At 54.6% G+C, this 57,538-nt stretch carries 53 protein-coding genes and 1 tRNA gene (1 of these 54 cut by a window edge); 19 read left to right on the top strand and 35 right to left on the bottom strand.

Annotated elements, in window-relative coordinates:
* Positions 1–626, bottom strand: partial view of a LysR family transcriptional regulator gene (locus tag AC5Q5A_RS13685; RefSeq protein ID WP_008892128.1) — the 5' portion only. Its footprint begins 244 nt before the window's first position; 626 of the gene's 870 nt are visible here — the first part of the coding sequence; the start codon lies at positions 624–626; its stop codon lies beyond the left edge, outside the window.
* A 149-nt stretch (positions 627–775) separates the two neighbouring features.
* Here AC5Q5A_RS13685 and AC5Q5A_RS13680 point away from each other — a divergent pair, with 149 nt between their 5' ends.
* Positions 776–1,009, top strand: coding sequence for a hypothetical protein (locus tag AC5Q5A_RS13680; protein WP_063090204.1), 234 nt, complete (start codon positions 776–778; stop codon positions 1,007–1,009).
* A gap of 111 nt (positions 1,010–1,120) precedes the next feature.
* Here the strand turns inward: AC5Q5A_RS13680 and AC5Q5A_RS13675 are convergent, their stop codons facing one another.
* The 10 genes from AC5Q5A_RS13675 to AC5Q5A_RS13630 form a co-directional block, all read right to left on the bottom strand.
* Positions 1,121–1,762 carry a bifunctional 4-hydroxy-2-oxoglutarate aldolase/2-dehydro-3-deoxy-phosphogluconate aldolase gene (locus tag AC5Q5A_RS13675; protein ID WP_120225233.1) on the bottom strand — a complete coding sequence of 214 codons (642 nt, stop codon included), beginning with the start codon at positions 1,760–1,762 and terminating at the stop codon, positions 1,121–1,123.
* Positions 1,763–1,783: 21 nt separating this feature from the next.
* Positions 1,784–2,722, bottom strand: coding sequence for a glucokinase (gene glk, locus AC5Q5A_RS13670; protein ID WP_493895620.1), 939 nt, complete (start codon positions 2,720–2,722; stop codon positions 1,784–1,786).
* The gene (gene edd / locus AC5Q5A_RS13665; RefSeq protein WP_493895619.1) at positions 2,722–4,554 is read right to left on the bottom strand and encodes a phosphogluconate dehydratase; all 1,833 of its coding nucleotides are present in this window, start codon (positions 4,552–4,554) and stop codon (positions 2,722–2,724) included. Before edd ends, glk begins: the two co-directional genes overlap by 1 nt.
* 5 nt (positions 4,555–4,559) lie before the next feature.
* On the bottom strand, positions 4,560–5,279 hold the full coding sequence (gene pgl / locus AC5Q5A_RS13660; RefSeq protein ID WP_493895618.1) for a 6-phosphogluconolactonase: 720 nt from the start codon (positions 5,277–5,279) through the stop codon (positions 4,560–4,562).
* Between the two features lie 73 nt (positions 5,280–5,352).
* Positions 5,353–6,840 (bottom strand): glucose-6-phosphate dehydrogenase, encoded by a 1,488-nt coding sequence (gene zwf / locus AC5Q5A_RS13655; RefSeq protein WP_493895617.1) that lies wholly within the window; start codon positions 6,838–6,840, stop codon positions 5,353–5,355.
* A gap of 125 nt (positions 6,841–6,965) precedes the next feature.
* On the bottom strand, positions 6,966–8,096 hold the full coding sequence (locus tag AC5Q5A_RS13650) for an ABC transporter ATP-binding protein (RefSeq protein ID WP_064790524.1): 1,131 nt from the start codon (positions 8,094–8,096) through the stop codon (positions 6,966–6,968).
* A gap of 26 nt (positions 8,097–8,122) precedes the next feature.
* On the bottom strand, positions 8,123–9,754 hold the full coding sequence (locus AC5Q5A_RS13645) for an alpha-glucosidase (RefSeq protein WP_493895616.1): 1,632 nt from the start codon (positions 9,752–9,754) through the stop codon (positions 8,123–8,125).
* Positions 9,755–9,792: 38 nt separating this feature from the next.
* Positions 9,793–10,632: a carbohydrate ABC transporter permease gene (locus AC5Q5A_RS13640; protein WP_083952911.1), complete on the bottom strand. Its 840-nt coding sequence runs from the start codon at positions 10,630–10,632 to the stop codon at positions 9,793–9,795.
* 1 nt (position 10,633) lies between these two features.
* A complete protein-coding gene (locus AC5Q5A_RS13635; protein ID WP_064790522.1) occupies positions 10,634–11,557 on the bottom strand; it encodes a carbohydrate ABC transporter permease in 924 nt (307 codons plus the stop codon).
* Between the two features lie 166 nt (positions 11,558–11,723).
* Positions 11,724–13,001: an ABC transporter substrate-binding protein gene (locus AC5Q5A_RS13630; protein ID WP_493895615.1), complete on the bottom strand. Its 1,278-nt coding sequence runs from the start codon at positions 12,999–13,001 to the stop codon at positions 11,724–11,726.
* Positions 13,002–13,388: 387 nt separating this feature from the next.
* Between AC5Q5A_RS13630 and AC5Q5A_RS13625 the strand changes: the two genes are divergently transcribed.
* The 5 genes from AC5Q5A_RS13625 to AC5Q5A_RS13605 all read left to right on the top strand — a co-directional run bounded on the left by AC5Q5A_RS13625 (position 13,389) and on the right by AC5Q5A_RS13605 (position 19,556).
* Positions 13,389–14,267, top strand: coding sequence for a helix-turn-helix transcriptional regulator (locus AC5Q5A_RS13625; protein WP_493895614.1), 879 nt, complete (start codon positions 13,389–13,391; stop codon positions 14,265–14,267).
* Between the two features lie 252 nt (positions 14,268–14,519).
* A complete protein-coding gene (locus AC5Q5A_RS13620) occupies positions 14,520–14,651 on the top strand; it encodes a hypothetical protein (protein ID WP_255356223.1) in 132 nt (43 codons plus the stop codon).
* A gap of 682 nt (positions 14,652–15,333) precedes the next feature.
* A complete protein-coding gene (locus AC5Q5A_RS13615; RefSeq protein ID WP_064790520.1) occupies positions 15,334–16,623 on the top strand; it encodes a polyhydroxyalkanoate depolymerase in 1,290 nt (429 codons plus the stop codon).
* A 246-nt stretch (positions 16,624–16,869) separates the two neighbouring features.
* Positions 16,870–18,735 carry a monovalent cation:proton antiporter-2 (CPA2) family protein gene (locus AC5Q5A_RS13610; RefSeq protein ID WP_493895613.1) on the top strand — a complete coding sequence of 622 codons (1,866 nt, stop codon included), beginning with the start codon at positions 16,870–16,872 and terminating at the stop codon, positions 18,733–18,735.
* Positions 18,736–18,815: 80 nt separating this feature from the next.
* The gene (locus AC5Q5A_RS13605) at positions 18,816–19,556 is read left to right on the top strand and encodes an SDR family NAD(P)-dependent oxidoreductase (RefSeq protein ID WP_493895612.1); all 741 of its coding nucleotides are present in this window, start codon (positions 18,816–18,818) and stop codon (positions 19,554–19,556) included.
* A 7-nt stretch (positions 19,557–19,563) separates the two neighbouring features.
* Here AC5Q5A_RS13605 and AC5Q5A_RS13600 read toward each other — a convergent pair whose 3' ends face one another.
* The 4 genes from AC5Q5A_RS13600 to AC5Q5A_RS13585 all read right to left on the bottom strand — a co-directional run bounded on the left by AC5Q5A_RS13600 (position 19,564) and on the right by AC5Q5A_RS13585 (position 23,369).
* A complete protein-coding gene (locus AC5Q5A_RS13600; RefSeq protein WP_493895611.1) occupies positions 19,564–20,178 on the bottom strand; it encodes an NUDIX domain-containing protein in 615 nt (204 codons plus the stop codon).
* A 15-nt stretch (positions 20,179–20,193) separates the two neighbouring features.
* On the bottom strand, positions 20,194–20,982 hold the full coding sequence (locus tag AC5Q5A_RS13595; RefSeq protein ID WP_493895610.1) for an alpha/beta fold hydrolase: 789 nt from the start codon (positions 20,980–20,982) through the stop codon (positions 20,194–20,196).
* Positions 20,983–21,158: 176 nt separating this feature from the next.
* Positions 21,159–21,320 carry an RSP_7527 family protein gene (locus tag AC5Q5A_RS13590; RefSeq protein ID WP_157088485.1) on the bottom strand — a complete coding sequence of 54 codons (162 nt, stop codon included), beginning with the start codon at positions 21,318–21,320 and terminating at the stop codon, positions 21,159–21,161.
* Between the two features lie 498 nt (positions 21,321–21,818).
* Entirely contained in the window at positions 21,819–23,369 is a 1,551-nt protein-coding gene (locus tag AC5Q5A_RS13585; protein ID WP_493895609.1) for an NAD-dependent succinate-semialdehyde dehydrogenase, read from the bottom strand.
* 198 nt (positions 23,370–23,567) lie between these two features.
* Here AC5Q5A_RS13585 and AC5Q5A_RS13580 point away from each other — a divergent pair, with 198 nt between their 5' ends.
* On the top strand, positions 23,568–24,032 hold the full coding sequence (locus tag AC5Q5A_RS13580; RefSeq protein WP_493895608.1) for a c-type cytochrome: 465 nt from the start codon (positions 23,568–23,570) through the stop codon (positions 24,030–24,032).
* A 109-nt stretch (positions 24,033–24,141) separates the two neighbouring features.
* Here the strand turns inward: AC5Q5A_RS13580 and AC5Q5A_RS13575 are convergent, their stop codons facing one another.
* Positions 24,142–24,843, bottom strand: a complete 702-nt coding sequence (locus AC5Q5A_RS13575; RefSeq protein WP_493895607.1) for a cytochrome b/b6 domain-containing protein — start codon at positions 24,841–24,843, stop codon at positions 24,142–24,144.
* Positions 24,844–25,184: 341 nt separating this feature from the next.
* Here AC5Q5A_RS13575 and AC5Q5A_RS13570 point away from each other — a divergent pair, with 341 nt between their 5' ends.
* The 4 genes from AC5Q5A_RS13570 (at position 25,185) to AC5Q5A_RS13555 (ending at position 30,369) form a co-directional block, all read left to right on the top strand.
* A complete protein-coding gene (locus AC5Q5A_RS13570; RefSeq protein WP_493895606.1) occupies positions 25,185–26,453 on the top strand; it encodes an imelysin family protein in 1,269 nt (422 codons plus the stop codon).
* Between the two features lie 92 nt (positions 26,454–26,545).
* Positions 26,546–28,009, top strand: coding sequence for a di-heme oxidoreductase family protein (locus tag AC5Q5A_RS13565; RefSeq protein WP_493895605.1), 1,464 nt, complete (start codon positions 26,546–26,548; stop codon positions 28,007–28,009).
* A 68-nt stretch (positions 28,010–28,077) separates the two neighbouring features.
* Entirely contained in the window at positions 28,078–29,205 is a 1,128-nt protein-coding gene (locus AC5Q5A_RS13560) for an imelysin family protein (RefSeq protein WP_493895604.1), read from the top strand.
* A 24-nt stretch (positions 29,206–29,229) separates the two neighbouring features.
* The gene (locus tag AC5Q5A_RS13555) at positions 29,230–30,369 is read left to right on the top strand and encodes a DUF1513 domain-containing protein (protein WP_493895603.1); all 1,140 of its coding nucleotides are present in this window, start codon (positions 29,230–29,232) and stop codon (positions 30,367–30,369) included.
* 458 nt (positions 30,370–30,827) lie between these two features.
* Here AC5Q5A_RS13555 and AC5Q5A_RS13550 read toward each other — a convergent pair whose 3' ends face one another.
* The 6 genes from AC5Q5A_RS13550 to AC5Q5A_RS13525 are packed head-to-tail and all read right to left on the bottom strand — an operon-like array spanning position 30,828 to position 35,018.
* Positions 30,828–31,586: an IclR family transcriptional regulator gene (locus AC5Q5A_RS13550; RefSeq protein WP_493895602.1), complete on the bottom strand. Its 759-nt coding sequence runs from the start codon at positions 31,584–31,586 to the stop codon at positions 30,828–30,830.
* 41 nt (positions 31,587–31,627) lie between these two features.
* Positions 31,628–32,014 carry a RidA family protein gene (locus tag AC5Q5A_RS13545; protein WP_493895601.1) on the bottom strand — a complete coding sequence of 129 codons (387 nt, stop codon included), beginning with the start codon at positions 32,012–32,014 and terminating at the stop codon, positions 31,628–31,630.
* A gap of 19 nt (positions 32,015–32,033) precedes the next feature.
* Entirely contained in the window at positions 32,034–32,798 is a 765-nt protein-coding gene (locus AC5Q5A_RS13540; RefSeq protein ID WP_286790891.1) for an amino acid ABC transporter ATP-binding protein, read from the bottom strand.
* Positions 32,799–32,808: 10 nt separating this feature from the next.
* Positions 32,809–33,468: an amino acid ABC transporter permease gene (locus AC5Q5A_RS13535; protein WP_493895600.1), complete on the bottom strand. Its 660-nt coding sequence runs from the start codon at positions 33,466–33,468 to the stop codon at positions 32,809–32,811.
* An 11-nt stretch (positions 33,469–33,479) separates the two neighbouring features.
* Positions 33,480–34,142 (bottom strand): amino acid ABC transporter permease, encoded by a 663-nt coding sequence (locus AC5Q5A_RS13530; RefSeq protein ID WP_493895599.1) that lies wholly within the window; start codon positions 34,140–34,142, stop codon positions 33,480–33,482.
* 27 nt (positions 34,143–34,169) lie between these two features.
* Complete coding sequence (locus AC5Q5A_RS13525; protein WP_493895598.1) at positions 34,170–35,018, bottom strand: transporter substrate-binding protein; 849 nt, start codon at positions 35,016–35,018, stop codon at positions 34,170–34,172.
* Between the two features lie 172 nt (positions 35,019–35,190).
* Here AC5Q5A_RS13525 and AC5Q5A_RS13520 point away from each other — a divergent pair, with 172 nt between their 5' ends.
* Together AC5Q5A_RS13520 and AC5Q5A_RS13515 are read left to right on the top strand one after the other, a co-directional pair.
* On the top strand, positions 35,191–36,237 hold the full coding sequence (locus tag AC5Q5A_RS13520; RefSeq protein WP_493895597.1) for a D-TA family PLP-dependent enzyme: 1,047 nt from the start codon (positions 35,191–35,193) through the stop codon (positions 36,235–36,237).
* 21 nt (positions 36,238–36,258) lie between these two features.
* On the top strand, positions 36,259–37,170 hold the full coding sequence (locus tag AC5Q5A_RS13515) for a sugar kinase (protein WP_493895596.1): 912 nt from the start codon (positions 36,259–36,261) through the stop codon (positions 37,168–37,170).
* A gap of 81 nt (positions 37,171–37,251) precedes the next feature.
* Here the strand turns inward: AC5Q5A_RS13515 and AC5Q5A_RS13510 are convergent, their stop codons facing one another.
* The 3 genes from AC5Q5A_RS13510 to AC5Q5A_RS13500 all read right to left on the bottom strand — a co-directional run bounded on the left by AC5Q5A_RS13510 (position 37,252) and on the right by AC5Q5A_RS13500 (position 41,291).
* A complete protein-coding gene (locus AC5Q5A_RS13510; RefSeq protein ID WP_493895595.1) occupies positions 37,252–39,657 on the bottom strand; it encodes a heavy metal translocating P-type ATPase in 2,406 nt (801 codons plus the stop codon).
* 130 nt (positions 39,658–39,787) lie between these two features.
* A complete protein-coding gene (locus AC5Q5A_RS13505; RefSeq protein ID WP_493895594.1) occupies positions 39,788–40,798 on the bottom strand; it encodes a sulfotransferase family protein in 1,011 nt (336 codons plus the stop codon).
* Positions 40,799–40,856: 58 nt separating this feature from the next.
* The gene (locus AC5Q5A_RS13500) at positions 40,857–41,291 is read right to left on the bottom strand and encodes an ArsR/SmtB family transcription factor (protein ID WP_493895593.1); all 435 of its coding nucleotides are present in this window, start codon (positions 41,289–41,291) and stop codon (positions 40,857–40,859) included.
* A gap of 177 nt (positions 41,292–41,468) precedes the next feature.
* Between AC5Q5A_RS13500 and AC5Q5A_RS13495 the strand changes: the two genes are divergently transcribed.
* Both AC5Q5A_RS13495 and AC5Q5A_RS13490 read left to right on the top strand, forming a co-directional pair.
* The gene (locus AC5Q5A_RS13495; protein ID WP_493895592.1) at positions 41,469–42,023 is read left to right on the top strand and encodes a DUF2975 domain-containing protein; all 555 of its coding nucleotides are present in this window, start codon (positions 41,469–41,471) and stop codon (positions 42,021–42,023) included.
* The gene (locus tag AC5Q5A_RS13490; RefSeq protein WP_493895591.1) at positions 42,023–42,229 is read left to right on the top strand and encodes a helix-turn-helix domain-containing protein; all 207 of its coding nucleotides are present in this window, start codon (positions 42,023–42,025) and stop codon (positions 42,227–42,229) included. Before AC5Q5A_RS13495 ends, AC5Q5A_RS13490 begins: the two co-directional genes overlap by 1 nt.
* 56 nt (positions 42,230–42,285) lie before the next feature.
* On the opposite strand, the gene AC5Q5A_RS13485 is transcribed toward AC5Q5A_RS13490, so the two are convergent.
* A complete protein-coding gene (locus AC5Q5A_RS13485; RefSeq protein ID WP_493895590.1) occupies positions 42,286–44,739 on the bottom strand; it encodes a GcvT family protein in 2,454 nt (817 codons plus the stop codon).
* A gap of 283 nt (positions 44,740–45,022) precedes the next feature.
* Between AC5Q5A_RS13485 and AC5Q5A_RS13480 the strand changes: the two genes are divergently transcribed.
* Complete coding sequence (locus tag AC5Q5A_RS13480; RefSeq protein ID WP_493895589.1) at positions 45,023–45,439, top strand: MAPEG family protein; 417 nt, start codon at positions 45,023–45,025, stop codon at positions 45,437–45,439.
* A gap of 132 nt (positions 45,440–45,571) precedes the next feature.
* Positions 45,572–46,330: an SDR family NAD(P)-dependent oxidoreductase gene (locus AC5Q5A_RS13475; protein ID WP_493895588.1), complete on the top strand. Its 759-nt coding sequence runs from the start codon at positions 45,572–45,574 to the stop codon at positions 46,328–46,330.
* 240 nt (positions 46,331–46,570) lie between these two features.
* Here AC5Q5A_RS13475 and AC5Q5A_RS13470 read toward each other — a convergent pair whose 3' ends face one another.
* From AC5Q5A_RS13470 to guaA, 4 genes are all read right to left on the bottom strand, one after another.
* Complete coding sequence (locus AC5Q5A_RS13470) at positions 46,571–47,137, bottom strand: YdcF family protein (RefSeq protein ID WP_493895587.1); 567 nt, start codon at positions 47,135–47,137, stop codon at positions 46,571–46,573.
* A 20-nt stretch (positions 47,138–47,157) separates the two neighbouring features.
* Complete coding sequence (gene pseI, locus AC5Q5A_RS13465; RefSeq protein ID WP_493895586.1) at positions 47,158–48,222, bottom strand: pseudaminic acid synthase; 1,065 nt, start codon at positions 48,220–48,222, stop codon at positions 47,158–47,160.
* Positions 48,209–48,826 (bottom strand): formyltransferase family protein, encoded by a 618-nt coding sequence (locus AC5Q5A_RS13460; RefSeq protein ID WP_493895585.1) that lies wholly within the window; start codon positions 48,824–48,826, stop codon positions 48,209–48,211. Before AC5Q5A_RS13460 ends, pseI begins: the two co-directional genes overlap by 14 nt.
* 152 nt (positions 48,827–48,978) lie before the next feature.
* Positions 48,979–50,532 carry a glutamine-hydrolyzing GMP synthase gene (gene guaA, locus AC5Q5A_RS13455; RefSeq protein ID WP_493895584.1) on the bottom strand — a complete coding sequence of 518 codons (1,554 nt, stop codon included), beginning with the start codon at positions 50,530–50,532 and terminating at the stop codon, positions 48,979–48,981.
* A 290-nt stretch (positions 50,533–50,822) separates the two neighbouring features.
* Between guaA and AC5Q5A_RS13450 the strand changes: the two genes are divergently transcribed.
* A complete protein-coding gene (locus AC5Q5A_RS13450) occupies positions 50,823–51,116 on the top strand; it encodes a hypothetical protein (protein ID WP_493895583.1) in 294 nt (97 codons plus the stop codon).
* A gap of 131 nt (positions 51,117–51,247) precedes the next feature.
* Here AC5Q5A_RS13450 and AC5Q5A_RS13445 read toward each other — a convergent pair whose 3' ends face one another.
* The 5 genes from AC5Q5A_RS13445 to AC5Q5A_RS13425 all read right to left on the bottom strand — a co-directional run bounded on the left by AC5Q5A_RS13445 (position 51,248) and on the right by AC5Q5A_RS13425 (position 57,156).
* Positions 51,248–52,585 carry an RsmB/NOP family class I SAM-dependent RNA methyltransferase gene (locus tag AC5Q5A_RS13445; RefSeq protein ID WP_008892167.1) on the bottom strand — a complete coding sequence of 446 codons (1,338 nt, stop codon included), beginning with the start codon at positions 52,583–52,585 and terminating at the stop codon, positions 51,248–51,250.
* 199 nt (positions 52,586–52,784) lie between these two features.
* A complete protein-coding gene (gene guaB / locus AC5Q5A_RS13440) occupies positions 52,785–54,251 on the bottom strand; it encodes an IMP dehydrogenase (RefSeq protein ID WP_064782292.1) in 1,467 nt (488 codons plus the stop codon).
* 197 nt (positions 54,252–54,448) lie between these two features.
* Complete coding sequence (locus tag AC5Q5A_RS13435; RefSeq protein ID WP_040824713.1) at positions 54,449–54,973, bottom strand: PAS domain-containing protein; 525 nt, start codon at positions 54,971–54,973, stop codon at positions 54,449–54,451.
* Positions 54,974–55,161: 188 nt separating this feature from the next.
* Positions 55,162–55,968, bottom strand: coding sequence for an RlmE family RNA methyltransferase (locus AC5Q5A_RS13430; protein ID WP_008892170.1), 807 nt, complete (start codon positions 55,966–55,968; stop codon positions 55,162–55,164).
* 60 nt (positions 55,969–56,028) lie between these two features.
* Entirely contained in the window at positions 56,029–57,156 is a 1,128-nt protein-coding gene (locus AC5Q5A_RS13425; protein WP_008892171.1) for a Ppx/GppA phosphatase family protein, read from the bottom strand.
* Positions 57,157–57,464: 308 nt separating this feature from the next.
* Between AC5Q5A_RS13425 and AC5Q5A_RS13420 the strand changes: the two genes are divergently transcribed.
* Positions 57,465–57,538: transfer RNA gene (locus tag AC5Q5A_RS13420), tRNA-Gln, on the top strand.

Raw genomic sequence — 57,538 nt, 5'->3', positions numbered from 1 at the left:
CGGAACCGACAGGGCAATTCGCGGTCAAGGACCGTGCGCACCCATTCCCGTTTGGATGCGCCATATGTGGTGTCCTCATAACCACAGAATTCCCAATCCATTTCCGGCACGCGATCCTTGTAACCAACCCCGCCATACAGCCCCACACCCAGTTCAACCAGTTTGCGGGTAATCAGGCCGGGTTCGCGCGGCGTGATCATGCGTACGGCGACATCGGCTTCGCGTCGCGCCAGATTGACGATATTGGCCGCGCCAATGATTTCGAATTCGAGTCCCTTGTGCGCCTTGAGCAATCGGGCAAGGCGCGGCGCGAACAATACGCGCCCGGCAACCGGGGGCACGGAAATGCGCACAACCCCGTGGGCGGCTTCATCGCCCTTTGCCTGTCGCTCGAATGTCAGGGCTTCTTCTTCGACTCGTTCGGCCACAGGAACAAGGTTTCGACCCGCTGATGTCAGCTGCCAGCCACGTGGCAATCGGTCAAAAAGTTTTGTGCCAAGATCACTCTCGAGCGCCTCGATCCGTCTCGCAACGGTGGTATGTTCTTTACGCAAACGTCGCGCTGCACCGGACAGGCTATTTTCTTCCGCAAGAACAAGGAAGTAGCGTAAATCATTCCAATTCATAGGCGTTATTTGGTCCCTTGGAATCTGTCAAAATCGTCGTGCATTTTTGCACAGTAGCTATGCAAAACAAAGTAGTTCCCGTTTTATTTCGCATATGACATTTTCCGCCCATCGAAAGGCAAATCAACCGTAGATCACAGGAGGCCATCATGGCACACACGGTTTCCGCTGCACCGCAATTCAATGCTGCTACCGACCCGTTCGCGAAACGCATGCCGTTCGGATCGCTTCTGAGCAAGATCGCCAACAAGATCGGTAAGGCACGTGCACCCAAAGCCGCGAGCTACGGTTGGGATTCACTGAGCCATGCTGAACTTGCCGACCTTGGTCTGCAGCGCAAATTCAACGGTTCGACCTGGTATGTTGACCGCATTTCGCGCTAAGGCGTGATCGGGCGCGGCACCCATATCGCCGCATGGACGACCCTGATAGAAAAAGGGACCCAACCGGGTCCCTTTTTCGCATTTCGGCTTTGGCTACTGAGCCCAAAAATCTCAGCCGCGCAGCGCCTTGACCTTATCGGTGGCTTCCTGCGCAAGTTTGGTGATCTTGCCCCAGTCACCTGCCTTGACCGCATCCTTGGGCGCAATCCACGAACCACCGACGGTGATGATGTTTGGCAGGGCCAGATAGTCGGCCAGATTGGACAGCGACACACCACCGGTCGGACAGAATGATACCTGCGGGATCGGACCGGAAATCGCTTTGAGCATCGAAACACCACCCTGCTGTTCAGCCGGGAAGAATTTCAGCGTGTCATAGCCGTGATCAATCAGGTTCATGATTTCCGACGGCGTCCCGGCACCCGGAAGCAACGGGCACCCGGTATCCTTGGCTGCCTTAAGCAAACCTTCGGTATGGCCGGGCGACACGGCGAAGGCACATCCGATTTCGGCCATGCGTTCCATCTGTTTGGCATTGATCACCGTGCCGGCACCGGTAATCGCATCGGGCACCTCGGCGATGATGCGCTTGATGCTTTCTTCGGCCGCGGACGAGCGCAGGGTGATTTCAAGTACCGGCAGACCGCCAGCGACAAGCGCCTTGGCCAGCGGCACGGCATCGTTGGCGTCTTCGATCACCAGAACCGGAACGACCGGTGCCTTGGACAGAATTTCACGCGATGAAAGGCTCATTAACTTTCCTCCAGGTTTCGATTACGCCGTTAAAATCTTGGCGCAACCGATCAGGGCCGGGTATTTCGCCGTCATCAGGCGCACCGGCACATCATTCATTAAATCACGGAACCGCCCCTTGGCGATCATGCGCTCCTTGAGCGCGCTTTTCTTCATAAATTCGGTAATGCGCGGACCAATCCCGCCACCGATAAACACCCCGTCAAAGGCGCCAAGGGTCAAAACCAGATCCCCGGCAACACCGCCAAGGAACATGCAAAACCGTTCCAGAACCTTAAGGCACAGGGCATCCCCGTCCTTAAGGGCACCATCAACAACCTCGGCCGCGGTTTTGGGTTCGACATCAAGGCCCTCAATCGCGGCAAGCGCCCGATAGAGGTTTTCAAGCCCCATGCCCGAAAGCACACGTTCGGCAGATACACGATCAAGTTCACGGCCCAGGAATTTGACGATCTCGTAATCAAGATCATCAATTGCAGGCAGCGACACATGCCCGCCTTCACCCTGTATGGGCAACCATTTGCCTTCGTGCGGCAGCAGCCCCGAAACGCCAAGACCGGTCCCTGCCCCGACCACAGCCAAAGGCAAACCCGGACGGCCCGGACCATCAAACAGCGTGATCAGGTCTTCGTCACCGAGATAGGGCACAGACATGGCAAGACCGGTAAAGTCATTGACCACCACAAGCCGATCGAGATTGAATTCGGCCTTGAGTGCTTCTTTTGAGAACACCCACGGATTATTGGTGAACTTGACTATATCGGCCATGGCAGGGCATGCCACCGCCACGGCAAATTCACGCAAATCCGTGCAATCGGTTTTCGCCATGAAGTCCCGCATGGCATCACCGATGGTGGCATAGTCACGCACCGGCAATGTCATGGGTGTGTGGGGATCGCCCGCCTCGTCCAGCCAGGCAAAGCGGGCATTGGTCCCGCCAATATCACCAACCAGCTGCATTACGCGACTTCAGCCTCCCCCGGGAAGGCCGCAGAGGCACCAAGTTCCGCCAGACCAACATGTTCGCGGAAGACACCAAACATTTCGCGGCCAAAGCCATCCTGATGTTCGGCCTTATGATCAAAGGTCGCAAATTCACGCTTGGCCAGTTCGGCATCGGTGACGTTCAGCAACAATTCACCAGTTTCAGCATCCAGACGGATGATATCACCATCCTGAACCTTGGCGATCGGGCCGTTCATCATGCCTTCCGGCGTGACGTGAATGGCGGCCGGGACCTTGCCCGATGCGCCTGACATGCGGCCATCGGTGACAAGGGCAACTTTGTATCCAAGGTCTTGCAGCACACCCAATGGCGGGGTCAGTTTGTGCAGCTCCGGCATGCCGTTGGCTTTCGGCCCCTGGAAGCGGACAACACAGACGACGTCACGATGCAGTTTGCCTTCCTTGAAGGCATCCATCATTTCTTCCTGCGATGTAAACACCGCCGCCGGGGCTTCGATCACGCGATTTTCCGGCTTAACAGCCGAAACCTTGATCACCGAACGGCCAAGGTTGCCTGAAAGCATGCGCAAACCACCATCGGCACTGAATGCCTTTTCGGTCGGACGCAGGATTTCTTCGTCATGGCTTGTTTCCGGCGCATCACGCCAGGAAAGCTTGCCATTATCCAGATACGGCTCAGTGCCATAGGCCGCCATGCCACCGGTGTGAATCGTTTCAAGATCCGGGTGCAAAATACCGTTCTTGAGCAGATCGGAAATCACAAAGCCCATGCCGCCAGCCGCATGGAAGTGGTTCACATCAGCCTGCCCGTTCGGATAAACGCGGCAAAGCAACGGCACAATGCGCGACAGTTCATCGAAATCATCCCAGCGAAGCTCGATCCCGGCTGCACGTGCCATGGCGGGCAGATGCAGGGTATGGTTGGTAGAGCCACCGGTGGCGAGCAGGCCAACAATCCCGTTCACAAACGCCTTTTCATCAAGGATTTTGCCAATCGGGCGATAGTCATTGCCAAGCTTGGTGATGGCAAGCGCACGACGTGCGGCTTCCTCGGTCAGTGCATCCCGCAGATCGGTGTTCGGGTTAACGAACGCCGCCCCCGGAAGATGCAGGCCCATGACTTCCATCAGCATCTGATTGGAGTTCGCCGTGCCATAGAAGGTGCAGGTGCCCGGGCTGTGATAAGACGCGGTTTCTGCCTCCAGCAGTTCCTTGCGGCCAACCTTGCCCTGGGCATAAAGCTGACGGATGCGGGCCTTTTCATTATTCGGCAAGCCTGATGGCATCGGCCCCGCCGGGACAAACACCGCCGGGATATGGCCATAGGAAAGCGCGCCCATGACAAGACCCGGAACGATTTTATCGCAAACACCAAGGTAAAGGGCCGCATCAAACACATCATGCGACAGCGACACAGCCGTCGACATGGCAATGACATCGCGTGAGAAAAGCGACAATTCCATGCCCGGACGGCCCTGCGTCACGCCATCACACATCGCCGGAACACCACCGGCAACCTGTGCGGTGCCGCCGGCCTCAAACACGGCCTTTTTGATACGGTCGGGGTAAACGCCCAACGGCTGATGAGCCGACAGCATATCGTTATAGGACGTGACGATACCAAGGTTTGCACCATCTTCGCCGTTAATGCGCTGCTTTTCCGCAGCCCCACACCCGGCCGAGGCATGGGCAAGGTTGCCACATGACAGGGCGGAGCGGTGCGGACGATCAGATGCCGCCGCCTCGATCTTGGCAAGATAGGCTTCGCGGGTTGGTTTGGAACGCTCGATAATGCGTTTTGTAATCTGTTCTATTTCACGTTTCATGGGGTTCAGCCTTTCGGGTTCTCGGCGCTCCACCACAGATCGACGGGGACATCGTTCTGTTGCAAGATTGCGCGAACCGGCATCTCTTCGATTTCCGTGCCGTTTTTCGCGGTTTCATAGGTCGACCATTTGGATTGTCCGGTAATATGGATGGCAATGTACCGGGAATTCAGGATGGCGGGCAAAGTCATGCTGATACGCGGGACCGGGGATACGGTCGGGCGGGCAGCGGCGACCAGTTCGCCATGCTTGGGATAAAGCCCATTACCCAGGGCTTCGGGGGTTGAGGACGGGAAAAGCGATGCAGTATGACCATCATCCCCCATCCCCAAAAATACGATATCAAGCGGCCAGTGCATTTCAGTGCGCAAACGCGCGCTGACGGTTTCGACCGCGTCTTCCGGGCTGTTATCGCCTGTTTTCAGCGACACAAAGCGGGCGTTCTGCGCTTCGTTGATAAACAGGTTATCGCGCACAAGCTTCTCATTGGACTGATCATCATCAAGCCCGACCCAGCGATCATCGCCAAGGGTGACAATCACCTTTGACCAGTCAAGGCGCGCCTGTGAAAGGGTTTGAAACAGCGGCTTTGGAAAGCGTCCACCGGCGACCGCAATGCTGGCGTGGCCGCCGGTTGCGATGGCAAATTCCAGACGATCAACGGTTTCCTTAACCATTGCCGCAAGCATTTCATCGCCGCTTTTGAATGTGCGTTCGTTTGTCATGTCTTCTTCCCGAAGTTGGGGTCATGGCGAGTTTGCGCAAGGCCCCGGCACACAAGTACCGGGGTGCACAATGCTAGAACCCGGCTTCTTCGTTCCAGGTCCGGCCATCGCGTTCGATCAGGGCGATGGCAGCAGACGGGCCCCACGTTCCGGCGGTATATCCCTTGGGCGTGACATGATTGTTCTGCCACGCATCCTGAATGGCGTCGACCCACTGCCAGGCAATATCCTGTTCATCGCGGCGAACAAACAGGGTGTTGTTGCCATCAATCGCATCCAGCAAAAGACGCTCATAAGCATCCGGGCTGCGGCCACCAAAGGCCTCGGCAAAGGACAGGTTCAATGCCGTCGGACGCAGACGCACAAGCCCCGGCCCCGGGTTCTTGTTATTGAGCACAAGATGGATACCGTCATCCGGCTGCAGGCGCAGGACCAACTTGTTGGCCTGATAGTTGGTCATGGATTTTGCCAACGGGAAAATCTGGTGCGGGACGTCACGGAACTGAATGACGATTTCCGAATGACGCTTGGGCAAACGTTTGCCCGTGCGCAGATAGAACGGAACACCCGACCAGCGCCAGTTATCAAGCTCTGCCCGGATGGCGACAAAGGTTTCGGTAGTGCTGTCGGTATTGGCGCCTTCCTCTTCGAGGTAACCCGGCACTTCCTTGCCACCCACAGCGCCCTTGCGGTACTGGCCGCGCACGGTGGAGCTGTCGATGTTGCTATCGTTGATCGGTTGAAGGGCTTTCAGCACCTTGACCTTTTCATCGCGGACCGCGTCCTGATCAAGGACATAGGGCGGCTCCATCGCAACAAGGCACAAAAGCTGCAACATATGGTTCTGCACCATATCGCGCATCGCACCGGCATCGTCATAATAGGACCAGCGGCCCTCGACCCCGACTTCCTCGCCGACCGTGATCTGAACGTGATCGATATGCGCACTGTTCCACAGCGGTTCGAACATCGCGTTGGCAAAGCGCAGGATCATCAGGTTCTGCACCGTTTCCTTGCCAAGATAGTGGTCGATACGGAAAATCTGGTTTTCCTCGAACACTTCACCGATCTGGCCGTTGATTTCACGGCAACTGTCAAGATCATGGCCTAGCGGCTTTTCAAGCACGACACGGGAATTCGGCGTCACCAGACCGGCCTTTTTCAGATTAAAGGCCATGTCGGCAAACAACGACGGACTGGTCGAAAAATAAAAGACGCGGTCACGATCAGGCTGATCGGACAGCTTTTCATACAGGACCTTGAACCCGCTTTCATCACCGGCAGAAACCTGCACATAGGCGATGCGGCTGGCGAACTTCGCCCAGGTCTCGGGTTCGAATTCGCCCTTGGGAATGAATTTCTTCCCGGCTTCTTCCAGCTTGGCCCGGAAATCTTCGTCGCTATGTTCGCTGCGCGATGCGCCAAAGATTCGGGTCTCATCATCGAAACGCCCGGTGCGTTCCATTTCGTAAAGTGCGGGAAAAAGTTTACGTAACGCCAGATCTCCGGTCCCACCGAAAATCACGATATCCGCGATACGATGCTTAAGCCTTTGTTTCATTATGCCCTTAGCCTTCCAACGTTTCCTTCCCGTCGCCAAGGTGGGACCCCGGATCTTGCGATCCTGGCAGACAATCGGGGCACGGCATTTTGCCGTGGTGGCAATCCCGGCCTTTCCGGAACTGCCTATCTGGCAGACAGCTGCGCCGCAAGCGGAGCGTTATCGACCGCAAGCCGGCGTTTCGCCTTCCCATTCTGGTCGAACAAATAGCAATCCTGTACCCGGGCAGTTACCCCGACAGAGCTCCCTGATGCGATTGCCGTATCGCCAGCAACACGGGCAACAAAAAGCTCTTCGGCACCGGTCTGCACATAGACGAGGCCAGCCTCGCCCAAATGTTCAACCACATCGACCGTTCCTGCGAACAATGCTGTGTCCTGATCAGCAATGCTGCAATGTTCCGGCCTGACGCCCACTGTTACACGATCTCCTGTGGCAAGACCACTGCCATCAACGGGCAGATCGACGTCTTTACCAGAATCCAGTTTAACCGTAACAGTTTGTTGCGAAACGGCCCCAACAACCGCCGGAACGAAGTTCATTTTAGGCGATCCGATAAAGCCTGCAACAAATTGATTTTGCGGGTGATGATAAAGTTCCAGCGGGGATCCAACCTGCTCGACCCGACCGGCCCGCAAGACGACAATTTTATCGGCCATCGTCATCGCTTCGACCTGATCATGCGTCACATAAATCATCGTGGACTTCAATTTTTCATGAAGTTTTGTCAACTCGATGCGCATTTGCACACGCAGTGACGCGTCAAGGTTCGATAACGGTTCATCAAACAGGAACACGCCGGGTTGTCGCACAATTGCACGCCCAATTGCGACACGCTGTCGCTGACCACCGGAAAGTTCCTTGGGCTTGCGGTCAAGAAGTTCTTCAAGCTGCAAGATCTTGGCCACCGCCATGACGCGTTCATGCTGCTCGTCCTTGGACTTTTTCGCCAGATCGAGACCGAATGCCATGTTGTCAAACACCGACATGTGCGGATACAGCGCGTAGGACTGAAACACCATCGCGACACCACGATCCTTGGGCGCGACATTATTAACGACCTTGCCGCCAATCGACAGTTCCCCGCCCGAGATATCCTCAAGCCCTGCGATCAACCGCAAAAGCGTTGACTTTCCGCACCCCGACGGGCCGACAAATACGCAGAACTCGCCATCGCGAATATCAAGGTTCACACCATGAATAACATGGACCGGCCCGAACCGCTTTTCGACCTGCTTTAAAACAACATCAGACATCTTAAACTTCCCTCAGACTTCTTTTGTTATATGGTCCCGAAATAAAAACCCCACCCCGGCAGCGTCAGGCGGTCACCTGCAACTGTGCCGGTGGCAAACGGGCAGTTCGGTTCGGATTGTCCGGGCAGTGTGACTGTCACCGGATCAGGGGTGGTGTTGAACACGCAAATCGTGCGCACAACGCCAGACATTCGGGCATAGGCAATGACATCACCGCCCAGGTTTTCCAGCATCTCTATATCGCCATTGATGATTTCCGGATGGCTTTTGCGCCATGCCAGAAGATCGCGATAGAAATTCAGCAACGAGTTCGGATCTTCAGTCTGATCTGCCACTGAAAGTGCACTGTGCTCTGGCGGAACCGGCAGCCACGGCTGATCGCCAAAGGTAAATCCGCCATGTGGTGCATTGGCATTCAACCATGGCATCGGCGTGCGGCAACCATCACGGCCCTTGAATTCCGGCCACATTTCAATGCCATAGGGGTCCTGAAGCAGTTCATAAGGTACAACTGCTTCTTCAAGGCCAAGTTCTTCGCCCTGATAGATGCACGGGGTTCCACGCAGAGAGGTGTAAAGTGCCGCTATCATGCGCAGGCGTGCATCATTGTCCCCGCCCTTGTCCTTGCCCCAGCGGCTGGCAACGCGCATGAAGTCATGGTTGGACACTGCCCAGCATGGCCAGCCATCCCCCAGCACATCAAACACGTTTTTGAGCATGTCCCGCACAAGCCCGGTTTCAAGCGGGCTTTCAAGCAGGTTGATGGTGTAAGCCATGTGAAGCTTATCCCCGCCCGAGGTGTATTCCGCCATGGTCGCAAGCGAATTGTCCGAGCCGATTTCACCCACTGTCGTACTGCCGGGATATTTATCCATTACCGCGCGCAGCTTTTGCAGGAAGGCTACATTTTCCGGGCGTGTCTTGTCATAGACATGCATCTGGCGCGTATAGGGGTTTTCCTTTGGCGCACCTTCCGGGCGATGTGTGCCCGGAACCCATGGCGGGTTATCACGCAGCTCCGCGTCATGAACATAGAAGTTTGCGGTATCAAGCCGGAACCCGTCCACCCCGCGCCGCAGCCAGAATTCGACATCATCAAGCAACTGCGCCTGCACATCCGGGTTATGGAAATTCAGATCCGGCTGACTGACTAGGAAGTTGTGCATGTAATATTGCTGGCGCGTGGTATCGAACTTCCACGCCGACCCGCCAAAGATCGACAGCCAGTTATTGGGCGGCGTGCCATCGGGTTTTGGATCGGCCCAGACATACCAGTCGGCTTTGGGGTTATCACGCGATGAACGGCTTTCCTTGAACCAATCATGCTGATCCGAGCTGTGTGAAAGCACCTGATCAATCGTGACCCGCAGGCCCAAGTCATGGGCGCGTTCAACCAGATGATCGAAATCGGCCAGCGTGCCAAACATCGGATCGACATCACGATAGTCGGCCACGTCATAACCGAAATCCTTCATCGGCGAGGTAAAGAACGGCGAAAGCCAGATCCCGTCCACGCCAAGGGACGCGACATATTCCAGTTTTTGGGTCACCCCTGGCAGATCGCCGATCCCGTCACCGTTGGAATCAAAGAAACTGCGCGGATAGATTTGATACAGGACGCCACCGCGCCACCAGTTTTGATCACCGGCCAAAGCCATTTTTGATCACCTTCAAGTCAATTTGGGACGAGATCGCATCAACCTTTGACAGCGCCAGCCGTCAGGCCGGAAACGATGCGACGTTGGAAAATCAGAACCAGAACAATCAGTGGAACCGTCACGATGACCGATGCCGCCATGATATTGCCCCAAGGCATTTCAAACTGACTGGCACCTGAAATCAGGGCGATGGCGACCGGCACGGTGCGCTGTTCATTGGTCAGGGTAAAGGTCAGGGCAAACAGGAACTCGTTCCAGGCCATGATGAAGGCCAGAAGTCCGGTGGTTACCATGGCCGGCCACATGACGGGCAGGAACACCCGGGTGATCACCGTCCACGGGCTGGCGCCATCCATGACAGCCGCTTCTTCCAATTCGCGGGGCAGTTCGCGCATGAAGGCGGTCAGGATCCAGACCGTGAATGGCAAGGTCAGCATCATGTAGGAAATCGCCAAACCGAACATGCTGTTATAAAGCCCGACCGCGCGGATCAGCTCAAACATGCCCGACAGAACAGCAACTTGCGGGAACATCGACACCGACAAAATGGTGATCAGCAGCAACCCACGTCCGGCGAACTTGACGCGCGCCAGCGCATAGGATGCCGTTACCCCCATCAGAAGGGAAAGAGCAACCACCAGTACGCTGACAAAGATCGAATTGAAGATATTCCGCCCGAACGGCTGGCCTTCGAAGACTGATAGATAGTTCGCGAAGCTGAAGCTTTCGGGCAGATAATTGACTTCAAACAGGGCCGATCCGGTTTCGAACGCGGTCAGGATCGCATAGTAAAACGGGAACACCGCAAACAGGACGATCACACCGACCAGCAAGTAGAAACCAGCCTTTTTGACGATGTCATTAAAGGTCATATCCATCTTAGTGCCCCCCTTCATCAAGGCGCACACGGCCAATCATGATATAAGCCATGATGCAAAACGCGATTACCAGAAACAGCAAGGTGGATGCGGCAGAGCCATATCCGACTTCCTGAAAATCGACCAATATCTGTCGGGCATAGACCGACATGGTCATGGTGTTGGGATTGTTTGGCGTCAGCACGTAAATCACGTCAAACACCCTAAGAGCATCAAGCGCACGGAAGATAACGGCAACCATCAGGGCCGGCTTGATCAACGGCAAGGTCACCTTGAAAAACACCTTGACCGGGTGAATGCCATCGACCTTGGCGGCTTCGTAACAGTCACTTGGCAACATCTGAAGCGCGGCCAGCGTCAAAAGCGCCATAAATGGTGTCGTTTTCCAGACATCGACCATGATGACGGCGGCCATCGCCATTTGCGGATTGGCCGTCCACGCAATCGGTGCGTCGATAAAGCCAAGGGCAATGAACAGGTCATTGATGATGCCGAACTGATCATGAAGCATCCAGTTCCACATCTTGGCTGACACAATCGTCGGAATTGCCCACGGGATCAAAACAGCAGCACGGACAAGCGCGCGCCCCTTGAATTCCTGATTGAGGACAAGGGCAACAATGATGCCCAGAACCGTCTCAAGCGAGACCGAAATCACCGAGAAATAAATCGTGTTCCAGACCGCCTGCCACCATTCCGGATCAGCCAGAAGCCCAAATGTCTCGCCGTCATAAACGGCATAGAAATTCTCAAACCCGATAAAGCCGTAGCTGCCAAGATCAGACAGATTTGCATCGGTAAAGCCGAAGATAAACGTTCGAAGCAAGGGCCAGCCTGCCACTGCGGCCAGAATGACCAGCATCGGGGTCAGGAATAACCAGGCCGAACGCCGTCTTGAACGTGTCAGGGACGAAACCTGCGCCATGTTACTGCTCTTGATATTGAAGTCAGACGGAGCAATGCCCGTCAGTCACCCGGCTTGCAATTTTATGATGTTAACAGCCGCCACTTCGGATGCGTTCATCACGGCAAACCGGCCTTGTGTCCGTCGGCGGAGCGTCGTGTTTTGACGCCCCGCTCCACGGATGGCGTTACCAACCGGAACGCTTGATGCGTTTAAGGCTACGTTCAAGCCCGGTAAGGGCCTCATCAGCAGTCTGGTTGCCAGAAAGGGCGCCATGAACAGCCTGCCAGAACTCGCTTGAAACCTTGTTATAGTTTGAACCGGTCACAGTTGACGGACGCGGCGCGGCATTGACAAAGGTGTCATAAAGATCGCCAAAGAACGGGTTGGCCGAAAGAACTTCTTCGTCCTGATAAAGATCGGCAATCGTCGGGTTATAGGACCCCTTGATGGCACGGCGTTTCTGTTCCTCATAGGAGGTCAGGAACTTCACAAGGTCTGCGGCCAGTTCAGGGTTTTCGGAATATTTGGAGACTGAGAGCTGCCAACCGCCAAGGGCTGCTGCCGAACGGCCATCTTCACCACCCTTTGGCAGGGCAGCGACGCCTACCTTGCCCTTGACCGGGCTGTCAGCAGAGTTTGCCAGCGACCAGGCATAAGGCCAGTTGCGCATGAAGACCGAGTTCCCCGACTGGAACACACCACGTGCTTCTTCTTCGGCATAACCGAGAACGCCTTCCGGCGAAATCGTACCTACCCAGCCCGCAGCAGTGCGGATGGCTTCCTTGGCGGCATCGTTATTGATCGAAATGTCGCCATTTGGCTCAACAACCGATCCACCGTTATAGGAAACAACCCATTCCAGCGCGTCGCAGGTCAGACCTTCATACGCACGGCCCTGGAACACGTGGCCCCACATCTTGTCATTGCCAGCCTTGCGTTCGCCTTCCTGAATTTTCTGGGCCGTCGCGGTCAGTTGTTCCCAGGTTTCCGGGACGGGCTCACCGTACTTTTCCAGAAGATCCTTGCGGTAATAAAGAACACCTGCATCGGTGTACCACGGCATCGCAACCAGACGATCTTCGAAGGTGTTGTTGGCAACAATGGCTTCAAAGTGTGCTTTGGCCTCTTCGGGCATATGATCGTTCAGATCAATGAAGTGATTACCAAGAATACCCGGCCAGATCACATCGATCTGAAAGACGTCGATATCGGCTGACCCGGCAGCCAGAATTTGCTGGTAAAGGGCCAGACGTTCGGTGGTGGAGTTCGGAGTGGAAATCACCGAAACCTCGTTACCGGTTTTGGCCGCCCAAGCATCGACACCTTCCTGACACAACGCAAGTTCCTGACCAACCGCGCCACACGAAATCGAAATTTTGGCTGCATGTGCCGCCGACCCGGCGATGGTGATGGCTGCGCCAAAGACGCCCGCAGTCGCGAGCAACTTTTTCATCAAGGTCATGGGGACCTCCCTATATTGATGTTTGTTTTCCATGCAGCCTTTCGGCGGCTGCCTTGTTTGTTCTTATTGGACGTATTTCTGTGCAGGATGGGTTCCGCGCCAGAACCCCAGTCGCACTATCCGGCTACAATCAATTCGGATTTTGCTTTCCCGGCGCGGAACCATCCGATTGAAAAAGGATACGCCTGATATGACCTTTTCAAAGTGTCATATCCTTCAAAGGATGATACTATTCTGCAAATTCAACGCCAATAGTCCTACAATTGACGGGTTAAAATGCGAATCATCCAGGAACGAATTACCAATCCAGATGGGTATAGCTGGGGTTATTTCCATTATGTCTGGGATGATTTCCGTTGTAATTGGCACCAGCACCCGGAATATGAAATGACCCTGACGCTCAACGCCAAAGGATCGCGTCTGATTGGTGATCATCGTCAGGATTTTGATGGTATCGACTTTGCCATGGTCGGCCCCAACCTGCCCCATTTATGGGAATGCAAACGTATCGACCCGTCCCGCCCGATTGAAGTTTATGTCATGTGGCTGTCTCAGGAATGGGTGCAGAACCTGAACCATGACTTTGTCGAATTTGCCGACTTCCACGAATTGTTTGATCGGGCACGCCGCGGTCTTTCCTTTACCGAAGACGCGGTTGCCAAGGTAGAGAGTATCTGTCCCAAGCTTGATAGTGCCAAACCACGCGCACGCTTCATCCTGATGATTGAGATGCTGGAAACCCTTCTTGCCGGGATTGACCGCCCCTTGGCATCCGCCAATTTCCGGGGCGAGGCTGGTCATAACAGTGAATCGATCCGGGTTGACCGCGCCCTTGCCTTCATCCATGCCCATCACGCTGAACCGCTGCGCGTTTCTGCTTTGGCCGATGTCGCGGGTGTAAGTGAAAGCAGCTTCTATCGGCTGTTCAAACGATATACCGGGCGCAGCGTGGTGGAATATTTGAACGAATACCGCATCTCGCGGGCGTGCGTTCAGTTGTCACGCACCGATCTGCCAATTTATCAGATTGCGGAAAATAACGGCTTTCCCAACCTGTCCAACTTCAATCGTCGCTTCCGGCAATATCGCGGCAAATCGGCCAATGCCTATCGCGAGAACATCCGCGTTCATGGCCAGTTCCCCGATCATCCGCCGACACCGGCCGCAGTCGCAGGTGCCGTTCCCGCCCGACCGCTTCCAAGCGAAGTTGATGGCATCCCGTCACGCACAGCCATCCCGGCAGCAACGATTGATGCGGCCGAGTAAAAGAACATCGGCGTTCATTTTATCAAGACTCGTGTAAAGGCACTGTTTTCTGCGGATTTCATTAAACCCGAGTCCCATCCTTTAACGTGAATGTTCTCATTCTCACCCAAAAACGAGAACATTTGAGAACATCATATTTATATTTAACATCAAATACTTAACATACATCTCCTCATTTTGTTCCAATTTTGTTCTTGCGAGAACAAAATCAGAACAGTATGGTTTCCTCAGACAGATTGAGGAGGACACACCATGCTGAAACTGATCGAGAACCCGACCCGCTTGAACGAGCTTTGCAGCACAGTCGCTGTTGTCGGCAGCACAGGATTTTTCCTGTTTGTGATCGGACTTGGTATGGCCCAGACCCTTCGCGGTCTTGTCTAGGAATTCCCAACACACGTTATTTGTGTTTCTGAGGCCCGGACCATAAGCCACCCAGCTTTTGTCCATCACGGGCGTCTGACCGGCAGGCAACCCCGCACCCAAACCCTGTCCCGCCTGTCGGTCAGACCTTCCCTACGCCCTGTCTTCCCCATAATGCTTTCCGCATACTCCGCCTACTGGCGCCGCTATTTCCCCAATAGCGGCGCTTTTTTTTTGATTTGCCCGTACCCGGCACCAGATTTACCCCAACAGAAAACATGAGCCTTCCTCACATTCACTCCATCAGTCGCCTGCCAAGATCCAACGTTACATGCCAAAAACTTTTTATTGCATCGCAACAGTTTACGCTGCATTGCAAAATTTCACTCGACAAACCGGCAAAATTTCGTTTGAATCAGGGTGAAAAAAGATAATTCGTCATTTCCTCATACTTTATGGCTATTGCTTGTCTGCGGAACTCAAGTAGGCTTTGAAGCAACAATTGGATTTCAGAACGCTGATCCCCAGATATTGAGCAACGGGCGTCAGATCGGCCAACGGAAATTATTCGTCCCGACCGGAATTCTGAAACAAGCCAGATTACGTGCGCAGGTAAGCTGTGCGCGGATAAAACAGGGTGAAATGCCGTAAACCAGGTCGGTGACCACTTAAATCTTTGTCGGTCACCCGGGAGTGAGAATAAATGCTGTATCACCTTTATGAATTGCAGCACGCCACAATAAGCCCGCTTCGCATGGCTGCTGATGCCAGCAAGAAGTGGCTGCGCAATCCGGCCAATCCAATGTCCTATACCCATCAGGGTCGGGCAGCGGCCGCAGCGTGTGACGTGTTCACGCATATTACCCATCGTTACGGCAAACCGGAATTCGGTCTGGACACGACGGTGATCAACGGCGAAACCGTGCCGATCACCGAAGAAATCGTCCACAGCGAAGCTTTTTGCAACCTGTTGCATTTCAAGCGGGAAACCGACCATCTGAAAACACAGCCCGATGACCCGCGCCTGTTGATTGTGGCACCGCTTTCCGGGCACTTTTCAACACTTCTGCGTGGCACGGTCGAAGCACTTCTGCCCGATCATGATGTCTATATCACCGACTGGATTGATGCCCGTCTGGTGCCCGTCCATCTCGGCCATTTCGATCTTGATAGCTATATCGATTATCTGATGCGCTTCCTGCGCAAGCTTGGCCCGAACACCCACATGATGGCCGTTTGCCAACCATCTGTCCCGGTGGTTGCCGCAGCATCCCTGATGGCAGCAGGCAACGAAGCCTGCCAGCCGGCATCGATGACCCTGATGGGGGGCCCGATTGATACCCGCGAAAACCCGACCGAGGTCAACAAGTTCGCCAAGCAGCATACCCTTGACTGGTTTGAGCAGCATGTGATTTCCCACGTGCCGCTGCCGCATGCGGGTGTGATGCGCCGGGTTTACCCGGGCTTTATGCAGCTTGCAGGCTTCATGAGCATGAATTGGGATCGTCACGTTTCCGCCCATCACGACATGTTCAATCACCTTGTCGAAGGTGACGGCGAAAGTGCCGATGCCAAGCGTCATTTCTATCAGGAATATCTGGCGGTCATGGATATGACAGCCGAGTTTTATCTGCAGACGCTTAAGGTCGTATTCCACGAACACAGCCTGCCTGAAGGCACGATGCGCTGGCAGGGTGTTCCGGTTGATCCATCCGCCATCACCAAAACGGCCCTTCTGACCGTTGAAGGTGAACGTGATGACATTACCGGCATGGGACAGACCCGCGCGGCCCACAAACTGACCACCAATCTGCCTGACAATATGCGCATGCATCATCTTCAGCAGGGTGTCGGCCATTACGGCGTCTTTAATGGGCGCCGCTGGCGTGAACAGATCAGCCCGCGGATCAAGGAATTCATCCGCCGTCACGATCATGAAGGCAAAGGTGCGCGAAGCGCCCCCAATGTCACGCATATCAACGCGGCCGAATAACACCTAACCGCAACCCCATATCAAAAGCCGCCTGCATAAAAACAGGCGGCTTTTTTGTGCTTGCTTAAGGCGTGAATCCAGAGATCTCCATCAGTTGAACCGATCAGGAGATCAAACATCTGATTTACCTCGCCCCCAAAAGCAGGCTAAATCAGACTGAAACCATTCCAAAATTCGCTGGAATGGTCTGTGAAATCGCATAAACAATACCTTCCCGCCAAGTACATTAAGCCCGGAGCCTGCCTGATGGAAATCCTGTCATCTGCGTTTATCTATCTCGTTGCAGCTGTGGTGGCGGTGCCAATTGCCCAGCGACTGGGGTTGGGATCAGTGCTCGGCTATCTGATCGCAGGCGTGATGATTGGTCCGGTACTGGGCATCGTCGGGGCCGAAGCCGCAGATCTTCAGCATTTTGCAGAGTTCGGTGTGGTTATGATGCTGTTTCTGGTCGGTCTGGAACTGCGGCCCGCCATGCTGTGGACGATGCGCGGGCAATTGATCGGCCTGGGCGGCATGCAGGTCCTGGGCACGACGGCGATCATTGGCGCGGCTTGCTATGCGCTGGGCCTGACATGGCAACAGTCCGTCGCGGTCGGCATGGTCCTTGCCCTTTCATCGACTGCAATTGTTTTACAAACCATGGGTGAAAAGGGTTGGCTTGGCACAGTCGGCGGGAAAAGCTCGTTCTCGGTTCTTCTGACCCAGGATGTGGCTGTCATTCCGATGCTTGCGATTATGCCGCTTTTGGTCGTATCCGGTGTTACCGGCGGGGTCGACCATGGATCGGCGCACGGCGGCATGTTGCTGGATCTGGTGCCGGAATGGGCGCAGCCACTTGTGATTATCGGCGCCATTGCCTCCATCGTGGTTGGCGGGCGCTATTTGATGCGGCCAATCTTTCGCTTTATCGCCAAGGCGCATCTGCGTGAAGTATTCACCGCAGCCGCACTGTTGCTGGTGATTGGCACCGCACTTTTGATGAATGCCATCGGCCTCAGCCCGGCATTAGGCACATTCCTTGCCGGTGTCGTGTTGTCCGACAGCGAATATCGCCACGAACTTGAAAACGATATTGAACCGTTCAAGGGGTTGTTGCTGGGCCTGTTTTTCCTGACCGTCGGGGCCGGGATCGATTTCAACCTTTTGTTCGATGAACCCGTCACCTTGTTTTCCATCGCGCTTGGCATCATGGTGATCAAGGCAATTGTCCTGTTTGTAATCGCAAGCAGTGTGCGCATGTGTGGCGTTGATCGCATGCTGTTTACGGTTGGCCTGGCGCAGGCGGGTGAGTTTGCCTTTGTCTTGTTCGGGATGGCATTCGCCGTTGGTGTCCTGCCCCTTGATCTGGTGCAGAAACTGACTTTGGCAGTTGCATTGACCATGATGCTGACCCCCGCGGCCTTTATCATACATGAAAGACTGCTGGCACCGCGCCTGATCCGGACAGGCAATCGCGAGGCCGATGAAATTGACGAAACCGGTTGTATTGTTGTCGCCGGGGTGGGTCGATTTGGACAGATCATTACACGTCTGTTGGCGACCAACGGCCACAGCATTGTCGTCCTGGACCACGACCCGGAGGTTGTTGAAAACCTTGGGCGGGTTGGTTTCCGCGGATATTATGGCGACGCAATGCGCCCTGATCTTCTGCACAATACGGGCATTGAGAAAGCCAAGCTTTTCGTTGCTGCGATTGATGATCGCGAAAAGCTGACCCAACTTGTCGCCCATGTCGCCAAACATTACCCGAATGTCCGCATTCTTGCCCGCGCGATCGACCGCCACCATGTTTATGAACTTGAAAATGCAGGCGCTCATTGCGTGGAGCGCGAAACATTCGAAAGCGCGCTTAACCTTGGCCGTGATGCACTGATTGAACTCGGCCTGACGCCGACCGGGGCTGAGCGCAAAAAGACCGCATTCCGCAAACATGATCTTGAAACACTTGATAAGCTGCGCGCGCGCTGGAATGAACATGGTATGGACAAGGGCTATATCGATACGATGCGCGCCCAGAACGAAACGCTGTTTGAAATCATGCGCGACGAACGCGACGAGCGCGATGAAAAGGACCAATCCCATAAATCTGCCAGCACAGAGCCCAACAGTTAATCGCAACAGTCATCCAGACGGTTTGAACCGCGCATGCTGTGATTGCGTAGGACATTGAGAAACAATTCAAGGTGCCTGCAATGACAAATCCCCCAACCCCGACCTTTAATACGATTCCCCCCGGGCAAATCGCGATTGTCATCGGGGCAACCGGCGGGATTGGTCAGGCCTTTGTCAAGCATCTGACCGCGTCGGGGCACTTTTCAAGCGTCTTGGAATATTCGCGCAAAACCACACCAGCACTGGATTTCACCAATCAGGCCACCATCGAGGCCTGTGCGGAGAATGCCAAGCAACAAGCCGCTGATCGCGGTTGTGATATCCGCCTGATCATTGATGCCACCGGCTATTTGCATGACGAGAACTTCCAGCCGGAAAAATCCCTGCGCCACATTGATGCCGACTACATGGCCAAGCAGTTTCAGATCAACGCGATTGGACCGGCGCTTTTGATGAAGCATTTCTGCCCGCTGTTGCCGCGATCAGGCAAATCGGTGTTTGCCACCCTGTCGGCCAAGGTTGGCAGTATTGGTGATAATCGCATGGGGGGCTGGTATGGATACCGTGCGGCCAAGGCAGCGCTTAATCAACTGGTCAAATGCACCGCGATTGAAATCGGGCGGAACAAGCGTGATTGCGTTTGTGTGTCTCTTCATCCCGGCACCGTAGATACCGGCCTTTCCGGCCCGTTTGCCAAATCCGGACTGAAAGTACAAAGCCCGGACGAGGCGACGGCCAATATGCTGAACGTTATTGATCAGCTTGATGTCCCGCAATCTGGTGGGTTCTTTGCCTATGACGGTACAGAGCTGCCTTGGTAAAGCGGGCTTAATCAAACAGCTTGGTCAGAAGAGCGTGCTGTAACAGGATAATGGTCTTGGCATCGCGGATGCGGCCATCGGCCATCATCGGAACGATGTAGTCAAAGCCTATCTCAAGCACATGGATATCCTCGCCCTCTTCATGCAGGCCGCCACCATCGCCTTCGCGGTGATCGCGGGTGACTTCGGCAACGAACAGATGCAGACGTTCGGTGACGGATCCCGGGCTCATGAAAAGATCAAAGACCTGGCGGGGCTTTCCGATCTTATAGCCGGTTTCTTCTTCGACCTCGGCAATGACGGCTGCGGCCGGATCACGATCATCAAGCACACCCGCCGGCACTTCGATCAACATGCCGTCTTCATTGCCATTGACAAAGCTTGGCAGGCGAAACTGTCGGGTGAGGATAACGGTACGATCCATGCGGTTATAAAGCAGGATGCCCGCGCCATTGCCACGTTCATAAGCTTCGCGCGTCTGACTTTGCCAAGATCCATCTGATCGCTTCAGATCAAAGCTGACGCGATAAAGCCGATACCAGTTATCCGACAGACATTCGATATCACTGACACGGACGTGATCCTGATCGGGAAGAGACCAGCCTTTGGGCAGATCGAACATGATGGCGTCACCGGACTAGCGTTTCAGGAAGGCAGACAGGGTCAAAAGCACGGCGTCGGGTTTCTCGGCATGCACCCAGTGGCCTGCGCCCTTGATGCTGGTAAAGGCTGCCTTGGGGAAAAGCGACTTGATGTGATCGCGGTCCTTGGGATCGACATAGTGCGAGTTTGCACCCGAAATAAACAGGACATCGCCATCATACTGATCGGCAAGCCCGTCCGTTGGCCAACCGATGATATCGTCAAGATGATTGGCCATGGCATCAATATTGACCTGCCATGACATAGCACCCGTTTCCTTGTCGGTTGCGACATTCTGGGCAAGGAATTGACGCACGCCCTTTTCCGATACGCCAGAAGACAGGGCGTCTTCGACCTCGGAGCGGCGCGAAATGGTGGAAAAGTCGACATCGCGCATGGCACTGATATAGCCGCTATAATCATGGTCATAGGAAACCGGGGCAATATCGACCACGACAAGATCGGCAACCAAACCGGCATCAGCCGACAGGGCAAGCACCATCGATGCCTTGCCGCCCATCGAATGCCCGACCAGATGCACCGGTTTATCGGATACCTCGCCAATCAGTTCGGCCAGATCGGCCGCCATGGCCGGATAGGTCATTTCCGCGTCCCAGTCGGAGCGTCCGTGATTTCGCAAATCAGCGGTGACAACGTGATACTTTTCCGCCAGCCGCCGTGCGATGGCCGTCCAGTTGCGGGCCTGACCAAACAGGCCATGGACAATCACGATGGTGCCGTTGTCACGGTTTTCTTCGCCAAAGGCGTAATGGGCAAGTTTCATAAAGACCAACTTCTGCGCAATTCGAACGGGGTCGATCCCCCTTAATAGCGGTGCAAACTGCGAAGGTGAAGTGCCTAGGCTCAGAACCCAAACAAAAACACCTCCGCAACAACGAGATGCGGAGGCGTTTTTAAGCGTACCGATTGAACGGTCGCAGGGGGTGGTTGGCTGCGCAATTACGCGCCAGCAGCAACACCACCGTGGGGTTTGTTGTGTGCGCCAAACAGGGCACCAACTTTGCGTACCAGTGCAACAAGCATCTGACGCATAGCCTGTGCACGGAGGTGTTCAGCTTCGCGCTGCAGGGCAACCAGGTCATAATCACGATACATTTTCATGTCCGTTTCCTCTTAAAAGCATCCGGCGTTGTTCCCGCCGGGGTTTCGCTGTGTGTTTCGTTAAACCCGGTGTACGCCTGTTTGATCATACCGACGAGAAGAGTTTTATCACCCCAAACATGCATTCAACGCATACCTATGATCAACAATGATATAATTTCGTCATGCATATTTCACATATTTGTATCATGACAAATAAGACGTTCGTTTTGCTCACATTTTCAGGCCTGAAAACCCTCAACATCTCGCCAAATCTATGATGACCCTAATATGAAGATGCTCTGCCCGACTGTATTTCAAGTCCTGCGCAGAAGAAAACTCATCGAAAAATACTTGGTGCAGATCGATTTTTCGCCAAATGCGGTCAAAATTGCGGATATTTTCGCCAGAGTCACACCGCACAATTTTGCATAGCTCATCCAAAAGCAGAAAACGGCAATACCCGATCAGGATATTGCCGTTTTACGATCCGCCTATATGGGGGTTCTTTACACGCTGTCAGATGCCCGACTTAAGGGCGTAATTGAGGTATTTGGGCTCAAGATATTCCTCAAGCCCCCAATGACCGCCTTCGCGGCCCTGACCACTTTCCTTGACCCCGCCAAACGGTGCACCTTCGTGACTGGTGGTGCCATCATTGATGCCGACCACCCCGACTTCCAGACGATCTGCAAGCCGTTGGATCCGACCAATATCGCGACTGTAGATATAAGAAGACAGTCCGGTGCGCACCCGATTGGCAAGTTTGATCACGTCATCTTCGGTGCCAAACCGATAGATCGGCGCCACCGGGGCAAACAGTTCCTCGTCAAAGCAATCGGCATCATCGGGCACATCGGTCATCACAAGTGGCCGGGTGAAAAAGCCTTCGTCGGGCAAGTCCGCGCCATAGATCAGGTTTGCACCGCGTTTTTGGGCATCGGCGACAAGGCGTTCGACCTTCGCCACCGCCTGCCGGTTGATCAGTGGCCCCAATTCCGTGCCGGGCACAAATCCATTGCCGATGGTCTGTGCCTTGCTGGCGGCAACGAACTTTTCGACAAAGGCATCATAGACACCGTCCTGGACGAAAATGCGGTTGGCACAAACGCAGGTCTGACCACTGTTGCGGAACTTTGAAATCATCGCGCCCGCAACGGCCGCATCAAGATCAGCATCATCCATGACGATAAAGGGCGCATTGCCGCCGAGCTCCAGCGACAGTTTTTTCATCGTCGGCGCACATTGTTCCATCAAACGTTTGCCCACCGAGGTTGAACCGGTGAAGGACAACATCCGAACGCGCTGATCCCCTGTCAGGGCCTCGCCTATCGGATGGGGAAAACCGGTCACGACGTTAAACACACCCGGCGGAAAACCGGCCTGTTCGGCCAGTTTGGCCGCCGCCAATGCCGAGAGCGGGGTATCCTCGGCCGGTTTGACAATCACGGTACAGCCTGCCGCCAAGGCGGGCGCACATTTGCGCACCACCATGGTCAGCGGGAAGTTCCAGGGCGTAATCGCCGCGACCACACCCACCGGGTGCTTTTGCACAACAACGCGACGATCGCGCTGGGTTGCGGGCATGGTTTGACCATAGGCGCGCTTGGCTTCTTCGCCATACCATTCGGCATAGGCAATCGCACCGACCACTTCGCGCAGCGCCTGATCAAGGGGCTTGCCCTGTTCAAGGGTGATCAGGGCAGCGAGGTCCTCTTGATGGGTTTCAAGCAAGTCACGCCAGCGGCGCAAGATATCTGCCCGTTCGCGTGCCAGCATGCGCGACCATGCCGGAAAGGCCGCGTGGGCCGCATCAATTGCCTGCCGGGCCTCGGATGTGCGCATAAATGGCACTGTGCCAATCACGTCACCCTTTGCCGGGTCGATTACGTCCAGCGTTTCACGACTGTCGGCCGCCCGCCATTCCCCGTTGATATAGGCATGTTTAAGGTTCCAGTCGCGGATAAGGGCGCGTGCACGCGCGCGTCCCTCGCGAATGAGGGTCTCGTTGGCCTGCGGATCCGGGGCGGATGATGCGGAGGGTGAATTATTCCGGGTGGCAGCGGACATGGGCGGGACTTCCTTGGCACGCGATAACAAAAACTTTGGTGATCACGCGCTTGTGATTACAGTTTCGGGGGCACTGCTGGGACACTAAGCCTTGCGGCGGGCTAATGGCAATAACGTGCTTACATCTCAATATAAAAAACTAAACTGAACGCTGCACTCAGAGAGACACTTTAACGCGTTTTGGAGAGAGAACCCAAGATGAAGAAGCTCCTTTTTGCCGGTCTCCTCGGCACGATCATAACTGCAGGTGCCGCATTCCCGATGATGGCACAGGCCGATGAAGCATCCGACAACGCCGCGGTTGAAAACCGCAAGATGCTGATGGATGGTATTGGCGGCGCGATGGGTACACTTGGCTGCTATATGAAGGGTGAATGCACCCTGCCCGATCCCGTTCTGGCCAATCTGACCAAGGGCATTGCGTTTTCAGCGGGTGCCGCCCCGGCGGCGTTTGAGCCGCAAACCCCGGATGCATCCGTCAAGACAACGGCAAGTGCCGATATCTGGACCAACTGGGATGATTTCTCTGGCCGCTTCCCGGAAATGCAGCAGGCCGCGCTTGCGCTGGCCGATGCTGTTGGTGACAAGGGTGCAATGGGCGCTGCGATGGGTAATCTTGGCAAGTCCTGCAAAGGTTGCCACGACGAGTTCCGCACCAAGTAAAACTTGATCTTGCGGCCCCACCCGATCACGGGGTTTGCAGGCAAATCAAAAAGGCCAACGTTCCATCAAGGGAACGTTGGCCTTTGTTATTATTACCCGCGGCCCCGAACTAACCGCGCGCCAGCGTCACACCGCCCCACACCACAAGCGCACAGACAATCAGGATCAAAATCCCCAGCACGGGTGACGCAAACCGGATATTTGCAAAGCGCCCTGCCAGTTCAGCGGGCACGCAGCGAGTGCCAATCACAATCGCCCGGATGAGGTTTTCGCGTTTGATGACCAGATAAAACAGCGCGGCAAAGACATGTAGCCCGACGGCGGCATAGATCAGGTTGATATTGGTGTGATGGATCCAGTTCATGGTGCTGGCAAAATCGGAACTGACATAAGCCACCAGCGGCCCGTCAAAGAACAGGAAGGTATCCTCGCTGGCGAACAGGCCAGATACCGCTTGCACCCCGACCAGCAAGATCATGACCAAAACCATCCAGCCCCCGGCCGGGTTATGCCCGGTATATGTCAGTTCAGAGGTCGAACCCTTGGGCAATTTCCCCAGATAACCGATCACATGGCGTGGACCGGTCAGGAAATCGGCAAAGCGGGCGTTTGAGCTGCCAACAAAGCCCCAGATGATGCGAAAGATCACAAGCGCCAGAACGCTGTAACCGGCGATGGCATGGATATCAATCATCACCTGTCGATTGCTCCACCAGGCCGTCACAATGGCAACGACAAGAGCCCAATGAAACAGGCGAACCGGGAAATCCCAAAGTTTGACTTTCTTTTCGTCTGCGGACGGGGTGCTCATCGGGTCTCTCTCTTTGCACGAATAGGGGTTATTCAATTGCGGAAAATATCGCACAGCAGTTTCCGTCAAGAAACTTAAAGACAGATCAATTTTCCATACCACTACAAATTGCCCTCGGATGCCGGGTCAACCAACGGTTACCACATTACCGAAACCTAAAACTTTGCGAATTGCCAATTCTTTAATTGAAAATCATTCTCACAAGCAGTATCAATTGGTGGAAGCAAAGTGATCAGGGTCACAGTTCCTGTGCGCGTTCAGTTTTGGGCGTGACGGATTTTCACCTTGATCGAAGGGGCTTTTGCCCTTGGCTCACCATTCAGGGATAGATGGGAACTCCTATGAAGATCGCAAAGATTCTGGGTACGGCCGCACTGGTCACTACCCTTGGCGCGCAGGCATATGCCGCACCGGCCGCCAAAGACGTGCTGACCACTTATGCCGATATCGCGCATGCCGGTTACGAAGATTCACTGATCACCGCCAAGGAACTGCAGGCGGCGATTGATGAACTGGTTGCAAATCCGTCGGCCACGACCTTTGATGCCGCGAAATCCGCATGGCTGGCGTCGCGCGCGCCCTATCAGCAGACCGAAGTTTATCGTTTCGGCAACGCGATTGTTGATGACTGGGAAGGCAAGGTTAATGCCTGGCCGCTTGATGAAGGTCTGATCGACTATGTCGAAACCGGCCTTTATGGCGAAGAAAGCGAAGAAAACCCGGCTTATACCGCCAATGTGATTGCCAACCCGACCCTGACCATTTCGGGCGAAACCATCGATGCCTCGACCATTGATGCGGCTTTGCTTGAAAGCCTGCATGAAATCGATGACGTCGAAGCAAACGTTGCCACTGGCTACCACGCGATTGAATTCCTTCTTTGGGGTCAGGACCTCAATGGGACCGATGCCGGTGCCGGTGAACGCAAATGGACCGACTACGCAGCCGGTGATGCCTGCACCAATGGCAATTGCGACCGTCGTGGTGAATACCTTCAGGCGGCAGTTGATCTGATGGTTTCCGATCTTGAATGGATGACCGCGCAGTGGGCCGAAGGCGGCGAAGCACGTGAAACCGTTCTTGAAGGTGATGGCGTTCCGGGCCTGACCGCGATTGTAACCGGCATGGGTTCGCTTTCTTATGGCGAACTGGGCGGCGAGCGTACCAAGCTTGGCCTGCTGCTTCATGATCCGGAAGAAGAGCATGACTGCTTCTCGGACAACACCCACAACAGCCACTTCTATGACGCGCTGGGCATCCAGAACGTTTACCTTGGCCGTTACACCCGTGTTGACGGTTCGGTTGTTGAAGGCCCGTCGCTTTCTGATCTGGTTGCGGCCAATGACGCGGCACTGGACACCGAACTGCGCGCCAAGCTGGCGGCATCGGTTGTTGCCGGTAAAGTCATGGTCACCCGTGCACAGGGCGGCGAAGCCTTTGATCAGCTGATTGCCATGGGCAACGAAGATGGCAATGCCGTTGTTCAGTCCTTTGTTGATGCGCTTGTCGATCAGACCAAATCGATCGAACAGATCATTGCTGCGGTTGGCATTGACGGTATCGAGTTCGAAGGTTCCGACAGCCTCGACAACCCGACTGCTGTCAACTAATCCTGATCATCAGGCACCTGCCTGACTGACTGTGAACGGCGGGGGATGATGTCTCCCGCCGTTTTGCTTTGACCCCGGATTAGAAGACTTCCATGAACCGTCCCGCACCGAGATCTTCGTTTTCACCTGCACTCTCCTTGGCGGCGATTGGCTTTCTCCTTGCGCCAGTTGCAGTCAATGCACAAACCATTGGTGACCCCGCCCTGCCCGGCGGTGACACAGGCTGGACCGGGGCAAAGGGGCGCAATGCCTTCATGCACCAGTCAGCCAACATGAGCTTTGAAAAGCGGCTTGATTTCAAGCTGGGTGAAGCCCTTTTTCAAAGATTATGGGTCACCGCCCCGACCCGAACCAAGGCAGCAGACGGATTGGGTCCGCTGTTTAATTCACGCGCCTGCAGCGGATGCCATATCCGCAATGGCCGCGGTCATCCGGTTGACGAAAATGATAGCGAAGCCGGGGCAACATCGATGTTGCTGCGTCTGTCCATCCCGCCACAAACCGCCGATCAACTCCGCGATCATCTGGATGGCAAACTGGCCACCCTTCCCGACCCGGTTTACGGCGGCCAGTTTCAGGATTTCTCAATCCCCGGCATTCAGGCCGAGGGACGGGTCAAGGTGACCTATAGAACAACCGACGTTCTTCTGACCGGGGGTGAGACGGTTACCTTGCGCAACCCAAGCTATGAAATGACCGATCTGGCCTATGGGCCGCTGCATCCTGATATCATGGTGTCCCCGCGCCTTGCCCCACCGATGATCGGGCTTGGGCTGTTGGAAGCCATTCCTGACAGCACCCTGATCGCGGCCAGCGATCCGCAGGATGAAGACGGCGACGGCATATCCGGGCGGTTTAATCAGGTCTGGGACATTGCCAAATCAGAAATGGCGATTGGCCGGTTTGGCTGGAAGGCCGGCATGCCGACCCTTGATCAGCAAAACCAGAATGCGTTCCAGTTTGATATCGGCCTTTCCACACCGCTGTATCCAAATGCCAGCGGTGACTGCACGACTACGCAAACGGATTGCATTACCGCACCCGATGGCAATGATGATGAGTTCGAGGGGCTGGAAGTCCATTCGGTAATGACCGATCTGGTGCTGTATTACGCGCGTAACATTGCCCCGCCGGCCCGCCCGAACGCCAATGATGCGGATGTTTTGGCTGGCGAAAAGATTTTTGACACCGTCGGCTGTGCATCCTGCCACACACCGCGCTACGACTTGCCCGAACGTGCTGACATGCCCGAACAATCCGGACAGGTGATCTGGCCTTACACGGACCTGTTGTTACACGACATGGGCGACGGCCTTGCCGATCACCGGCCAGAGGCACAGGCATCGGGCACTGAATGGCGTACGCCACCGCTTTGGGGGATTGGCCACGCGCAGGAAATTGATCCACGTGCCCGCTTCCTGCATGACGGGCGGGCAAGAACCATTCTTGAAGCGATCCTGTGGCATGGTGGTGAGGCCGAAACCGCCCGCGAGGCAGTCACAAAGCTGCCACCATCGGAGCGCAGTCAATTGTTGGCATTTCTAAAGTCATTGTGACGCGGTATATGTCGCAAGACCGAATACCAAACCAGATACCAAATCACGTGAATATCGGGATAAGTCATATGTTCTGCAAACCGAGCTGGCGCACCTTGTTGCTTTCGACCACCACCGTTCTTGCTGTTGGTGTGATCAGCCCCGGTGCCCGTGCCGATATTCCCGATGAAAACTATCAACCGGTTCTGGCGCACTTGCTGGGCACCGTGATGCCACCCAAGCTTGATGACTTCCACGCGGCAACGGAAAATCTGACCAGCGAGTTCAAGGATTTCTGTTCAGATCCCGATAAGGGCGGACTTGAGGACACCCAAGCCGCCTTTCACAAAGCGATGGATATCTGGCAGGAAATCCAGCCCTGGCGCATGGGGCCGCTGGTTGCCAATGGCCGTGATCAGCATATCGAATACTGGCCGGACAAACATGGCACTGCTGCCCGTCAGTTCCGCAAACTGATGTTTGATAAACCGGCCGCCTATACCGATCCCGAAAAACTTTCTGGTGCCAGTGCAGCACTTCAAGGCTTCCCGGCACTCGAAGAAGTCCTGTTTGCCGATGATCACGGTGATCAGATGGTTGCGGCCGATGAAGATGGCGTGTTCCTGTGCCAGTACGGCACGGCAATTGCCACCAACCTTGGTACGCTTTCGGGCGAATTGCAGGCCGAATGGCCGGGATTTGCCACGGCAATGGAAAATGCCGGACCCGATAGCATGGATTATCCCACCGCCAAGTTTGCCGCGACCGATCTGTATCGTGCCTTACATGAAGGGCTTTTGATCATCTCAAGCCAGAAGCTTGCCCGTCCGCTTGGCAATGGCGAGGAGGACGCCAGTGCAGGCCGTGCGGAAAGTCCGATTTCAAAACGTTCCCTTCGTAATATCGAACATAACCTTATTGGACTGTTTGCCATCTATGACGGCACGTGGGGAGATGTTGGTGAAGAAGGCAAAGGTCTGGCCGCGTTGATTGACAACAGCCTGCTGGATCGGTCGTTCAAGCTTAACTGGCAGACTGTTGGCGACACAGTGGCAGAGCTTTCGCCCTCTGTTGCCGAGGTGCTGGAACAGCCCGATGGTTATGCCGTGCTGACAGACCTTAAGGGGCAGATTGATTTCCTGACCACGCTTGTTGAAAACGATGTCGGCGGCAATACCCAACTTGGTGGCGGCTTTAACGCGCTTGATGGTGACTAGGGCTCAGACGGCAGGAGATCAAAGATGGCATATCAACGTCGCAGCTTCCTGAAACTCATGGGTGTTGGCGGGGCCTTCACCCTGTTACCGATGGGTCTTGCCCGTGCGGCAACCACACCAAACCCCGAAGACCGCGCAGTTTATATTTCCGCCAGTGCCGGGGATGATGGCGATTATTATGTCAGCGCATTTAATGCTTCGGGCAAAATCCTGTTTGAACAGCCCCTGCCCGGCCGTGGCCATGATATCGGCCTGCGCCCCAACCATGTTGATGTCGCCGCCGTTGAGCGCCGTCCGGGGCTTTATGGTCTGATCCTTGATCGCCATACCGGGGATGTGCGCGCCAAACTGCATTGCCCCGAAGACCGCCGGTTTTACGGCCATGCGATCTATTCCAATGATGGGCGCTATCTGTACATCACCGAAAACGATTTCGATCATGCCCGCGGGGTGGTTTCTGTTTGGGATGCCGAGGATGGCTATCGCAGGGTAGCAGAATTCGACAGCTTTGGCACCGGCCCGCATGAACTGCATATTATGCCGGACGGCGAACATCTGGTGATTGCCAATGGCGGGTTGCACACCCATCCCGATCAGGACGGACGCACCCCACTTAATATCAGCTCGATGCAACCAAACCTGTCGATCATTGATCGCCGGACCGGCAAGCTTGTTCATCAGGCGGCCCTTAAACATGACTGGCACAAACTTTCGATCCGCCATCTTGATGTCGCATCGAATGGCACGATTGCCGCTGGCTTCCAGTATCAGGGCGATCTGACCGATCAGTTGCCACTTGTCGGCGTCTGGCAACCGGGATCAGACATCCGCCCGATTGAGGCCCCGGATACGGTTCAGTACCGCATGCGGCAATATTGCGGGTCGGTGCGATTTGATGCATCGGGTCAGGTGTTTGGCATTTCCTGCCCGCGTGGCGGACTTGTGACCTTTTGGGATGCGCAAACCAATGACTTCCTGACCCATATCGCCGCCCCGGATGGTTGCGGACTTGCCGCAACGGATCGGGCCGGTGAATTTGTTGGCACCAGTGGCCTTGGCAATGGTTGGCGAATGGATGCGATTCGCCGTAAGCGGGTGGAACTACCCGACGATTCCTTGAAATCGCAACACTGGGACAATCATTTACGCCGGATTATTGCCTGAACAAACCCGACGATAAAACCATTCAAAACCCGCACAAACACTGCGGGTTTTTCTATTTCCGACATCTGGATATCGCGGAAATCCGGGCATAAACACCGCGCTTAACCAACTGTTTTTGTCGGGATATTTATATCAGAAAGGCATCAACCAAAAGTTTTTCGCAAATGAGAACGATTTTCACTTGCGTCGGTGTTTTTTCTTACCTATAACGGGTCTCGACACAGCCCGCGAATGAAACCCATTCGCACTTGTCCCCAAGCGGCTTGTCTCTCAGACCTATGGGTCCTCTCTCCCCATAGGCCTCTCAAGGTGGAAAAGCGGTGGTTATCGATGCGGGAAACGATAACCGCCGCTTTCTCTTTTCCGGGCAAAGTTCCGCGACAACACCAAGACGTAAAAACAAAAACACCCGGACGATTGATCCGGGTGATGTGTTTATCGACCGGTGCCCTATGGGATCAGACGGTTTTGGAAAGCTTGTCGCCCGCGCTCTGAAGCACGTTTTTATAGAGATCATAGTTTTTACGCGCATCGTCCTTGGGGGCGACGATACACAGCGTGGCAGAACAGATACCGCTTTGATTATAGACCGGTGCGGCAAAGCAATGGGTGAAGGTATCAACAATGCTGTCGAACGAGAAAAAGCGTTCGTCATGCGCGCGGCGGATTTCGGCGATATAGGCAGCAATATCCATTTGACGCCCGTCGGGCTGGATAAAGTCCTCAGCCGGGATCAGATCACGGATTTCCTGATCACTCAGGTGCCCCAGCAAAAGCCGGCCTGACGCCGTCCATGGAATGGCGGTCCGTTCCCCAACATCAGCAGAAATGCGAAATGGACGGCTGCCTTCGCGTTGCAGGGCCACCGTGTATTTGTTGCCATCCAGCATACAAAACTGTGAGGTTTCCTTGGTGCTTGCGGTGATTTCATCAAGAACCCCGGCCGCTTGCCGGGTCAGATCGAAATAATCACGATAGGCAAGGCCGAGGAAATAAACCCGCCGCCCCAAAAAGACCGAGCCATTGGCATCGGTCACTTCAAGCATGCCATGATCAATCAGCGTGCCGATCAGATCGTAAACCGTCGAGGTTGGCGCGCCCAAAGCCTGGGCGATTTCGGCAGGACGCTGAGAGGTTCTGACATCGCGCAGATGGTCCAGAATATCGAACGCACGATCAATGCCGCGCGCGCGCTTTCGTATCTGCTGTTCCGTCATAAACCCCTCATGTAACGTCTTAGCGCAATAATTGCAGACTGTTATGCCTTACGAAAGGCGATGCAGTCGACCTCTACTTTGCAGTCAACAACCATCGAGGACTGCACGCAGGCACGTGCCGGGGGATTTTCGCTGAAATATTCCTCGAACACGCCATTGAACGACCAGAAATCACGCGCGTCATCAAGCCAGACACCAATGCGTATGATGTCAGCCGCGGTATAACCGGCATCTTCAACGATTTTGAGCATATTCTCAATCGCGATCCGGGACTGTTCGACAATGCCGTTGCCGACAACTTCGCCGTCACGCATCGGGGTCTGGCCGGACACATAAAGCCAGCCATCGGCTTCGGTGGCCTTGGCAAACGGCAACGCCTTCTGACCGTTGCCCTTACCTTCGCCAACACCGTGTCTTTTAATGCTCATAAAAAATATCTCCTGGTTCTTAAAATTCAGAATTTGCAAGGAAGCCCTGCAAACGTTCAGTTTTCGGCGCACCGAAAATTTGTTCCGGCGTGCCTTCTTCGTGGATGCGCCCCTGATGCATGAACACGACCTTGCTTGAAACATCGCGCGCAAACCGCATCTCGTGCGTCACCAGCAACATGGTCATGCCCTCATTCGCCAGATCACGGACAACTGCCAGCACCTCGGCCACCAGTTCCGGATCAAGTGCGGAAGTCACTTCATCAAACAGCATGATTTGCGGGTTCATCGCGATGGCACGCGCAATTGCGACGCGCTGTTGCTGACCCCCTGAAAGCTGGCCCGGATAGTGATCGCGACGCTGCCCCATACCAACACGCTCAAGCCATTTTTCGGCAATTGCCCGTGCTTCGTCCTTCGGCATTTTCTTGGTCTTGATCAGGCCAAGCATCACGTTGCGTACGGCCGTCATATGCGGGAAAAGATTGAACTGCTGAAAAGCCATGCCGGTCATGGCACGTTGACGGGCAATTTCACGTTCCGACAGCCGGCGACGCTGTCCGCCGTCCTGTTTGTAACCGATAGACTGACCTGCCAGTTCAATCGAGCCCTGCTCAAAATCTTCCAGAAGGTTCACACAGCGCAGAAGCGTGGTCTTGCCCGAACCGGACGATCCGATCAGCGAAACCACATCGCCCTGCTGCATGGTCAGGTCGATGCCCTTAAGCACTTCGACCTTGCCAAAGCTTTTATGAAGGCCGGAAATAGTCAAAATTGGGGACATGATTGCCTCTTTATGGGATCGAAATGCGGCGTTCGACGGCACGACCAGCCTGCTCGATCACGAAGTTCAAAAGGAAATAGACAAAGCCCGCAAAGAGATAGAACTCAAGGCTGAGATAGGTGCGCGAGATGACCTGCTGGGTCGCAAGCAGAAGCTCCACCACGCCAATGATCGAAAGCAGCGTCGATGCCTTGACGATCTCGGTCGCGGTATTGACCCAGGTTGGCAGGATCTGGCGCAAAGCCTGGGGCAGCAGCACATAAACAAAGGTTTTCCCGAATGTCAGACCGACCGATTTGGCAGCTTCGGTCTGGCCTTGCGGAATTGCGGACAAAGCCCCGCGGACGATTTCGCCAACATGGGATGAACAAAACAGCGTCAGTGCCAAAACACCGGCCTGAAACGCCGTCAGGTCAAGACCTACAACCGAAAGGATGTAGAAGCAGGCCAAAATCAGAACAAAGACCGGCGTTCCGCGCAGAAAGTCGATATACAGCCGGACAACAAAGCGAAGCCACTTCGCGCCATATGTCATCGCCAAACCAACGAACACACCAAGGACTGATCCCAGAATAACCGAGGCAACCGAAATCAGGATTGTGTCACCCAGTCCCGAAAGCAGGCTTAGCCGCGCGTTCCACAATTCTGTCAGGAAAAGAGAGAAATTCATCTGATACCCCTTTAGCGTGGAACTGCAAGGCGCAGTTCAAGACGGCGCAGCAGAGCCGCAATCACGTAACAGGCAACCACATAGATCATTGACGCGACCATCCATGTTTCAATCACACGGAAGCTCTCGACATTGATCTTGCGCGCATAAAAGGTCAGTTCCGGCACCGCGATGGCCGCGGCAAGGGAAGTGTCCTTGAACAGCGAAATGAAGTTGTTTGAAAGTGACGGCAGGACATTTCGAAACATCACCGGAATGATGATGTTTGTCTTGATCTTGGATTCCGTCAGACCAATCGCAAGGCCGGCTTCGCGCAGTCCCTTGGGCAACGCAACCAGACCGGACCGGAATACTTCGGCCAGATAGGCCCCGGCATAGATCGACAGCGTAAAGACAAAGGACGATATTTTGTCCAACGCGATACCCAGTTGCGGAAGCGCGAAATAGCAAAACAGAATAAGAACAAGGATCGGGGTATTGCGGATCGCGGAGACGTAAGCCACCGCGATCCAGCGCAAGGTTCTGTGGCGCGAAAGCATCCCGAACGCCGCCAGAAGGCCGATCCCGCATCCAATCGCAATCGAGACAATGGCCAGAAACAGCCCCAGCCCAAGCCCCTCTGCGAGGAGATCCCAGTTACGCCAGATGACGTCAAAGTTGAAATCGTAATTCAAAGCGGAATTCCCGAATGCTTGCGTTGATTACTTGTACTCGACAGGGAAGCCGATTTTCGGCGTTTGGAGCTCTTCACCAAACCAGGTTTTGAAGCTTTCCGCGTAGAACGGGAATTCAACACCGGTCATGCCTTCATGCAGGACGGTATTGACGAAGTTCAACCAACGCTGATCGCCCGGTTTTACACCGCAAGAATAGCTTTGCGGGTTCCAGGCATAGCCAGCATCCTTGTAACGATCCGGGTTCTGAACCATGAACCAGCGAAGCGCAGACTGATCGGTTGCGGCGGCTTCGGCACGACCGGAATTAAGCGCCTGATACATCAGATCAACGCTGTCATACTGATCAACTTCGGCTTCCGGCAGGGCCGCGTGTACCATTTCTTCGGCATAGACGTTCTGCAGAACTGCAACGGTGACATCATCACCACCTTCTTTCAGCGCGTCATAATCGGCGTAGTCGCCGTTTGCCATCAGCAACAGACCAACACCTTCGCGATAGTAGGGAATGGAGAATTCGATCTGCTGGGCACGCTCGGCAGTGACCGTCATGAACTGGCAGGCCATATCGACCTTGTCGGTGACGAGGTTCGGAATACGAGCGTCGCCGGACTGCTGGACATACTCGATCTTGTCCGGGTCGCCAAACAGGGCCTTGGCCACAAGGCGGCCCATATCAACGTCAAAACCTTTGAGCTTGTTGTCTGAATCAACAAAGTGCCACGGCGGGTTGGTCGACCCGGTCCCAAGGACCAGATAGCCGCGATCAAGGACCTGCTGAAGTTTGCTTGTTTCCTGGGCGGATGCAGTGCCGAGTGCCGAAGCCGCCGTCGCGGTCATGACAGTTGCGACCGCCAGAGTTTTAAGAAATGCCATTTTTGTCTCCACTTTCAAATGAGCCACACATTCTTGGATCGTTTTTTGTTTTTCCGTTATAACGGAATACATACCGTTATTTCGGATTTACCCTAGCAGCGGCGTTCAAGATATGTCAATTTCGTTTTGCAAAAAGCTGAGAGCGCCAACCTCAAACCAATCAGGAACCAGCATGCTCGACACCCCCTGCCTTGTGATTGACCTCCCCGTCGTTGACGAAAACATTGCGCGTTTCCAAAACCTTGCCGATGCGGCGGGTCTGAAGACACGCCCGCATATCAAGACGCACAAACTGCCGTTTTTTGCCAAACGACAGATTGAGGCCGGGGCAATCGGCATCACCTGCCAGAAGATTGGCGAGGCCGAGGTTATGGTTGAGGGCGGACTCCGCGACATATTGCTGACCTACAACGTCATCGGTGCTGCCAAACTTGATCGTCTGGCAGCACTGGCGCGCAAATGCACCCTGTCAGTCACCTGTGACAATCTGACCGTTGCCAAGGGACTGTCGGCGCGCTTTGCCAATGAAGAAACCGAGTTGACCGTTCTTGTGGAATGCGACACCGGCGCAGGACGGTGTGGCGTGCAAAGCCCGACTGACGCCGCTGAACTCGCAGCAAAGATAAATGATCTGCCCGGACTGCGGTTTGGCGGGCTGATGACCTATCCGCCAATGGATCATGCAGACAATGTCGACAAATGGCTGAGTGATGCCAAACAACGTCTCGAGGACGCAGGGCTCCCCTGCCCGGTTGTTTCAACCGGTGGCACGCCAAATCTGGACGCCCTGCCCGCATTTGATCACGCAACTGAACACCGTGCCGGGACCTACATTTACAATGACCGTTCCCTGATTGCGCGCGGCGCATGTGGCGTTGAAAACTGTGCCGCAGTTGTTAAGACCACCGTGGTTTCCCGCCCGACGAAAACCCGCGCCATCATTGATGCAGGATCAAAGGCGCTGAGTTCCGACCTGCTGGGCCTAGAGGGCTTTGGGATGGTTCGAGAGGCACCGGATGCGTCGATTGTCGGCCTGTCCGAAGAACACGGCATCATTGAACTTGGTGACAGCGATTGGGACCCGGCAGTTGGTGACGTGATTTCGATTATCCCCAATCACATCTGCGTCGTGACCAACCTGTTTCCAACCGTCTGGATCAAGGATCAGAACGGCGAAATGACAGAAATGCCGGTCGCTGCACGCGGCATGCTGCGTTAATCCGCATCAGGGAGTTTTGTGATGTCTGTTGATGTCATTTGCATTGGCGAAGCTATGGGCGAGATTTCATTCGACCCAGCAGGAAACGCCAGCGTCAAGGTTGGCGGTGATACGTTTAATACTGCGGTCTATCTTGGTCGCCTTGGGATCAAGTGCGCCTTTGCCTCTGCCGTCGGCGAAGACCCGTTTGGTGAGCAGATCCGGTCTGTGCTGAAAGACAACAACGTCAGCGATGCATTCCTGATCAGCACGGATCAGGCAAATACCGGACTTTATTCGATCACCAACCGGGCGGATGGCGAACGCTTTTTCCACTACTGGCGCAATCAGTCGGCCGCACGCCAAACGATTTCACTGGCAAGCCCGGCCTACCTAAAGGCGCTTGAAGATGCGCCGTGGCTGTATCTTTCCGGGATCAGCTTGCATGTGCTGGAAGATGACACCACGCCGCTGTTTCAGACCCTTCAGTCCCACAAAGACAAGGGTGGCAAGATTGCCTTTGATGGCAATTTCCGCCCCAAGCTTTGGTCTGGCAAGGAAGAACAGGCGCGCGAGGCATACGCCCGCATCACCGCACTTGCCGATGTCATGATGCCAACATTCGATGATGAACAGCTTCTTTGGGGTGATGAAACGGCGCAAGACACCGTGAACCGGATTGCCAAGCTGAGTCCTGCCCAGATTGTCGTCAAACAGGGGGAGCAAGGTTGCCTGCTTTATGACGGTGGGGGAACCCGACATGTCCCGATCCCGGAACCGGTCCCCCCGATTGATACGACCGCCGCCGGTGACAGCTTTAACGCAGGCTTCATGGCAGGCTTGCTCAAGGGACAGGACGGCGTGACAGCAACGCTTGCCGGACACAAGCTTGCCAGCAAGGTCATCACCCATCGCGGAGCAATCATTCCAGCCGAGATGATGGCAGAACTTTAAGCACCGGAACAAACCATTATTACAGCAAAAAGCCCGGCATCACGCCGGGCTTTGTTTGTTATTGCATGAATTCTTTGTAATCTATGCCTTTCGCAAGGCGATCAACAATCTCAGCGAATTAATTGTCACCAGAACCGTCGCCCCGGTGTCGGCCAGAACGGCAAGCCAGAGCCCGGTCAGACCGGTGATCGATGTCACCAGAAAGACCGCCTTAAGCCCCAATGCAATCGTGATGTTTTCACGAATCACCCGGCGTGCCGCACGCGACAGCTTCACCAGATTGACCACATCACCCAGCCGATCCTTGACCGCCACCGCATCGGCGGCCTCAAGCGCGATATCCGTACCCCCGCCAATCGCGATACCAACATCAGCGGATTTCAATGCCGGGGCATCGTTGATACCATCCCCGACCATCGCCACGGGGCCTGATCGTCTCGGATCATCCCGCAACTCCGCCAAGGCATTCAATTTGTCTTCGGGCATCAGTTCGGCGCGATACTCCATGCCAAGCTCTGCGGCCATGCGTTTGGCAACCCGATCCGAATCGCCTGTTAACATCACAGGCGTGATGTTAAGCCTGTTAAGTTCACCAAGCGCGTTCTTCGCGTCACTGCGCGCAACATCGCGCAAGGCAAGGGCACCGATCACCTGCCCGTCTTTCAGGATCACGACGGCAGTGCTGCCGTCATCTTCTTGCGCGGTAAGCCAATCACCGATTTCACCATCGGGCATACCGCTCAGACGCTTGGCTGCCCCGACCTGATACAAAGCACCGTCAATCCGGCCTTCGACACCGGCCCCCGCGATGGTTCTGGCCTGCTCGACCACGGGCAGATCAAGATTGCGATCTTCTGCTGCCGCGACCACTGCACGGGCCAAGGGGTGGGATGTGACGGCTTCAAGGGCAGCAGCGATGGTCAAAACACCGTTCTCGCCATAGCCCTCTGCCGTCTTGATCGCACTTAGCTTTGGCTTGCCTTCGGTCAGCGTCCCGGTCTTGTCGAACGCCATGGTGCGCACAGCGCCAATCAGTTCCAACCCGGCACCGCCCTTGACCAAAAGGCCGATCTTGGTCGCCCGCGCCAAAGCAGAGGTCACTGCAGCCGGCGTTGAAATCACCAGCGCACAGGGGCACCCGATCAGAAGCAGCGCCAGACCACGATAGATCCACTCTTCCCAGCCCTGCCCGAACAGCAGAGGCGGGATCACGACCGTTGCGAGTGCGAGCCCCATGATGATCGGGGTATAGATGCGGGCAAACTTGGCAACAAAGCGTTCGACAGGGGCCTTGTGCTTTTCGCTTTGCTCAACCAGTTCAATCACGCGATCCAGCATGGTATGCCCGGCGGCCCGAGTGACGGAAATCCTTACCGGGCTGTCTGTGACGATCGCACCAGCAAAGACTTCGGAGCCAGCATCGCTATAGACCGGAACGGACTCACCCGTCAGGTGACTGTTATCGATCTCGGCAGCACCTGCTTCGATTACACCATCGGATGGCACACGCTCGCCCGGGCGAACTTCGATGACATCGCCGATGGCAAGCTGATTGGGCGAGACGGTCTCAAACCCGCTGCCCGCAACCAGACGGGCAGTTTCCGGGGCAAGCTTCATCAGCGCCTTGACCCCGCTTCGCGCCCGACCGGAGGCAACACCTTCAAGCCGCTCGCCAATCGCAAACAGCAACACAACCATCCCGGCCTCAAGACTTTCGCCAATCGCCACTGCACCGATGACGGCGACCGACATCAGAAGCTCGATCGAGAAAATCGCCCCGCTTTGCGCCAGACGAAGTGCCTTTTTCAATACAGGCAGTGCTGCCAACAGGGACGCTACCGACATGGCATATGGCACAGTTGCCGTGAAGATCGCGCCAATCACCCCACCCAACGCAAGGCAGATGGCGGCAAAGGCGATTTCGTCATTATCTGCCGACCATGGGGCCAGACGGCGCAGCAGGCTCTGGGGCGATGATGCAGCGCCAGATTCTCTCCCGTCATCGACCGCAGCACCACCACAGCAGGAGGTACCGCAGGCTGATTTTTCAGAACCTTTGCCGGTCGCTGCACCTGTCTGCTCTGCAGGATAGCCGAGCTTACCAAGGGTTGGCGCAACCGATTGGCTTTGCGCTGCCTGGTTGGCGACAAAGCCGAGTGTCACGCTTTCACGCATCATCGAAACGTCGACACAGGAAACACCATCCATCCGGCTCAGAGCGGTTTCGATCTTGGCCACACATGACCCGCAATCCATGCCCGAAACATGCCACTGGTAATGAACGATCCCGTTTTCATGATCCTTGAGGATTTTTTGGAAGGTGGTGTTGTCGTCATCGTCAAGCTGGGTCGACGTTGATATCCCCTGCCCGTCATCGGAAAAGCTTTGATGTGGCATCGCCTGCGCAAGCGCAGAGATGACGGTTTCCCGGCAATGTGCACAGGAACCGACAGTCGGCAGGTCCGTCCATTTCGCGATGAAAGACATCCATCACCTCAAACAATCAAATTTTCATTCATGTATTAAGGCAAACGTATTTTGCAGATGGACGACTGTCAAGGACATTCAAACAACCATTTGAATGTCCTTATTGCATATTCAGCACCCGATGAGGTTTTCAGGTATAGTCGTGACGTGACATCCACGCCTTCAGATCCTCTGACAGTGCATCCTGGATTTCAGGATCACTTTCTGAACGGCCAATATGCGCGGCATCACTTTTAACGAGCTGCTGGTTGAATTCATTGGGAACATTTAGAAATTCGGCAAGCTTTGCGAGTGTTTCTTCTGGTTGCTCTACAAGGTCCTCCATACGGACCGTCAGGGTCAAATGCTCTGGTAAACCTGCCATCAGCTTTTCAGCAGCCAGCAAGTTCGAGCAGATATATTGCTCTGCCAACTTCACATCGGACGGGAACCAGACCTGTTTGACGTAGGAACTGATCGTATCCGCCGGCGATCGGATCATGTTCACAAACCGCATATCAGGGAACAGCTCTGCAAGGAAATCGACGGCAAGTGAGTTCGACGGCGTATCATCGACCCAACGCAATTGCGATTTGCCGCCATAGAGATCGCAAATGAAATTCCGTGCAATATTCACCATTTCTGCACGATCAAACTGTCGCGTGACAAAAAAGGGCCTCAGCAATCCGTCTGTATCGACAATCCCGTTCTGATCGATATGCACAGTCAGTTTTTTGACGAGCTCATTCACACACTTATCAAAATTGGCAAGCCCGAAACCCTGTCCGATCGCGTGGATAGACCCGTTCGCCTGCGGGTGTTGACGTTGCACATGTTCAAACGCTTGATGAAATGATGCACCATTTGCGGTCATTTGGCTTTTAACCTGCTCATTCAGAGCCGCTTCCCGGAAAGCCAAACTGCGCAACTTTTGTGCCCTTGCATAAAAGTGCAGAATGGCGAAATGGCGTCGCATAAGATCGGGCATTCCGGACAAATCACGTATGAGATCACGCAAACCGGCGCGCTCGACGATGAGCTTGTTCTCGTGAACAGGTAGATGGAACGCGGGATGAGATCCGATTAAGTCCCCCATGAGAGAAGTTCCACTTCGGCCACTACCACCTACGAAAACAGGTAATACCAATGGGTTCTGGCTCATGGTTCTCGCGTATCCTTATTTTAAATTGGCATTGAGAACAAAGACGTCCTGCAATTAACTAGTCGTGCGTCACATGCGCAAAGGTATCACGCACCACGCGTGAGATATGATCATCATCGATCTGATAAAGGATATGACGTCCGCGTCTTTCAGAGGCCAGAATGCGCTGATCGCGTAAATGGCGCAGATGATGGCTGCATAGCGATTGCGACATATTGGTTGCTTCTGCCAGTTCCGAAACAGTCTGAGGCTTTTCCATGCAGCGCAGAACAAGCTGCAAACGCCCGGCATCCCCCAACAGCGCAAAAATCTTTGCCGCCGCCTCAATATCGGGCAGCGAGAGCGCCTGTCCGGTTGCGCGTGATGCATCGCGGGTTACAGCTTCTCCCTGTTTGGTGCTCAGACCAAGGCGGGCTGCAGTGTCGCATTCCTGACAACCATCTGCATCGGTTACGCTAACGGACGTATTGTTTTTTGTTTTGCTCTCTGACATGTGGGTTATTTTCCATGCCTTCCGCCACAAGGCAAGAGACACGTGAAAATTAGCGCGGAACAAGCCTCCTGATATCGCATCGAAAATAAACCACATTGACTCATTTCGATAATTTATTCATGTTTTGCATTAATTAAATCAAACAATTCGAAATAATATCACTCTGGAGCCCCACACATGTCAAACGTAGAAACCACTGATACACTCAAGAATGTGCGCACCATCAGCACCGTTCTCTATTGGATCTGCGCCATCGCGATCATTTTTCAGTTCCTCGTCGTACCACTCGTCTGGTATGCGCCGGGTTGGGTTGAAGCCAGCACCAGCCAGATGACCGTCAGCCTAGCCGATCTTCACGCCCTGTCCGGTTCGCAGAAATACGCCACCATGGCGGTGATGATGATCCCGTCACTTGTTTTGGCCTATGGCCTGTATCGCTTGCGCAAGATGTTTGGTGCCTTCGCTCATAACGCCATTTTCCAGCCTGAACCCATCAGGCACCTCAAGGCATTTGGTATTGCCCTTCTGGCGCAAACCCTGATCAAACCGCTGACCGGTGCTGCCACCTCGGTCCTTGCGACTTTCCATCGCCCGGCAGGTGAACGGGTTCTGTCGATCGGGCTGAGCAATGCCGAGGCCAGCACGCTGTTTCTGGGCGGGCTGATCATCGTCATTGCCTGGGTGCTGGGCGAAGCCGCCCGCATTGATGACGAAAATCGGAGCTTCGTCTAATGGCCATTATTGTTCGGCTGGACGTCATGCTAGCCACCCGCAAGATGAAATCCAAGGACCTCGCCGCCCGGATCGGGATCAGCGAACAGAACCTGTCGCTTTTGAAGTCCGGCAAAGTCCGCGGTGTGCGATTTGAAACGCTTGCTGCCATTTGCAGGGAACTTGATTGCCAACCCGGTGATCTTCTGGAGTTTCAACCAGACTAGTGCCCGGCCACTGCATGCTGACCGAGCACGACAAACTTCGAAGAAGTTCCCTGCTTCTACGACTTCACCCGATCCCCGGATGGGTCGTAGAACGGACGCAGCGATGCTTGGGCGCCAACCACTGTGCCGGCGACATCAATGCTGTAGTTTGACGCCAGAATGTCGTTGGCAGTTTCGCCTTCACAGCCGATATAACCCATCCCGACGGCAGCACCCAGATGATGACCATAGGCGCCCGATGTAAGGTGACCGACGATTTTACCATCGCGCAAGATCGGTTCGTTATGGAACAAAAGCGGTTCCGGATCACTCAGTCGGAACTGCACGATTCTTCGTTCCAAACCACTGTCGCGCTTGGACAAAACAGCAGCCCGACCGATAAAATCAGGCTTGTCGGTTTTAACCGCAAAGCCAAGCCCGGCCTCAAGAACATGATCTTCACACGTGATGTCATGCCCAAAGTGACGAAAGCCCTTTTCGATCCGGCAACCATCCATCATTTGCAGACCGCACAGTTTCAGGCCATGCCCCTCACCCGCTGCCAGCAGCGTTTCGAAAACATGGGCCGCCATATCGGTGCTGACATAAATCTCCCAGCCCAGTTCCCCGACATAGGAAACACGGTGCGCGCGGGCGATCCCCATGCCGATTTCGATGTCCTGTGCCGTGCCAAACGGATTGGCGGCATTGGAGAAATCGTCGGGCGATACGGCTGATAGCAGATCACGCGATTTCGGCCCCATAACGGCAAGCACTGCTTCGCCCGCTGTGACATCCGTGATGACAACCATATGATCGCCAATATGGCGGCGCATCCACGTTTCATCAGCCAGCCGCGTTGCCGCCGGTGTGACAACAAGATAAGCCAGCTCCGACAGGCGGGTGATGGTTACATCAGCCTCGATCCCGCCCCGCCTATTCAGGAACTGGGTATAGACGATCTTGCCCACCGGAACGTCCATTTCCCCACCGCAGATGTAGTTAAGGAAGGCCGTTGCATCCGGGCCTTCGACACGGATTTTGCCAAAGGACGACATGTCATAGAGGCCAACGCCGGTTCGGATCGCCAGGTGCTCTGCCTTGGCATTGTCAAACCAGTTGGGGCGTTTCCAACTATATTCATATTCCGGTTTTTGCCCCGGGTTGGCGAACCAGTTGGCACGTTCCCAGCCCGCGAACTCGCCGAATACCGCTCCATTCTTTGCCAGATGTTCATGAAGCGGCGAGCGGCGAATACCGCGCGACGTTGCCTTTTGCCGGAATGGATAGTGATCGGCATACAGCAAACCCAGCGTTTCTGACACACGTTCTGTCAGATAGGTCTTGTTACCCTGAAATGGCTGCATGCGGGCAATATCGACATCGCCAAGATCAAATGGCTTCTCGCCGTCTTCCATCCATTGCGCCAGCGCCATCCCGGCCCCACCGGCCGATTGAATGCCGATGGAATTGAACCCGGCCGCCACCCATACATTATCCATGCCCGGCGCCAGACCAAGGTGATAGGCGTCATCGGGTGTGAAGCTTTCCGGGCCATTGAAAAAGGTATGAATGCCGGTCTGCCCCAGAAGCGGCAAACGGTTGATCGCCATTTCAAGAATTGGCTCGAAATGCTCGAAATCGGGCGGGAGTTCATCAAACTCGAAACTGTCGGGAATACCGTTCATGCCCCATGGCTTTGCCTTGGGCTCAAACATTCCCAAAAGGATTTTACCGGCATCCTCCTTGTAATAGGCGCACTCATCGGGCACGCGCAGAACCGGTAAATCACCCAAATCCGGAACGCTATCAGTGACGATGTAATAGTGCTCACATGCATGCAGCGGCACGTTGACCCCGGCCATCTTACCGACATCACGCGCCCACATGCCCGCACAGTTCACCACCATATCGCAGGCAATTTCACCCTGATCGCCATCTTCGGATTGCCAGGATACACCGGTTATGCGCGATCCCGTTTTGGTCATGCTGGTGACTTTGGTGCGGCTATGGGTTTTCGCACCGCGTTTGGTCGCACCGCGTGCCAATGACAACGCGATATTCCCCGGATCCCCCTGCCCGTCCTTTGGCAAATAGACACCCGCGGTTACACCATCCAGATTGACATGCGGGTAATATTCTCCGACCTCGGCGGGCGAAATCTCCTCAATCTCGACGCCAAAGGCACGGGCCATGGCGGCCTGACGAAACAGTTCTTCCTTGCGGTCCTCGGTCAACGCGACGGTGATGGCGCCAACGCGTTTAAAACCTGTAGCAACCCCGGTTTCATCCTCAAGCGTGCCGTAAAGCTCCTGGGAATATTTGGCAAGGCGGGTCATGTTGGCGGTTGCGCGCAACTGGGCGATAAGGCCGGCCGCATGCCATGTGGTGCCAGATGTCAGCTCCTTGCGCTCAAGCAAGACAACATCTTTCCAGCCAAGCTTGGTCAGATGATAGGCCACCGAACAGCCAATCACACCACCGCCGATAATGACCACACGGGCCTTGTCCTGAATATTTGCCAACGCCATAGCCCTTTAATCGAAATGCACTGAAACTTCCGGGGACGCTTTCCTGATCGGATGGCACACCTGCGCCCGAGGGCGGGGTGCTCATATTGTTACCCCGACGCTAGACAACAAGTATGAGCGCGACAAGAGCTGATGGAGCCAAAAGACGGTTTGGCCCTATAAAATCAGTCGATCTGGCACCACCCGATCCTTCACCGCTCGCAATTTAAAAGTCGCCACAACTGATCTATCAACTGTCCAGAGAACGTAGGTCATACAACCAGCTCAAAGATCAGGTTTGCCAATGACTTACGAATTAACCATTCTGGTTCTTAACGCACTTCTCTGCCTCGCCTTCCCATGGGCATATAACTATGCCTATGCCAAGCAGCCTGGTGTGGGCAGCAAGCGCCTCATGGGCAACCGTGACTCCCTGCCCGAACGGACTGGCATGGCCGCACGCGGCGTGCGAGCCCATCAGAACCATCTGGAAAACCTTGTTCCCTTTGCGATTATCGTGCTGACGGCACATGCCATCGGTCTGTCCAATGGCATTACCGTTGCCTGCACCACCATCTTCCTTGTGGCACGCCTTGCACATGGCGGTTTCTATCTTGTTGGCATCACCCGACTTCCGGGCATCAATGGCGTGCGCTCGATTGCCTATTTCGTCAGCCTGTTTTCGATGCTGGTTTACGCGTCCCAACTGTTTTTCGCCTAGATTTCCCGGATGATTTACATCTGCGATGGATCATATGCTTGCCGGGCGTCCTCGGTTTTGCCTAAATGACGACAAACAATGCCGCGCACAATGCAGCGGCAACAGGGAACGCTTCAGGAAAGGACGTTTTACATGACGCAGAAAGTCGCATTGGTCACCGGGGCCGCACGCGGAATTGGCCTTGCCACCACCAAACTGTTTATCGATCAGGGCTGGAAAGTCGCCATGATTGATCGCGACGGACCAGAACTGGATGCTGCGTCAAAAACCGTTTCGGATGTCGCTTCGGCCTTTGAGTATGACGTCTCCGACCCCGCACAGGTTGACCAGATGGTCGATGCGGTGCTTTCGGCTTTTGGGAGGCTTGATGCCGTTATCAACAATGCCGGTGTTGCCGATTTTTTGCCGGTCGAGGATACCAGCTTCGTCACCTGGCGCCGGATCATGGAAACCAACCTTGATGGCGTGTTCCTTGTCTCCCAGGCGACCATACCGGCACTCAAGGAAACCAAGGGTGCGATTGTGAATATCGGCTCGATCTCCGGCCTTCGGGCATCGACACTCCGCGTGGCCTATGGCACATCAAAGGCAGCGGTCATTCACATGACCAAACAACAGGCCGCCGAACTTGGCGAATATGGCATTCGCGCCAACTGCGTCTGCCCGGGCCCGGTCAAAACTAAACTGGCGATGGCCGTCCACTCGCCTGAAATCATCTCCGCCTATCTTGACGCCATGCCGCTGGGACGTTACGGCACTGAAAACGAAATTGCCGAAGTCATTCACTTCCTCTGCTCTGAAAAGGCAAGCTTTGTTACCGGACAGATTGTTGCCGCCGACGGTGGGTTCGAAACCACCGGTGTCGGCCTACCCGCCCTTCGCAGAGAATAAAGGCAATGATCCCATGCGCCCGCTTCGCCTGATCATCGCATTGACCGCCATATTGACCCTGTCGTCCTGCCTGACATTTAACTGGCAGCGCAGCGTGCAGCAGGCTTTGTCAAATGCTTGCAACTCCAGCGGGGATTGCGGGTCAGAAGGGCCGGGTTCGAACTAACTTCGAAATAAACGGCGCTTCCTTCGCATGTTCCGTTTCCTAGTCTCCATTCCGCAATACTAATTCTTAGTCTTCTATAATGAGGGATATATAGCCCCATTGTAGAAAGGATGTTTGGTCACCAGAATTCTGAAGATATCCTCATCTGAAGTTAAGTCCGCCCCTTCAAAGGTCGAGCGAAAAGCCAGCAGTGACGCCGTTTCATGTGCTGCGATTGCCTCGTCATTGTTATTTGGCACATCAACACCGAAAACATCAATTTGGAGGCTAGCCCCGTAGAAGCGGTCGAATATTTCGCTTGTTCGCCTAACATGATATCCGCTAGTCACAACCAACAACCGCGTGAACCCCATTTTGCCAACGATGTTACGCTTAACGAAATAGGCATCACCTACCGTATCCCTCGAATTGATATCAGTAAGTACGCAGGCTGGGTCGAGATGATGTTTATCGATCACAAAATCCCTGATCACCTCTCCGATCTTGAGATCAGAGTCGTCTCGATAATCCCATCCGGTCGTGATGAAGTGACTGGCTTTAGTTTCGCGGAAAAGCGAAACAGCCAAGTCTACACGTTTTTTTGTTTCTTCACCCAGTTCTCCATTGCGCTCCATCAAATGCGCCAGAACAAGAACCGCCATAGAATGGTTTGATCTATTCTTCATTTTGCGGGACGTGAAATTTTCTCAAAGGTTACACGATCGCCACTTGTCACGTCTTCTGTAACCGTCGCTCCAATAATTTCTGGCAGATATTTGGGGGATAAACCAAATCCAGGCCGGATTCTGCGGACGTGATGATTATTGATCACGTCACCTTTTTTAAGATCTTCGACAAAATACAGCGATCTTCTAAAAATCCTGTTTTCTGTTTCGGCTTGCGCGCGTTTGAATTCGGCGTTGCCAAGCGCAGAGAATGCGTCAGTTGTAGCTTCAACCAAATCCTTCATTTCGTTCGGCTCAAGCGAGAAGGCGCTATCTACGCCTCCTTCTGACCTATCCAACGTAAAATGCTTTTCAATGACAGATGCTCCGACTGAGGTCGCCACGATGCTCGCTACGTTACCAAGAGTATGGTCAGACAAGCCAACCTCAACCCCAAACTCCTTTCGCAGGAACGGTATGTTATTGATATTCGATTGTTCGATCGGAGCTGGATAGCTGCTAATGCAGTGAAAAATGGCAACTTGATTGCAGCCGTTCAACCGCGCAGTTTCAATGGCCTCACCAACCTCTTCGAGGCTTGCCATTCCTGTTGACATTAACATCGGCTTACTTTTTTTGGCGATGTACGCAATCAAGGGCAGGTCAACAAGTTCGAAAGAGGCAATTTTGTAAGCGGGGGCACCAAGTTCTTCAAGAAGGTCCACTGCCGTCTCGTCAAATGGTGAAGAGAAAAGCGTAACCCCGATCTTTCTGGCATAGGCAAACATTTCTGCATGCCACTCATACGGGGTGTAGGCTTCGCCATACAGATCGTAGAGCGTGCGCCCTTTCCACAAGCCCTTCTTGATCTGAAAATCTTCCTTATTGCAAGGGATTGTCATCGTATCAGGCGTGTAGGTCTGAATCTTGACTGCATCAACGCCAGCCTCTTTAGCAGCCTTGATGGTTTCAAGTGCGCGCTCAAGCGAACCGTTATGGTTCGCAGACACTTCAGCAATTATATAAGGCCTGTTTGATCGGGAAATTTCCCGCCCATCAATGCAAACGTTATCTATTGCCATTTTGTCCCTCAATAATTTCTCGTAACCTCGCTATCTCGGTTTCGATTTCACTATTCCAACCGGCAAACTCGCGAGGCAAATCCTTCACATAATGCTTGGTACCTTCCCCACACTGAGGAACCGCTCTCCATTTGCCCGCCAACAGCTCGTCGAGATGAATAACGAAAAGCTCCTCAATCTCTGATACCAAGCGTCGGTGTGCGTCAGAGAAAGTAACTTCTCCTGCATCAAAAGTTACCTTTCTCTGGTAAATAACAGGCCCGGTATCAAGACCATCATCAATAAGGTGTATGGTAACACCTGACGGCGTGTCATCGAAGAAAGACCAAAAACCGGGATGAGCCCCTCTGTTATAAGGGAGATAAGAGATGTGGAGGTTCATAATCGGACAGGTGATGCGATTAAGCGTGTTCTGGCTTATTATGTGACGATAGCCAAAACTTACAATCAGATCGTAGTCGACTTCTTCTATTGGATCGACTGAATGATCAACATCACACCCGGCCTCTGAGAGAACATCAATAAGAGATGTTTGGTCTCGATCATATCCCAGAAAAAGAACACGTTTGGACGAGCTTTGCTGGCCAGATTGGGAGCTTGCCATTTTGCCTGCTGCCTGAAGATGACTAGAGTTAAACAACGACCGTAATTCAATAAACTATTGCGGCTAAAATTATCTCTTCCAGTTGAAATCAAGCAGAAGCCAAAGCCTTCTTCAAAGCCATGGCTTCTGAGATTTTCTAGCTAGCCGAAAACCTATTCCCACTCAATCGTTCCCGGTGGCTTCGAAGTAAAGTCATAGGTCACACGGTTAATGCCGTTAACTTCGTTGATGATCCGGTTGGCGATGCGGCCAAGTAATTCCGGCGGGAACGGGAAGAAGTCGGCGGTCATGCCGTCGGTTGACGTGACTGCGCGCAGTGCACAGGCGTAATCGTATGTACGACCATCGCCCATCACGCCAACGGTGCGGACTGGCAGAAGCACGGCAAAAGCCTGCCAGATCGCGTCATAGAGCCCGGCATTGCGGATTTCTTCGAGATAGATCGCGTCTGCCTTGCGCAGCACATCAAGCTTTTCACGCGTGATCGGCTGGCCCGGGATACGGATGGCAAGACCCGGTCCAGGGAACGGGTGACGGCCGACAAAGCTGTCGGGCAGCCCCAGTTCACGGCCAAGGTCACGGACTTCGTCCTTGAACAGTTCACGAAGCGGTTCGACCAGCTTCATGTTCATGCGTTCCGGAAGGCCACCGACGTTGTGGTGTGACTTGATGGTGACCGACGGACCGCCGGTAAAGGACACACTTTCAATCACGTCGGGATAGAGCGTGCCTTGTGCCAGGAAGTCTGCACCACCGATTTTCTTGGCTTCTTCTTCGAACACTTCGATGAAAAGACGGCCAATGGTTTTGCGTTTTACTTCCGGGTCGGTTTCGCCTTCGATGGCACCGATGAAAGTTTCAGACGCATCAACATGCACGAGCGGAATGTTGTAATGATCACGGAACAGGGTGACGACCTGATCGGCCTCGCCCGAACGCATTAAGCCATGATCTACAAACACACAGGTGAGCTGATCGCCAATCGCTTCGTGGATCAGAACCGCGGTGACGGAGCTGTCAACACCGCCCGAAAGACCACAGATGACCTTACCATCGCCGACCTGTTTGCGGATTTTGTCAATCGCATCGTCTTTATAGGCATTCATGGTCCAGTCGCCAGAACACCCGGCAACACCATGGGTGAAGTTCTTGAGAAGCTGCGCACCATGCGGGGTGTGGACCACTTCCGGGTGGAACTGAACGGCATAGAATTTCTTTTCGTCATTGGCGATGGCGGCAAACGGTGCGCCTTCGGATTTACCAACAACGCGGAAACCATCGGGCAACGCGTCAACGCGGTCGCCATGGCTCATCCAGACCTGTTCGCGGGCACCCTCGGCCCAGACACCTTTGAAAAGATCGCAATCTTCGATCACATCGACAAAGGCACGACCGAATTCACGATGATCAGAGGTCGCAACCTTGCCGCCCAGCTGATTGACCATGGTCTGCTGACCATAGCAAATGCCCAGAACCGGCACGCCGAGCTCAAACACCTTTGCCGGTGCCGAGGGGGCCTTGTCCCAATGGACAGATGCCGGGCCACCCGAGAGGATCACGGCCTTGGGGGCATATTCATCCAGGAACGCATCCGAGATGTTGTTAAAAGGATGGATCTCGCTATAGACACCGCTTTCGCGCACGCGACGTGCGATCAGCTGGGTGACCTGGGATCCGAAATCAATAATCAGCACGCGATCAGTCATCGGGCCGTATCTCCGTCGAAGATTGGGTTGCGCCGTACATACGCCAAACCATCGTGATGGGCAACCCGGCGCAGATGGTCCCCCAACGATGCATTCAAAAAACTTGTCTTGTTGTTACGGGTGTCGCGGTGCAATTGCGGCGGATTTGCGCGCAGAGCACCCCGAAAACCCCACAATTGGTCCCTTTTTTCCGCGCAATGGGCGCGCAGTATCTGTCCTAACGGAACGCGGGAAACACCGCGTCCAAGCACGAGCATCAAACGATTGATCAACGCAAGGGACACATCATCATGAGCACTTCCACCGGTAGCAAAATCGCCATGGCCATTGCTGGCCTTATTCTGATTGCTGGCACGGCGACCGCAATCGCCATGACCCAGAAAGACGGCGGCACCAGCCTGCCCCTGATCGGTGCTGAGGAAACCGCACCTGCGCAAAACGGCAAAGACCTGATCCCTGATAGCGCCGAAGAAATCGTTCCGGGTATGAAAAACCTTGAGAACGGCGACGCATCCAAAGGAAGCGACGGTAGTGCAACTGGCGCCGGCACCATCTTTGACGAGCCGGTACAGACCACCGAATAACGCATAAGCGCGTTGACGGTTAAACAAAATCGGCCCTGCGAGCATCACTCGCAGGGCCTTTTGATTTGCAGGCAGAACAAGGGCGGTCTGAGGCTGGGACTGGGTTCCATATGCCATTACCGCCAGTGTCATTACTTTACCTTGCCTTTTGCGGTGCGCTCGAACACCGCAACAAAGAAACCGTCCGTTCCATGCACATTCGGCGACAAACGCAGCCACGGCTTGTCCTTGCCGCCCGGTACAGGCACTGATTTTGGCGCATCCGGCCAGATTTCGTTAACCGGCACCGGTTTGAAATCCTTACGATCACGCATGAAGGTTTCGATCAGACGTTCGTTTTCCTCGGGCATGATCGAACAGGTCGCATAAATCAGGCGCCCGCCCTTGGTGACCTTGGCGGCACCGGCCTTAAGGATTTTGCTTTGTTCAGCCATCAGGCCGCGCAGGTCACGCTGCCCAATCCGCCAGCGCAGTGCCGGGTTACGACGCAGCGTCCCAAGGCCCGAGCACGGCACATCAAGCAACACCCGGTCAAAGAAGCCCGACTTGTTACGCAGCCAGCTGTCACGTTCATCGGCAATGATGCGTTGTTGGATGCAATCACCTGCCCCGGCACGACGTGCACGTTTGCGCGCATTGTCCAAACGACCGCCATGGGTATCACAGGCAAGAATACGGCCCTTGCCACGCATGTCCGCTGCAAGACCAAGCGTCTTGCCGCCACCGCCCGCACACATATCCAAAATCGTCATGCCCGGCTTGGCGTCGACCAGATGAACACAAATCTGCGATGCTTCGTCCTGAATTTCGATCAGGCCGTCTTTGTAGGCGGCCGTAACCAGCATGTTCAAACCAAGTGGTAAACGAAGGCCATTGGGGGCATAGGGCGTGCGTTCGATATCCTTGATGCCATCAGCCTTCAGCGACTTGATCGCATCTTCCACAGTACCGCGCAGGCGGTTCACACGCAGATCAAGTTTGGCAGGCTGGTTATACGCCGCCATTTCTGCTGCAAGGTTTTCGTGATGCAGCTTCATCAGTTCGGTATAAAGCCATTTCGGCAATTCGGCCTTTACCGCACCGGGCTGCGCATCATGATCAAGTGTTTTGCCCGAAAGCTTGTTGATCAGATGCTTTTCATTGGGACGCAAAATATCGGGGCAGAATTGTTCGCCACAGAAACGGTCTTCGATGTCGCTGGTGGTCAAACCGTCATGCAACACCAGATCGGCGATCATGCGCGCACGACCGTCCTGGAACTGATAATCGCATTCCGCCAGCCACCAGCCCAGACGCGCCTGATGACGGATCAGGTTATAGAAACGTTCGCTGATTTCACGACGATCCCCGCCGCCGATATACCGGCGTGATCCGAAATAGCCTGACACAACGCGGTCGGCGTCATCTCGGTTATGGGTCCAGCCATCGTAAAGTTCGATAACGGCTGCTATGCGGGCACCGGGTTTCAAAGCGTAAAATCCAACCTGTTTGCGGGTGAAAGACTGCTTCGCATATGGGAAGCAAACAATCACTCTACGATAAAAAAGCTGATGACGGCAGGAAGGCCTGCCGTCATCGAAATTTGAATGCGCCTCATATCATGGCAAAGACCATTCGCCAACAGCGTCAAACGCAAGGCTGGTCAGCCAATCAGCAGGCGCAAGTCCATCAGCCGCCCGGACGATAGTTCGGCGCTTCACGGGTGATGGTCACGTCGTGTGCATGGCTTTCGCGCAGGCCCGCATTGGTGATGCGAACAAATTCTGCACGTTCGCGGAAGTCCGCAAGCGTTGCCGAACCGGTATAGCCCATGGATGCCTTAAGACCGCCAACCAGCTGATGGATGATCTGACCAGCCGGGCCTTTGTAAGGAACGCGGCCTTCGATGCCTTCGGGAACCAGTTTGAGGTTATCCTGAACATCCTGCTGAAAATAACGATCGGCCGAGCCACGTGCCATCGCACCGACCGAACCCATACCACGGTAGGATTTGTAAGAACGGCCCTGATACAGGATAACTTCACCCGGTGCTTCGTCGGTACCGGCCAGAAGCGATCCAACCATGCAGGTGCTGGCACCGGCCGCCATCGCCTTGGCAATGTCGCCAGAAAACTTGATGCCGCCATCAGCGATGATCGGAATATCAAGCTTATGGGCCATTTCACCACATTCAAGAACAGCAGTCAGCTGCGGCACGCCAACACCGGCAACAATACGTGTCGTACAAATTGATCCCGGGCCGATACCGACCTTGACCGCATCTGCACCGGCCTCTGCCAGCGCCTTGACAGCGTCTGCAGTGGCGACGTTACCGGCAATAATCTGGGTATCGCCAACCTGGGCCTTGATCTGCTCAACCGCCTTGATCACGCCGGCCGAATGGCCGTGTGCGGTATCAATAACCAGAACGTCCACACCTGCCTCAATCAGGGCAGCGGCGCGTTCAAAGCCGGCCTCGCCGACACCGGTTGCTGCGGCAACGCGCAGGCGACCGCTTTCATCCTTACAAGCGTTCGGGTGGAGTTTGGCTTTTTCGATGTCCTTGACCGTGATCAGGCCCGTGCAACGATAGGCTTCATCCACAACAAGCAGCTTTTCGATGCGGTGTTGGTGAAGAAGTTTCTTGGCTTCGGTGGTGTCGACATTCTCGGTGACCGTGACCAGACCTTCGTGGGTCATCAGTTCGGAAACCGGCTGCGAACGGTTGGACGCAAAACGGACATCGCGGTTAGTCAGAATGCCGACCAGCTTGTTCGAACCACGTTCGACAACCGGAATACCGGAAATGTGGTTGGCATCCATCAGGTCGAGCGCATCGGCAAGCGTTTGATCAGGATGAATGGTGATCGGGTTGACGACCATACCCGATTCGAACTTTTTCACGCGGCGAACTTCTTCGGCCTGCTGTGCGATATCGAGGTTCTTGTGAATGACCCCCATGCCGCCATGCTGTGCCATGACAATCGCCATTGCACTTTCGGTAACGGTATCCATTGCCGAGGAAAGCAGCGGGATTCTGAGTTCAATATTCTTGGTAATGCGGGTGTTGGTCTGCACCTGAGCAGGCAGCACTTCTGATGCTGCGGGTTTGATCAATACGTCGTCAAACGTCAGGGCTTCGGCAATGCGGGTCATCTGGCCACCTCGTTAATCTGAGTTGGCGCGGAATTTATACACGTTATGCCCCAAATGCCAAGTTTTGTGCGCCCATAACAGCCCTGTGATTTTATTGATGCTTTATTTTGCGCATTCCGTTAGAAACTGGTCGATGGGGCTGCCGTCAGGCGAGCCCCTTTTTCATTTTCGCATATGCAAGCCTTGGAAACGCAGACCTAAAGGCTAAAGACAAACTGGTCGTAATCCATGCCAGCGTCATTCAGCAGGTCAGTGACCATCTTGATCCCGCGCGCCATGCCTTCCTTGCGGTTGGCCTCCTTGGCCTCTTCTTCACACAGCGCCTTGTAAAGCGGGATGACCTTTTCGACCGCATCACGACGCGGCACGCGGCGGTTGGAATGATATCCGATGATCTTGCCATCCGGACCGAAGCTTGGCGTAACGTTTGCCAAGACCCAATAATGGTCGCCATTGGCACTGCGATTGATCACATAGGCGAAAATCTCGCGCCCGGCCTCAATGGTTTGCCACAGCAGGGCAAAGACCGACCTTGGCATATCGGGATGGCGGATGATGCTGTGTGGCTGACCGAGGATATCGCGTTCACGGTATCCGGCGACACGCAGGAACGTGTCGTTGGCATATGTAATCCTGCCCTTGAGATCGGTCTTTGAGACGATGATCTCATGCTCGTCAAAATGACGTTCGACCCCTGTCAGGCTAAGATTGTCCTGTTTCATCAGATAAACCCCACAAGCAATGGCCACCCCACATGGCCCGTTCCACCCGGAATGCAAGATTAACTTCTTGCCACCTTGATCATTAACGCCTTGGGCGCGATCAGGGTTTGATGTAACGCAACAATGCCTGAAGAATTATAACTATTCCAGTCTATCCCATTGTGGATATTGGAATAATTTATTGATGTCTATTCGATCGGCGACCAGTTGTCGTCTTCGCGGATTTCGGCATTCTTGATGTCGTCCTCGGCGTTATTCTGGCCGCGGAAACCGGTTGCGATCAGATAGGCCTCGGGACTTTCGGGGCGGGATGCTGGCGGTTTGGCGTGCTTGGTCACGCGGAAGTTCTTTTTGACACGGTCAAGAAGCTCGTTCTCGGTACCGCCCTTGAACACCTTGGCAATGAAAATGCCGCCCGGTGCCAGAACTTCCTCGGCAAACAGCAAGGCATGTTCGACCAGATCAATAATACGAATGTGGTCGGTCTGACGGTGGCCGGTGGTTTCCGGTGACATATCGGAAATCACGGCATCAACCGCGCCCTGCAATTCGTGCTTGATCATGTCCGGCGCCTTGGGATCAAGGAAATCGGCCTGCAAACAGGTCGCACCCGAAATGCCTTCCCATTCAAGGATATCAAGGCCGACAACCTGACCCTTGCCATGTTTGGAGCCGACCATATCCACCGCCACCTGCGTCCAGCCGCCAGGGGCCGCACCAAGGTCAACGATGCGCATGCCCGGTTGCAGCAGATCAAACTGGTTGTTGATTTCAATCAGCTTGAAGGCCGCACGCGAACGATAGCCAAGACGCTTGGCTTCCTGCACATACGGGTCATTAAGTTGGCGATCAAGCCAGCGGGTCGAGGAAATCTTGCGCCCCTTGGCACTTTTTACACGCGTACGCAGGCCACGGCGTGCGCCGGTGTCGATGGCTGCAATGGCCGAACCCTTGCGGCGGCGCTGCCCGCCTTTTCCGCTGCGATTGTCGCTCATGATTTATCCTGAACTGAATTCTGTTTTGGCCAGACCTGCCGGGACATGGATGTCAACCGATCAGGAAGAAGCCGGAATATGCGACACTGTATGACGGCGTGCGTCGCATGGGTCAATAGCGTGGCCATCTGCGCGCATCAAATCGACCAGAATGCCTTCGCGAAGTCCGCGGTCGGCGACCTTAAGCGTCGCCAAAGGCCAGATATCACGAATCGCGGCAAAGATCGCCGCCCCGGCATCCATCAGTTCGGCGCGCTGATTGCCAATGCACGGATGGCCCTTGCGTTTGTCCGATCCCATGCGCAGCAAAAGCTCGGTCACGCGTTCGGCATCATCAAACCGCAAATCAGAACCATCAACCTTGTGACGTTCATAACGTTCAAGACCAAGGGCAATGCCACAGAATGTGGTGACGGTCCCCGAGGTGCCAACCATCTGAACCTTGTCATCATCAAGCATGTCCGAGCAGCAATTACGCTTGGCAAATTCTTCAAGACGCTGGCGGATTTCGGTGCGCATGGCTTCAAACCGTTCGCGGCGTTCCTCGACCGTGGCATAACGTTCGGTCAGGCACAGAACACCGCACGGCATGGACAGGGTTTCAATGCACTGGGTCTTGCCGGTCTTGTCGACCTTGATCCAGCAGATCTCCGTACTGCCACCGCCAATATCAAACACCACCGCATAGGGACGCTCATCCAGAAGGGCCGAGCAGGCCTGAAGCGCCAGACGGCTTTCCTCATCCGGATTGATGATATCAAGCGAGATACCGGTTTCATCGAAAACGCGACGAACAAATTCATCACGGTTATTGGCAGTCCGGCAGGCCTCGGTCGCAACGGCACGAAGCTTTGCCCCCGGATGACGGCGCAGTTTTTTGGCACAGACCCGAAGCGCATCAATCGCCCGATCCATCGCCGCCTCACACAGATAGCCCTTTTCGCGCACACCTTCGCCAAGGCGCACGACACGCGAAAAGGCATCAATCACCTTAAAGCCATCATTGCACGGACGCGCGACCAGAAGCCGGCAGTTTGAACTGCCCAAATCAATCGCGGCATAAAGCGGGGCTGTAATGCAATCGACGATGCGCGATGACTTTGCGCCACCGTCGGGGACCTGAACGGCGGTTCCCGGTTGCGGCATGCCCGGTTTGTCGGGGCCATCAAGCACGGCATGCCCGCCCATTGCAGCGCCGCCTGCCGGGCTGCTGCCCCTGTGCGAGTTGCTATGGGGGGATTGGTGCTTCACCGTTCGAAAACCTGCCTTCTGTTACGCGCATAATTTCTATATTGCGGATCATCATGATATTTATGTGACGATCTCGCGAATCAACTATATGAGTGTAACGACAATCCCCGGCAAGGCAAATCCCGTATGCGGTAATCGCATGGTTGACCAGATGGAAACAAAAAAGGGGTTGCCAAAACCGGGCGGGTTTTATACATAGCGGCCCACACCGCGCCGCACGTCGCACACGGTGGACCAAGTTTTGTTGGGGAATAGGTTAACGGTAGACCTACGGACTCTGACTCCGTCAGTCCTGGTTCGAATCCAGGTTCCCCAGCCA

The organism is Thalassospira sp. CA1 (assembly GCF_059052855.1).
The sequence above is the reverse complement of the archived record's forward strand: the minus strand, read 5'-3'. Positions and strand labels throughout refer to the sequence as shown.

Excerpts from the sequence above, each read along its gene's own strand:
- AC5Q5A_RS13680 (WP_063090204.1), top strand. The coding sequence starts at position 776 with ATGGCACACACGGTTTCCGCTGCACCGCAATTCAATGCTGCTACCGAC.
- AC5Q5A_RS13675 (WP_120225233.1), bottom strand. The coding sequence starts at position 1,762 with ATGAGCCTTTCATCGCGTGAAATTCTGTCCAAGGCACCGGTCGTTCCG.
- glk (WP_493895620.1), bottom strand. The coding sequence starts at position 2,722 with ATGCAGCTGGTTGGTGATATTGGCGGGACCAATGCCCGCTTTGCCTGG.
- edd (WP_493895619.1), bottom strand. The coding sequence starts at position 4,554 with ATGAAACGTGAAATAGAACAGATTACAAAACGCATTATCGAGCGTTCC.
- pgl (WP_493895618.1), bottom strand. The coding sequence starts at position 5,279 with ATGACAAACGAACGCACATTCAAAAGCGGCGATGAAATGCTTGCGGCA.
- zwf (WP_493895617.1), bottom strand. The coding sequence starts at position 6,840 with ATGAAACAAAGGCTTAAGCATCGTATCGCGGATATCGTGATTTTCGGT.
- AC5Q5A_RS13650 (WP_064790524.1), bottom strand. The coding sequence starts at position 8,096 with ATGTCTGATGTTGTTTTAAAGCAGGTCGAAAAGCGGTTCGGGCCGGTC.
- AC5Q5A_RS13645 (WP_493895616.1), bottom strand. The coding sequence starts at position 9,754 with ATGGCTTTGGCCGGTGATCAAAACTGGTGGCGCGGTGGCGTCCTGTAT.
- AC5Q5A_RS13640 (WP_083952911.1), bottom strand. The coding sequence starts at position 10,632 with ATGGATATGACCTTTAATGACATCGTCAAAAAGGCTGGTTTCTACTTG.
- AC5Q5A_RS13635 (WP_064790522.1), bottom strand. The coding sequence starts at position 11,557 with ATGGCGCAGGTTTCGTCCCTGACACGTTCAAGACGGCGTTCGGCCTGG.
- AC5Q5A_RS13630 (WP_493895615.1), bottom strand. The coding sequence starts at position 13,001 with ATGACCTTGATGAAAAAGTTGCTCGCGACTGCGGGCGTCTTTGGCGCA.
- AC5Q5A_RS13625 (WP_493895614.1), top strand. The coding sequence starts at position 13,389 with ATGACCCTGACGCTCAACGCCAAAGGATCGCGTCTGATTGGTGATCAT.
- AC5Q5A_RS13620 (WP_255356223.1), top strand. The coding sequence starts at position 14,520 with ATGCTGAAACTGATCGAGAACCCGACCCGCTTGAACGAGCTTTGCAGC.
- AC5Q5A_RS13615 (WP_064790520.1), top strand. The coding sequence starts at position 15,334 with ATGCTGTATCACCTTTATGAATTGCAGCACGCCACAATAAGCCCGCTT.
- AC5Q5A_RS13610 (WP_493895613.1), top strand. The coding sequence starts at position 16,870 with ATGGAAATCCTGTCATCTGCGTTTATCTATCTCGTTGCAGCTGTGGTG.
- AC5Q5A_RS13605 (WP_493895612.1), top strand. The coding sequence starts at position 18,816 with ATGACAAATCCCCCAACCCCGACCTTTAATACGATTCCCCCCGGGCAA.
- AC5Q5A_RS13600 (WP_493895611.1), bottom strand. The coding sequence starts at position 20,178 with ATGTTCGATCTGCCCAAAGGCTGGTCTCTTCCCGATCAGGATCACGTC.
- AC5Q5A_RS13595 (WP_493895610.1), bottom strand. The coding sequence starts at position 20,982 with ATGAAACTTGCCCATTACGCCTTTGGCGAAGAAAACCGTGACAACGGC.
- AC5Q5A_RS13590 (WP_157088485.1), bottom strand. The coding sequence starts at position 21,320 with ATGAAAATGTATCGTGATTATGACCTGGTTGCCCTGCAGCGCGAAGCT.
- AC5Q5A_RS13585 (WP_493895609.1), bottom strand. The coding sequence starts at position 23,369 with ATGTCCGCTGCCACCCGGAATAATTCACCCTCCGCATCATCCGCCCCG.
- AC5Q5A_RS13580 (WP_493895608.1), top strand. The coding sequence starts at position 23,568 with ATGAAGAAGCTCCTTTTTGCCGGTCTCCTCGGCACGATCATAACTGCA.
- AC5Q5A_RS13575 (WP_493895607.1), bottom strand. The coding sequence starts at position 24,843 with ATGAGCACCCCGTCCGCAGACGAAAAGAAAGTCAAACTTTGGGATTTC.
- AC5Q5A_RS13570 (WP_493895606.1), top strand. The coding sequence starts at position 25,185 with ATGAAGATCGCAAAGATTCTGGGTACGGCCGCACTGGTCACTACCCTT.
- AC5Q5A_RS13565 (WP_493895605.1), top strand. The coding sequence starts at position 26,546 with ATGAACCGTCCCGCACCGAGATCTTCGTTTTCACCTGCACTCTCCTTG.
- AC5Q5A_RS13560 (WP_493895604.1), top strand. The coding sequence starts at position 28,078 with ATGTTCTGCAAACCGAGCTGGCGCACCTTGTTGCTTTCGACCACCACC.
- AC5Q5A_RS13555 (WP_493895603.1), top strand. The coding sequence starts at position 29,230 with ATGGCATATCAACGTCGCAGCTTCCTGAAACTCATGGGTGTTGGCGGG.
- AC5Q5A_RS13550 (WP_493895602.1), bottom strand. The coding sequence starts at position 31,586 with ATGACGGAACAGCAGATACGAAAGCGCGCGCGCGGCATTGATCGTGCG.
- AC5Q5A_RS13545 (WP_493895601.1), bottom strand. The coding sequence starts at position 32,014 with ATGAGCATTAAAAGACACGGTGTTGGCGAAGGTAAGGGCAACGGTCAG.
- AC5Q5A_RS13540 (WP_286790891.1), bottom strand. The coding sequence starts at position 32,798 with ATGTCCCCAATTTTGACTATTTCCGGCCTTCATAAAAGCTTTGGCAAG.
- AC5Q5A_RS13535 (WP_493895600.1), bottom strand. The coding sequence starts at position 33,468 with ATGAATTTCTCTCTTTTCCTGACAGAATTGTGGAACGCGCGGCTAAGC.
- AC5Q5A_RS13525 (WP_493895598.1), bottom strand. The coding sequence starts at position 35,018 with ATGGCATTTCTTAAAACTCTGGCGGTCGCAACTGTCATGACCGCGACG.
- AC5Q5A_RS13520 (WP_493895597.1), top strand. The coding sequence starts at position 35,191 with ATGCTCGACACCCCCTGCCTTGTGATTGACCTCCCCGTCGTTGACGAA.
- AC5Q5A_RS13515 (WP_493895596.1), top strand. The coding sequence starts at position 36,259 with ATGTCTGTTGATGTCATTTGCATTGGCGAAGCTATGGGCGAGATTTCA.
- AC5Q5A_RS13510 (WP_493895595.1), bottom strand. The coding sequence starts at position 39,657 with ATGTCTTTCATCGCGAAATGGACGGACCTGCCGACTGTCGGTTCCTGT.
- AC5Q5A_RS13505 (WP_493895594.1), bottom strand. The coding sequence starts at position 40,798 with ATGAGCCAGAACCCATTGGTATTACCTGTTTTCGTAGGTGGTAGTGGC.
- AC5Q5A_RS13500 (WP_493895593.1), bottom strand. The coding sequence starts at position 41,291 with ATGTCAGAGAGCAAAACAAAAAACAATACGTCCGTTAGCGTAACCGAT.
- AC5Q5A_RS13495 (WP_493895592.1), top strand. The coding sequence starts at position 41,469 with ATGTCAAACGTAGAAACCACTGATACACTCAAGAATGTGCGCACCATC.
- AC5Q5A_RS13490 (WP_493895591.1), top strand. The coding sequence starts at position 42,023 with ATGGCCATTATTGTTCGGCTGGACGTCATGCTAGCCACCCGCAAGATG.
- AC5Q5A_RS13485 (WP_493895590.1), bottom strand. The coding sequence starts at position 44,739 with ATGGCGTTGGCAAATATTCAGGACAAGGCCCGTGTGGTCATTATCGGC.
- AC5Q5A_RS13480 (WP_493895589.1), top strand. The coding sequence starts at position 45,023 with ATGACTTACGAATTAACCATTCTGGTTCTTAACGCACTTCTCTGCCTC.
- AC5Q5A_RS13475 (WP_493895588.1), top strand. The coding sequence starts at position 45,572 with ATGACGCAGAAAGTCGCATTGGTCACCGGGGCCGCACGCGGAATTGGC.
- AC5Q5A_RS13470 (WP_493895587.1), bottom strand. The coding sequence starts at position 47,137 with ATGGCGGTTCTTGTTCTGGCGCATTTGATGGAGCGCAATGGAGAACTG.
- pseI (WP_493895586.1), bottom strand. The coding sequence starts at position 48,222 with ATGGCAATAGATAACGTTTGCATTGATGGGCGGGAAATTTCCCGATCA.
- AC5Q5A_RS13460 (WP_493895585.1), bottom strand. The coding sequence starts at position 48,826 with ATGGCAAGCTCCCAATCTGGCCAGCAAAGCTCGTCCAAACGTGTTCTT.
- guaA (WP_493895584.1), bottom strand. The coding sequence starts at position 50,532 with ATGACTGATCGCGTGCTGATTATTGATTTCGGATCCCAGGTCACCCAG.
- AC5Q5A_RS13450 (WP_493895583.1), top strand. The coding sequence starts at position 50,823 with ATGAGCACTTCCACCGGTAGCAAAATCGCCATGGCCATTGCTGGCCTT.
- guaB (WP_064782292.1), bottom strand. The coding sequence starts at position 54,251 with ATGACCCGCATTGCCGAAGCCCTGACGTTTGACGACGTATTGATCAAA.
- AC5Q5A_RS13435 (WP_040824713.1), bottom strand. The coding sequence starts at position 54,973 with ATGAAACAGGACAATCTTAGCCTGACAGGGGTCGAACGTCATTTTGAC.
- AC5Q5A_RS13430 (WP_008892170.1), bottom strand. The coding sequence starts at position 55,968 with ATGAGCGACAATCGCAGCGGAAAAGGCGGGCAGCGCCGCCGCAAGGGT.
- AC5Q5A_RS13425 (WP_008892171.1), bottom strand. The coding sequence starts at position 57,156 with ATGGGCGGGCATGCCGTGCTTGATGGCCCCGACAAACCGGGCATGCCG.